Origin of the sequence: Lacticaseibacillus baoqingensis, assembly GCF_003946165.1 — a bacterium.
Lineage (GTDB): Bacteria > Bacillota > Bacilli > Lactobacillales > Lactobacillaceae > Lacticaseibacillus > Lacticaseibacillus baoqingensis.
Genome location: NZ_RHOI01000013.1, coordinates 1 through 57,671 on the forward strand (window position 1 = coordinate 1; position 57,671 = coordinate 57,671).

Annotated in this window: 53 protein-coding genes and 1 riboswitch; of the genes, 46 read left to right on the forward strand and 7 right to left on the reverse strand. The window is 51.9% G+C overall.

Translation table 11 applies throughout. The features are described from left to right. Positions 1-100: 100 nt before the first annotated feature. Positions 101-586 (reverse strand): GNAT family N-acetyltransferase, encoded by a 486-nt coding sequence (locus tag EKM91_RS06930; RefSeq protein WP_164508496.1) that lies wholly within the window; start codon positions 584-586, stop codon positions 101-103. 117 nt (positions 587-703) lie between these two features. Between EKM91_RS06930 and EKM91_RS06935 the strand changes: the two genes are divergently transcribed. Further along, a complete protein-coding gene (locus EKM91_RS06935) occupies positions 704-1,708 on the forward strand; it encodes a GNAT family N-acetyltransferase (RefSeq protein ID WP_125751798.1) in 1,005 nt (334 codons plus the stop codon). Between the two features lie 36 nt (positions 1,709-1,744). Here the strand turns inward: EKM91_RS06935 and EKM91_RS06940 are convergent, their stop codons facing one another. The 3 genes from EKM91_RS06940 to EKM91_RS06950 are packed head-to-tail and all read right to left on the reverse strand — an operon-like array spanning position 1,745 to position 5,361. After that, positions 1,745-3,688: a PTS fructose transporter subunit IIABC gene (locus tag EKM91_RS06940; RefSeq protein WP_125751801.1), complete on the reverse strand. Its 1,944-nt coding sequence runs from the start codon at positions 3,686-3,688 to the stop codon at positions 1,745-1,747. Positions 3,689-3,697: 9 nt separating this feature from the next. After that, positions 3,698-4,615: a 1-phosphofructokinase gene (gene pfkB, locus EKM91_RS06945; protein WP_125751804.1), complete on the reverse strand. Its 918-nt coding sequence runs from the start codon at positions 4,613-4,615 to the stop codon at positions 3,698-3,700. After that, entirely contained in the window at positions 4,612-5,361 is a 750-nt protein-coding gene (locus tag EKM91_RS06950; RefSeq protein ID WP_125751807.1) for a DeoR/GlpR family DNA-binding transcription regulator, read from the reverse strand. Before EKM91_RS06950 ends, pfkB begins: the two co-directional genes overlap by 4 nt. A gap of 183 nt (positions 5,362-5,544) precedes the next feature. Between EKM91_RS06950 and EKM91_RS06955 the strand changes: the two genes are divergently transcribed. The 10 genes from EKM91_RS06955 (at position 5,545) to EKM91_RS07000 (ending at position 16,994) form a co-directional block, all read left to right on the forward strand. Further along, positions 5,545-6,636 carry a DUF871 domain-containing protein gene (locus tag EKM91_RS06955; RefSeq protein ID WP_125751810.1) on the forward strand — a complete coding sequence of 364 codons (1,092 nt, stop codon included), beginning with the start codon at positions 5,545-5,547 and terminating at the stop codon, positions 6,634-6,636. Between the two features lie 211 nt (positions 6,637-6,847). Beyond that, a complete protein-coding gene (obgE, locus tag EKM91_RS06960; RefSeq protein WP_125751813.1) occupies positions 6,848-8,134 on the forward strand; it encodes a GTPase ObgE in 1,287 nt (428 codons plus the stop codon). Positions 8,135-8,182: 48 nt separating this feature from the next. Further along, positions 8,183-10,141, forward strand: coding sequence for an acyltransferase family protein (locus EKM91_RS06965; RefSeq protein ID WP_125751816.1), 1,959 nt, complete (start codon positions 8,183-8,185; stop codon positions 10,139-10,141). Between the two features lie 118 nt (positions 10,142-10,259). After that, positions 10,260-11,210, forward strand: coding sequence for a ribonuclease Z (gene rnz / locus EKM91_RS06970; protein ID WP_125751819.1), 951 nt, complete (start codon positions 10,260-10,262; stop codon positions 11,208-11,210). Further along, positions 11,198-11,983, forward strand: coding sequence for an SDR family NAD(P)-dependent oxidoreductase (locus EKM91_RS06975; RefSeq protein ID WP_125751822.1), 786 nt, complete (start codon positions 11,198-11,200; stop codon positions 11,981-11,983). Before rnz ends, EKM91_RS06975 begins: the two co-directional genes overlap by 13 nt. A gap of 7 nt (positions 11,984-11,990) precedes the next feature. Further along, on the forward strand, positions 11,991-12,326 hold the full coding sequence (locus EKM91_RS06980) for a LapA family protein (protein ID WP_125751825.1): 336 nt from the start codon (positions 11,991-11,993) through the stop codon (positions 12,324-12,326). A 102-nt stretch (positions 12,327-12,428) separates the two neighbouring features. Beyond that, a complete protein-coding gene (gene clpB, locus EKM91_RS06985; protein ID WP_125751828.1) occupies positions 12,429-15,029 on the forward strand; it encodes an ATP-dependent chaperone ClpB in 2,601 nt (866 codons plus the stop codon). Positions 15,030-15,217: 188 nt separating this feature from the next. Beyond that, on the forward strand, positions 15,218-15,400 hold the full coding sequence (gene rpmF / locus EKM91_RS06990) for a 50S ribosomal protein L32 (protein WP_125751831.1): 183 nt from the start codon (positions 15,218-15,220) through the stop codon (positions 15,398-15,400). Between the two features lie 99 nt (positions 15,401-15,499). Further along, positions 15,500-16,048, forward strand: a complete 549-nt coding sequence (locus EKM91_RS06995) for a DUF1836 domain-containing protein (RefSeq protein WP_125751834.1) — start codon at positions 15,500-15,502, stop codon at positions 16,046-16,048. 100 nt (positions 16,049-16,148) lie between these two features. Further along, entirely contained in the window at positions 16,149-16,994 is an 846-nt protein-coding gene (locus EKM91_RS07000) for a hypothetical protein (RefSeq protein ID WP_125751838.1), read from the forward strand. Positions 16,995-17,097: 103 nt separating this feature from the next. On the opposite strand, the gene EKM91_RS07005 is transcribed toward EKM91_RS07000, so the two are convergent. Continuing rightward, entirely contained in the window at positions 17,098-17,298 is a 201-nt protein-coding gene (locus EKM91_RS07005) for a YjzD family protein (RefSeq protein WP_125751841.1), read from the reverse strand. Between the two features lie 84 nt (positions 17,299-17,382). On the opposite strand from EKM91_RS07005, the gene dnaE reads away from it, so the two are divergent. The 11 genes from dnaE to EKM91_RS07060 all read left to right on the forward strand — a co-directional run bounded on the left by dnaE (position 17,383) and on the right by EKM91_RS07060 (position 29,321). Then, positions 17,383-20,673, forward strand: coding sequence for a DNA polymerase III subunit alpha (gene dnaE / locus EKM91_RS07010; protein WP_125751843.1), 3,291 nt, complete (start codon positions 17,383-17,385; stop codon positions 20,671-20,673). A gap of 120 nt (positions 20,674-20,793) precedes the next feature. Then, complete coding sequence (gene pfkA, locus EKM91_RS07015) at positions 20,794-21,753, forward strand: 6-phosphofructokinase (protein WP_125751977.1); 960 nt, start codon at positions 20,794-20,796, stop codon at positions 21,751-21,753. Between the two features lie 58 nt (positions 21,754-21,811). After that, positions 21,812-23,575, forward strand: a complete 1,764-nt coding sequence (gene pyk, locus EKM91_RS07020; protein ID WP_125751846.1) for a pyruvate kinase — start codon at positions 21,812-21,814, stop codon at positions 23,573-23,575. Positions 23,576-23,713: 138 nt separating this feature from the next. Further along, on the forward strand, positions 23,714-24,175 hold the full coding sequence (locus EKM91_RS07025; RefSeq protein WP_125751849.1) for a DUF441 domain-containing protein: 462 nt from the start codon (positions 23,714-23,716) through the stop codon (positions 24,173-24,175). 11 nt (positions 24,176-24,186) lie between these two features. Beyond that, positions 24,187-25,041 (forward strand): CvfB family protein, encoded by an 855-nt coding sequence (locus EKM91_RS07030; RefSeq protein WP_125751852.1) that lies wholly within the window; start codon positions 24,187-24,189, stop codon positions 25,039-25,041. 37 nt (positions 25,042-25,078) lie between these two features. Next, positions 25,079-25,960, forward strand: coding sequence for a site-specific tyrosine recombinase XerD (gene xerD / locus EKM91_RS07035; protein WP_125751855.1), 882 nt, complete (start codon positions 25,079-25,081; stop codon positions 25,958-25,960). A 64-nt stretch (positions 25,961-26,024) separates the two neighbouring features. Then, the gene (locus EKM91_RS07040) at positions 26,025-26,414 is read left to right on the forward strand and encodes an N-acetyltransferase (RefSeq protein ID WP_125751858.1); all 390 of its coding nucleotides are present in this window, start codon (positions 26,025-26,027) and stop codon (positions 26,412-26,414) included. Further along, a complete protein-coding gene (locus EKM91_RS07045) occupies positions 26,392-27,117 on the forward strand; it encodes a segregation and condensation protein A (RefSeq protein ID WP_125751861.1) in 726 nt (241 codons plus the stop codon). The genes EKM91_RS07040 and EKM91_RS07045 overlap by 23 nt, the downstream gene beginning before the upstream one ends. After that, on the forward strand, positions 27,117-27,689 hold the full coding sequence (scpB, locus tag EKM91_RS07050) for an SMC-Scp complex subunit ScpB (RefSeq protein WP_125751864.1): 573 nt from the start codon (positions 27,117-27,119) through the stop codon (positions 27,687-27,689). The genes EKM91_RS07045 and scpB overlap by 1 nt, the downstream gene beginning before the upstream one ends. After that, positions 27,682-28,419 carry a pseudouridine synthase gene (locus EKM91_RS07055; protein WP_125751867.1) on the forward strand — a complete coding sequence of 246 codons (738 nt, stop codon included), beginning with the start codon at positions 27,682-27,684 and terminating at the stop codon, positions 28,417-28,419. The genes scpB and EKM91_RS07055 overlap by 8 nt, the downstream gene beginning before the upstream one ends. 90 nt (positions 28,420-28,509) lie before the next feature. Continuing rightward, a riboswitch (FMN riboswitch) is annotated at positions 28,510-28,634 on the forward strand. Between the two features lie 96 nt (positions 28,635-28,730). After that, positions 28,731-29,321, forward strand: a complete 591-nt coding sequence (locus tag EKM91_RS07060; protein WP_125751870.1) for an ECF transporter S component — start codon at positions 28,731-28,733, stop codon at positions 29,319-29,321. A 158-nt stretch (positions 29,322-29,479) separates the two neighbouring features. Here EKM91_RS07060 and EKM91_RS07065 read toward each other — a convergent pair whose 3' ends face one another. Next, a complete protein-coding gene (locus EKM91_RS07065; protein ID WP_125751873.1) occupies positions 29,480-29,725 on the reverse strand; it encodes a ferredoxin in 246 nt (81 codons plus the stop codon). A 29-nt stretch (positions 29,726-29,754) separates the two neighbouring features. On the opposite strand from EKM91_RS07065, the gene EKM91_RS07070 reads away from it, so the two are divergent. The 13 genes from EKM91_RS07070 (at position 29,755) to EKM91_RS07130 (ending at position 43,599) form a co-directional block, all read left to right on the forward strand. After that, positions 29,755-30,741, forward strand: coding sequence for a helix-turn-helix domain-containing protein (locus EKM91_RS07070; protein ID WP_125751876.1), 987 nt, complete (start codon positions 29,755-29,757; stop codon positions 30,739-30,741). Next, positions 30,728-32,140 (forward strand): RecQ family ATP-dependent DNA helicase, encoded by a 1,413-nt coding sequence (locus tag EKM91_RS07075; protein ID WP_125751879.1) that lies wholly within the window; start codon positions 30,728-30,730, stop codon positions 32,138-32,140. Before EKM91_RS07070 ends, EKM91_RS07075 begins: the two co-directional genes overlap by 14 nt. A gap of 56 nt (positions 32,141-32,196) precedes the next feature. Continuing rightward, on the forward strand, positions 32,197-32,889 hold the full coding sequence (locus tag EKM91_RS07080; RefSeq protein WP_225419470.1) for a LysM peptidoglycan-binding domain-containing protein: 693 nt from the start codon (positions 32,197-32,199) through the stop codon (positions 32,887-32,889). Positions 32,890-33,007: 118 nt separating this feature from the next. After that, the gene (gene cmk, locus EKM91_RS07085) at positions 33,008-33,670 is read left to right on the forward strand and encodes a (d)CMP kinase (protein ID WP_125751885.1); all 663 of its coding nucleotides are present in this window, start codon (positions 33,008-33,010) and stop codon (positions 33,668-33,670) included. 82 nt (positions 33,671-33,752) lie between these two features. After that, the gene (gene rpsA / locus EKM91_RS07090; RefSeq protein WP_125751909.1) at positions 33,753-35,030 is read left to right on the forward strand and encodes a 30S ribosomal protein S1; all 1,278 of its coding nucleotides are present in this window, start codon (positions 33,753-33,755) and stop codon (positions 35,028-35,030) included. A 114-nt stretch (positions 35,031-35,144) separates the two neighbouring features. Continuing rightward, positions 35,145-36,455, forward strand: coding sequence for a ribosome biogenesis GTPase Der (gene der / locus EKM91_RS07095; protein WP_125751912.1), 1,311 nt, complete (start codon positions 35,145-35,147; stop codon positions 36,453-36,455). Positions 36,456-36,688: 233 nt separating this feature from the next. Then, on the forward strand, positions 36,689-36,964 hold the full coding sequence (locus tag EKM91_RS07100) for an HU family DNA-binding protein (protein ID WP_125751915.1): 276 nt from the start codon (positions 36,689-36,691) through the stop codon (positions 36,962-36,964). Between the two features lie 108 nt (positions 36,965-37,072). Next, the gene (locus EKM91_RS07105; RefSeq protein ID WP_125751918.1) at positions 37,073-38,335 is read left to right on the forward strand and encodes a tetratricopeptide repeat protein; all 1,263 of its coding nucleotides are present in this window, start codon (positions 37,073-37,075) and stop codon (positions 38,333-38,335) included. A gap of 100 nt (positions 38,336-38,435) precedes the next feature. Next, a complete protein-coding gene (locus EKM91_RS07110) occupies positions 38,436-39,617 on the forward strand; it encodes a CCA tRNA nucleotidyltransferase (protein ID WP_125751921.1) in 1,182 nt (393 codons plus the stop codon). A 46-nt stretch (positions 39,618-39,663) separates the two neighbouring features. Then, positions 39,664-40,122 (forward strand): hypothetical protein, encoded by a 459-nt coding sequence (locus tag EKM91_RS07115; protein WP_125751924.1) that lies wholly within the window; start codon positions 39,664-39,666, stop codon positions 40,120-40,122. A gap of 116 nt (positions 40,123-40,238) precedes the next feature. After that, positions 40,239-42,128 carry an ABC-F family ATP-binding cassette domain-containing protein gene (locus tag EKM91_RS07120; RefSeq protein WP_125751927.1) on the forward strand — a complete coding sequence of 630 codons (1,890 nt, stop codon included), beginning with the start codon at positions 40,239-40,241 and terminating at the stop codon, positions 42,126-42,128. 12 nt (positions 42,129-42,140) lie between these two features. Continuing rightward, entirely contained in the window at positions 42,141-43,091 is a 951-nt protein-coding gene (locus EKM91_RS07125) for a thymidylate synthase (protein WP_125751931.1), read from the forward strand. A 19-nt stretch (positions 43,092-43,110) separates the two neighbouring features. Continuing rightward, the gene (locus tag EKM91_RS07130; protein ID WP_125751934.1) at positions 43,111-43,599 is read left to right on the forward strand and encodes a dihydrofolate reductase; all 489 of its coding nucleotides are present in this window, start codon (positions 43,111-43,113) and stop codon (positions 43,597-43,599) included. Between the two features lie 50 nt (positions 43,600-43,649). Here EKM91_RS07130 and trhA read toward each other — a convergent pair whose 3' ends face one another. Beyond that, positions 43,650-44,285, reverse strand: a complete 636-nt coding sequence (trhA, locus tag EKM91_RS07135) for a PAQR family membrane homeostasis protein TrhA (RefSeq protein WP_125751937.1) — start codon at positions 44,283-44,285, stop codon at positions 43,650-43,652. A 184-nt stretch (positions 44,286-44,469) separates the two neighbouring features. Between trhA and EKM91_RS07140 the strand changes: the two genes are divergently transcribed. The 11 genes from EKM91_RS07140 (at position 44,470) to EKM91_RS07190 (ending at position 57,319) form a co-directional block, all read left to right on the forward strand. Next, positions 44,470-45,312, forward strand: coding sequence for a DegV family protein (locus EKM91_RS07140; RefSeq protein ID WP_125751940.1), 843 nt, complete (start codon positions 44,470-44,472; stop codon positions 45,310-45,312). Positions 45,313-45,360: 48 nt separating this feature from the next. Then, the gene (locus EKM91_RS07145) at positions 45,361-46,215 is read left to right on the forward strand and encodes an SGNH/GDSL hydrolase family protein (protein WP_125751943.1); all 855 of its coding nucleotides are present in this window, start codon (positions 45,361-45,363) and stop codon (positions 46,213-46,215) included. Beyond that, entirely contained in the window at positions 46,215-46,826 is a 612-nt protein-coding gene (locus EKM91_RS07150; protein ID WP_125751946.1) for a YpmS family protein, read from the forward strand. The genes EKM91_RS07145 and EKM91_RS07150 overlap by 1 nt, the downstream gene beginning before the upstream one ends. 11 nt (positions 46,827-46,837) lie before the next feature. Next, positions 46,838-47,350, forward strand: coding sequence for a peptide-methionine (S)-S-oxide reductase MsrA (msrA, locus tag EKM91_RS07155; protein WP_125751948.1), 513 nt, complete (start codon positions 46,838-46,840; stop codon positions 47,348-47,350). 293 nt (positions 47,351-47,643) lie between these two features. Then, positions 47,644-47,886 (forward strand): YozE family protein, encoded by a 243-nt coding sequence (locus EKM91_RS07160; RefSeq protein WP_125751951.1) that lies wholly within the window; start codon positions 47,644-47,646, stop codon positions 47,884-47,886. After that, positions 47,870-49,306, forward strand: a complete 1,437-nt coding sequence (locus EKM91_RS07165; RefSeq protein WP_452233294.1) for a S41 family peptidase — start codon at positions 47,870-47,872, stop codon at positions 49,304-49,306. The genes EKM91_RS07160 and EKM91_RS07165 overlap by 17 nt, the downstream gene beginning before the upstream one ends. 153 nt (positions 49,307-49,459) lie before the next feature. Further along, a complete protein-coding gene (locus tag EKM91_RS07170) occupies positions 49,460-50,524 on the forward strand; it encodes an iron-containing alcohol dehydrogenase family protein (RefSeq protein ID WP_125751954.1) in 1,065 nt (354 codons plus the stop codon). A 137-nt stretch (positions 50,525-50,661) separates the two neighbouring features. After that, a complete protein-coding gene (locus EKM91_RS07175) occupies positions 50,662-52,491 on the forward strand; it encodes a heavy metal translocating P-type ATPase (RefSeq protein WP_125751956.1) in 1,830 nt (609 codons plus the stop codon). A 395-nt stretch (positions 52,492-52,886) separates the two neighbouring features. Further along, on the forward strand, positions 52,887-53,294 hold the full coding sequence (locus EKM91_RS07180) for a (deoxy)nucleoside triphosphate pyrophosphohydrolase (RefSeq protein WP_125751959.1): 408 nt from the start codon (positions 52,887-52,889) through the stop codon (positions 53,292-53,294). Next, on the forward strand, positions 53,284-56,166 hold the full coding sequence (locus EKM91_RS07185; RefSeq protein WP_125751962.1) for a DEAD/DEAH box helicase: 2,883 nt from the start codon (positions 53,284-53,286) through the stop codon (positions 56,164-56,166). Before EKM91_RS07180 ends, EKM91_RS07185 begins: the two co-directional genes overlap by 11 nt. A gap of 244 nt (positions 56,167-56,410) precedes the next feature. Then, positions 56,411-57,319: a restriction endonuclease gene (locus EKM91_RS07190; protein ID WP_225419472.1), complete on the forward strand. Its 909-nt coding sequence runs from the start codon at positions 56,411-56,413 to the stop codon at positions 57,317-57,319. The last annotated feature ends 352 nt before the right edge of the window (positions 57,320-57,671 follow it).

Here is a 57,671-nt window from a genome sequence, read left to right on the forward strand (position 1 = left end):
GCGAAAATCTAGATCAAACTTGACCATAGTAAAACCCCCAGATTTGGATTGTTGTCCAAACCTGGGGGTTCACATCACATCCGCCTTTTGTTGTGGTTGATCAACGCGGCAGGTTCTTATTCATCAACAATTCATCGTGGATCGCGATCCCGTCATTGCCGGTTTCTGGAACGGTGGGCTTAATGGTGCGGGCCGTATCCACAGAACCGCGGATCACCTTCGCGAAGCGATAGCCTCTTTTTTGGTAAAAACGCATCGCATCCAGATTGTCATTGGTGATGGTCACCACCATTTGCGTGAGTCTGGTCGCTTGAGCCCGCGCTTCGGCGGCTGCCATCAATTTGCTGCCGATGCCTTGTTGGGGTTGATTCGAATTCAAAGAAACGATCTCCATGGCATTGCCATGGACGGTGTAAGTGACTAAACCCACCACCTGGTCGTCGGCAGTGACGGCAACAATCCCATTGAGATCAGCCAAGTGGTACTCACCAGAATTGACGATCGTGGTTTCAGATTGCCAGTGGTCTTTGAAAAACGCTCGCGCTTGATCAGCCCAAGCGTCCATTTTCTCATAACGGATGTTCATAGTGTTCCCCCCATGCCATGTTGGCCATAGTATAGCACAGGTTGTCAGTGGGCGTAGATTTGTCATCAGAGTTTAATGGTGCTACTGTAGAACCTATTATGAAAAGGCGGTGAAAAAATGTCTCATCCAAATCCCACTAAACGCGCTCACTTTGGTGAATGGCACGCTCATGACTTGCAACTGGCCACGACGCTTTGGGGAGATCTACAAGTGACCCGTTACATTTCGATGCATGGCTATTCGCCTGAAGCGATCCAAAATCGGCTGGCGCTAGAAGTCACGTCACAAGCAGCCGATGGGGTGCAATATTGGCCAGTGTTTACCCCGGCGCAAGAGTTGATCGGCTGTTGCGGCTTGCAGCTGCGAGGCGCGCATCTGTATGAGCTGGGGTATCATTTGCGGCCGCAATACTGGGGCCGCGGGTATGCCACTGAACTGGCTCATGCGGTGGTCGCTTTTGCCTTGCAGTTTCCTGATGCGCAGGCCTTGTATGCCCGCCACCATCCAGACAACCTGCCATCACGGCATATTCTTGTCGACAAATTAGGCTTCCAATACACGCATCATGAAGTCTATGCGCCGACTGGATTGGTGACGCCCAGTTATCGGCTGCCATTGACAAAGCCGCAAGATACGCCGCGGTTGCATTTTGGCCACTGGCAAGCCGGCATGAGCTTGGCGGCTCAGCAATTATGGGGCGATCCGCGCGTGACGGCGCTGATCTCGGCGCATGGCTTCACCCCAGACATGGTGGCCAAGCGGCTGGCACAAGAAGTGGCTGCGCTAGCCGCCACCGGCGTACAGTATTGGCCGATGTTTACGGCAGCTGGCGAACTCGTTGGCGCTTGCGGCTTGCATAAAAAAGCGCCTGGGGTGTATGAGCTGGGGTACCATTTGCGTCCGGAGTTTTGGCATCAAGGGTTGGCGGAAGAAGCCGCGCATGCGGTGATCACCTTCGCCATCCAAGTGTTGCAGGCCAAGGCTTTGACTGCCGGGCATCATCCGGATAACCAGGCGTCAAAACATATCATTCAAAAGCTGGGATTTGTTTATGACCATGAGGTGTTATATGCCCCCACAGCCAAACGCTCGCCGACTTATCGTTTGGCGTTGCCACACTAAAAAAACTGCTGCCTTGAAGGCAGCAGTTTTTTGCGGTTAGGCGTTTTCTTTGGCCACTGGCCGCCAAATCCCTAAGAGCAAGCCGGCGATCACGGCCCCGATCAAAAGGGACATGATGAAGCCGAATTTTTGATTCGTCAAGGCCAAGGCCACGATCCCGCCATGCGGGGCAGGGACGTTGACATGCCATAATTGCGTGAGGCCCCCGGCAATCGCAGAGCCGACCACGGAACTGCCGATGACGTGCACCGGATCAGTGGCAGCAAAGGGGATCGCGCCTTCGGTGATGAAGGTCAAGCCTAAGACATAATTGGTCAAGCCGGAGTTGCGTTCAGTTTGGGTGAATTTCTTCGGGAAAAATGTTGAAGCAATGGCAATGGCCAAAGGCGGAATCATCCCACCGATCATGACTGCAGCCATCCAGCGGCCGTCTTTGAAGTTGGAGGCTTGGTAGATCCCGATGGCGAACGTATAAGCCGCTTTATTGAAAGGACCGCCCATATCAATGGACATCATCGCCGCTAAGATCACCCCTACGATGATCGCGTTGCCGGTACCCATCCCTTCAAGAAAACCGATCAGCGCGCCGTTGATGGCGGCAAAAATGGGATTGACGATGAAGAACATGATCAAGCCCATTAAGGCCAAGCCGATCACCGGATAGATCAAGATGGTTTTCAGCCCATCAAGGGAATGCGGCAGCTTTGCAAAGCACTTCTTCAAGCCAATGATCAGCCAACCTGCGATAAACCCAGCGGCCAAGCCGCCGATAAACCCAGCCGGATTTTGGGCTTTGACCACAGAAGCGGCGGCTAACGTGGCCATATACCCGCCGACAAACCCTGGCATCAATGCTGGGCGATCACCGATAGATACCGCGATATAAGCTGCTAACACCGGTACTAAGAAGCTAAAGGCATAGTTGCCTAAGTTGTTGGTAAACGTGAACGCCATTGAATGCGCGCCAAACCAATTTTCAAACAAGAACGACAAGGCCATGATGATCCCACCGCCAACCACGAAGGGGAGCATGTTGGAAACCCCATTCATCAAGTCTTGGTAGACCCGGTTCCAAAGGCCTTTTTGATCGCTGGCAGCGGTGGCGGTTGTGGCGCCGCCTTCTGCATGGAAAATGCCGCCTTTTTGATCCAAGGTCTCTTGGATCAATTCTGCTGGTTTCTTGATGCCGTCGATGACCGGGCGATTTAAGAGGTGTTTGCCATCAAAACGGGCCATGTCCACTTTCTTATCGGCGGCGACGATGACGCCAACAGCGCGGTCGATTTCTGCGGCGGTCAGCTGATGCTTGACGCCTTCAGAGCCATTGGTTTCAACTTTAATGGCGACGCCCATTTTCTCGGCGGTTTCTTTCAACGCCGCTTCGGCCATGTAGGTATGCGCAATGCCGGTAGGGCAGGCGGTCACGGCGACGATGTAAGGCGCTGCGGCAGGCGTTGCGGCTGGTTGTGGCGTGTTGGCTTGTTTAGCTTCTTCAGCCGCTTCTTCAGCGTCTTTTTGCTCCTTGGCCGCTTGCGCGTCACCAAAAAGCTTTTGCACCTCATCAGGGGTTTGGGCTTGTTTTAAAGCCGCCACTAAGTCGGGATTGATCAACAGTGACGATAAGGCCGCTAAGGCTTGCAAGTGGGTGTTGTTGGCCCCTTCAGGCGCGGCGATCATGAAGAAGAGATACACCGGTTGGCCGTCTAAGGAATTGAAATCAATGCCGGCACGCGACTTGGCAAATAACACCGTCGCCCGCGACACAGCCGCGTCTTTAGCATGCGGCATGGCGATGCCGTCGCCAATGCCGGTCGTGGATTCACTTTCACGCTTTAAGATATCTTGGCGATAAAGGGCCAAATCGGTGATGATCCCAGCTTCATGGTACTTGGCTGTCATTTCATCGATCGCTGCTTCCTTGGTGGTGGCTTTGAGATCCATGATCATGACATCTTTTAGTAATAGTTCGCGAATATCCATAATGCCCTCCTAAAGTTGCGTGATGGTGATCGTTGCGAAGACTTGATCGATCATGGCCTTATCTGCCAAGTCGAGTGAAAATGCGGTGGCGCTGCCACAAGCTAAGGCTACTTTAAAGGCAGCTAAGGCATCATGCGTTTGCTGATAAGTCCCCGTGAACCCGGCCAACATCGAATCGCCGGCACCGACTGAGTTTTGGACGCTGCCAGGCTGCACAAAGCCGTGATAAGCCGCATCTGGGGTGATCAATAAGGCACCTTTGCCGGCCATCGACACCAGCACGTGTTGCGCGCCTAAGCCTAACAGTCGGCGGCCGGCAGCGGCGGTGGCGGCTAAACTGGGATATTCGGCATCGCCGAAGAGTTCTGCAAGCTCATGGTGATTCGGTTTGACCACATAAGGATGCTCAGGCAAGGTATCCAGCAGCGCTTGGCCAGTGGTATCGATCACAAACTCGGCATGGGCGGCATGAATCAAGGGAATCAAGTCATGATAAAACGTTGTCGGCAAGCCATTGGGAAGACTGCCGGCCATCACCACGACGTCACCGGGCTTGAGGGCTTTGGTCAGCGTGTGTTTGAAAGCGGTGATTTCTGCCGGCGAAATCGTGGGACCGGCTGCGTTTAATTCCGTTTCTTCAGCTGCTTTTAACTTGACGTTGATCCGGGTGTCATCGGCGATCGGCGTAAATGCGGTTTGCAGATGCAAAGCCGTCAAGCGCTGCTTTAGGAATTGACCGGTGAACCCGCCGGCAAATCCTAAAGCGGTCGATGAGATCCCGAGTTGTTCGAGGATCCGGCTGACGTTGATGCCTTTGCCGCCGGGGAGTTTATGGGCGGATTCCAGGCGGTTGACGCGGCCAAGCGCGAGTTTAGGCAACCCGACCACATAGTCTAAAGAAGGGTTGAGGGTAATAGAATAAATCAAGATTGAACCTCCTGGATATTGGGATAATCGGCAAATACCGGGCTGAGCTGCGCCAAGCTGGTGGTTAAGATCGTTGCCGCAGACAACGGGGCGATCTTGGCAAAACTCACTTCGCCAAACTTGCTTGGATCCGCCAAGACCACTGCGGTGTGGGCTTGCGTCAGCGCGGTTTGTTTGACGACGGCTTCTTCAGCATCAGGCGTGGTCAGTCCAAACTTAGGATGGATGCCATTGGCGCCGATGAAAGCTACGTCAAAATGGCGCTGCTGCAGTGCCGCGACGGTTTCAGCACCGACTGTGGCTTTGGTGGCTGATTTGATTTTGCCGCCAAGGATCATCGCCGTGATATCGGCATCGGCTAAAGCCGAGGCGTTATCGACCCCAGTCGTGACCACGGTGACGTTTTTGGCTTTTAATAACGGGATCAGCTGAGCGGTGGTGGTGCCGGCATCTAAAAAAATGGTGGCATGCTCAGGGACCAGTTGGACCGCGGCTTGGGCGATGCGCTGTTTTTCGATCAAATACCGGGCGGCTTTTTCATGCACACTGGGTTCGATCGGCGCGGATTCCAGCCGTTCAGCACCACCATGGATGCGGCGCAATTTGCCAGCGTCTTCCAGCTCGCATAAGTCCCGCCGGATCGTCGACTCAGAAGCACCTAAGGCTTGCATCAGCGCTTTGAGTTTGACGATGGGTTGTTGTTGGAGCTGGTCTAGGATATAGCGTTGTCGTTCTTCTGTAAGCATTTGCACTCACCTCACAAAAAAGATTATACTCAAATAACGGTCATAATCAACCTAAAACTTTCAATATCAGTCATAAAACGGTCAAAAAGCCGTCATTCGCCTTTTTTGTTCCTACCAATTATCGTAAGCCCTTTCATTTGTAGGAACCAATATGGTAATCTAAACCAAAAGGGGGAATCACACATGGGCAAATTAGGCGTTTCGGTCTACCCAGAACGGTCGACTTATGAGCAGGATGCGGCTTATTTAACCATTGCCGCCCAAAATGGCTACCAACGCGTTTTTACCTCATTGCTGGAGATCAAAGGCGACGCCGAGCAAGTCTTGGCTAATTTCAAAGCAGTCATCGCCAAAGCCAATGACTTAGGGATGCAGGTGATGGTCGATATCAACCCGGCGTTATTTGCACAGCTGGGGGTGGCTTATGATGATCTGCGCTTCTTTCATGCGTTAGGGGCTTGGGGAATCCGCTTGGATCTGGGGTTCACCGGCGCAGAAGAGGCGCAGATGACCCGCAATCCATACGGGCTCAAGATCGAAGTCAATATGTCGCAAGGGACCCACTATATTGATAACATCATGAGCTATAGTCCCAATACCGATAATTTGCTCGGGTCGCATAATTTTTATCCCCACCGGTTTTCCGGGTTAGGCCAAGCGTTTTTTGACCGGGCCACGGCGCTGTACACCCGCTATAATCTGAATACCGCTGCGTTTGTCAATGCCCAAGCAGCAACGTTTGGGCCTTGGCCGACCCAAGACGGGCTGCCGACATTAGAGCGGCATCGCGACTTGCCGATCGCTACGCAAGTCAAACACTATCGCCTGTTGGGCACGATCAATGATGTGATCATTGGCAATGCGTATGCCAGTGCGGCTGAATTGGCCGCTGCCAGTGCCGCTTTTACCGCCGCTTACCCGACGCTTACCGTGGTGGCGGCAAAAGAGGCTTCGCCGTTGGAAAAAGAATTGCTGTTTGCCAATCAGCATCATTATCGCGGCGATGCTTCTGAGTATCTCTTGCGCTCCACCCAAACGCGGGTGACTTATGCGTCGCGCGATTTTCCGGCGCATCACACCGTGGCGATCAAGCGCGGGGATGTCTTGATCGACAACAACGGGTATGGGCAATACAAAGGCGAAACCCAAATCGCCTTGCAAGCCATGCCTAACGATGGCCGCGTCAATGTGGTCGGCCATGTGCATCCGGATGAGTTGTTCCTATTAGATGAGTTAAAGCCATGGAGCGGCTTTTTGATGACGCCGGCAAAATAGCGCCAAGCGCTTGGCACAATATCCCTTATGGTTCCGTCAATGACTTGGCGGAGCTATTTTTTTATTTTTAAACAAGCGCGGTTTGGGATTGACGCGACAAGGGCTAGGTGGGACTGTTATAATATTTAAGGCTGAGCCGCGATTGCATTGCGGCTATGATTACTTTATGATAGATAGATTGTTTAGACCGGTTCACAATTAGGAGGACACCATGTTTGTCGATCAGGTGACAGTAGAAGTACAAGCCGGAAAAGGCGGCGACGGAATGGTCGCATTCCGGCATGAAAAGTTCGTGCCTTTTGGCGGCCCTGCTGGCGGCGATGGCGGTCGTGGCGGCAGCATCGTCTTCTATGTGGATGAAGGGTTGCGGACGTTGATGGATTTTCGCTATCAGCGGCATTTTAAAGCCAAAGCCGGCGGCAATGGCCAAGGCAAGTCCATGTATGGCCGCAAAGCAGAAGACATGCGCGTGGCAGTACCTGCCGGAACGACCGTGACAGATGCGGATACCCATGAGTTGATCGGCGATTTGACTGAACCTGGCCAAGAGCTGGTCGTGGCTCGCGGCGGGCGCGGCGGGCGCGGCAACATCCATTTTGTCTCGCCTAAAAATACCGCCCCGGAAATTGCCGAAAATGGCGAACCTGGGGTGCATCGGTATGTGCAGCTGGAATTGAAGGTCTTGGCTGATGTCGGCTTAGTGGGCTTTCCTTCAGTAGGCAAATCCACCTTGCTGTCAGTGGTCACGCAAGCCAAACCCAAAATCGCGGCGTATCAGTTCACCACTTTGGTGCCTAACTTGGGCATGGTGCAGCTTGATGATGGCAGCGACTTTGTGATGGCGGATCTGCCTGGCTTGATCGAAGGCGCCTCTACTGGGGTGGGCTTAGGGATTCAGTTTTTGCGCCATGTTGAGCGCACGCGGGTGATTTTACACCTAGTCGAAATGGATCCTGATTCCGGGCGCGAGCCGCTGGCAGATTATCATCAGATCCGGCAGGAATTAGCCACTTATGATGACACCATTTTGCAGCGGCCGCAGCTGGTCGTCGCCACCAAGCTGGATCTGCCAGGTGCAAAAGAGCGTTTTGCGGCATTCAAACAAGCCTTGTTGGCTGAAGGGGTGCAAGCGGCGGATATTTTTGAGATCTCCAGTATCACCCATACCGGGGTGCAGCAGTTGATGCGCGCCACCGCGCAAGCGTTGAAAACCGCGCCGGTCTTTGCGCCTAAATCACAATCTGATCGTGCTGAGTATACCTATGAAGCACCAACCGATGCTGTGCATGTTGAGCGCGATGCCGATGGGGTGTTCATTTTAAGCGGCGAAAAGCTTGAAAAGACCTTTAAGATGGCTAATCTTGATCATGATGATGGGGTCGTGCGCTTCGCGCGGCAGCTGCGCCGCTTAGGTGTCGATGATGCGTTGCGAGCCGCTGGGGCCAAGCAAGGTGATTTGGTCGCAATCGATGATTTCACCTTCGAATTCGTAGAATAATCCGACTTAAGTGCGGCTTAAGTCGATCTGAAATGGTGGGTTTTAAGCATGGGGAAAAATAACGTCAAACCGCGTCGCTATATTACCGGTTTTGATGGCTTGCGAACGCTTGGAGTGCTGGGGGTGATTTTGTATCACTTGCGGCCGGATCTGTTTGCCGGCGGGTATCTGGGCGTGCCGATTTTTATGGTCGTGTCTGGTTATTTGATCACCGATGGGTTGTTGATGCAGCTGGATCGCACTGGCACGATCGCGTTTAAACCGTTTTTCATCAAGCGGATCAAGCGCTTGTATCCCGGCTTGATCGCGGTATTGTTTGCCACCAGTGCTTATATTGCGCTGTTTGCCCGTGACTTGTTGCATAATTTGCACTGGATGGTGCTGACCAATTTGGCGTATGTCTATAATTGGTGGCAGATCTTACATGGACAGTCGTATTTTGCGCGCTTTGCCAATAATGAGTCGCCGTTTACCCACTTGTGGACGCTATCCATTGAAGGACAGTATTACTTGGTATGGCCGTTTGTGGTGTTGGGGTTGTGGTGGTTAGTCAAAAATCGCGGCAAGTTGTTCAATGTCACCTTTTTGGCGGCGGTCGCCAGTGCCGGGTGGATGTTTATCTTATATCATTTGACCATGCATGGCGCCGCCAGCGACCCCAGCCGGCTGTATTATGGCACCGATACGCGGGCGTTTTCGATTTTGTTAGGGGCAGCATTGGCGTTTATTTGGCCGAGTGCCCATTTATCGCAACATATCGGCACCCGCCAAGCGCGCATGCTGGATGGCATCGGGACCGTGGCGCTGTTGGGGATGCTGGCGATGGTCTTGCGCCTTGATGCGCAAAGTCCTTGGCTATATCAAGGCGGGATGTTCTTATTTTCGCTGCTGACCATGTTGTTAGTGGCTGTCGTGGCGCATCCTGGGGCGCATTTTAACCGCTTGCTGACCAACCCTGTGTTTAGCTGGGTGGGCAGCCGCAGTTATGGCTTGTACTTATATCAATTTCCCGTGATGATTTTTTGGGAAGACCGCTTTCGCAATATTGCGGCGCACCCGCTGTTGTATCCGGTGATCGAAGTGGTTTTGATCGTCTTGTTGACGGAGTTATCGTATCGCTTCATCGAACAGCCTTTGGCCCATTTCAATTACCGGCAGACATGGCCTTTTATCAAGGCCTTTTGCCACGGGCAAACGCATGGATCCAAGCGGTGGGTGCCGCTGATCGCCACGGTGATTTTTGCGATCGGCGCCGTCGGCATCGGCATGGCGCCAGGCGCAAAATCGACGGCAGACAGTTCGCCTTTAGCCAAGCAGCTCAAGCAAAATAAAGCCGATAAAAAGCAAAAAGAAGCGGCTTTAAAAGCGGCGCAAAAAGCGAACGCCAAAGCATCGCAAGCGGCTAAAAACCGCTCAGCCAGCCTGAGCTTGTCGCAATCGATCAGTGCTGAAGCCGCTTCTAAGGCCAAAACCCATCCCGTCAATCGAGAGTTTGAGCCTTATGGGCTGACGCAAGTGCAGCTGCAAAAAGCGCAGACCATGAATGTGACGGCGATCGGCGATTCGGTGATGCTTGATGGCAAACCGATGCTGCAAAAACTGTTCCCACAAGCCTTCATCGATGCGGCGGTGTCGCGGCAAATGGCGTCCACGATCGCAATCGTGGACCGCTATGCGCACAGCGGCGCGTTAGCCGATACCGTGGTGATCGGGTTAGGCACGAATGGCCCGTTTTCTGCGCATGATCTGGCCAAAATGATGCGGGTGATCGGCACCAAGCGGCAAGTCTACTGGGTCAATGTGCATGTGCCGACGCGTGCATGGCAAAACCAGGTCAATGGCTTGTTGACGCAGGAACAAGCCCACTATCCGAATCTGCATATCATTGACTGGTATCACACCAGTGTCGAGCATGGCGAATGGTTTTATGACGACCAAGTGCATATGAATCCCACTGGCAATCCATATTACGCGACGCTGATCGCCAAGTCGCTGTTAGCGCAATGATCACAAAGGGGGTGCCCATGCGCGGCGCACCCTCTTTTTTTGGGGCAAAGCAGGGTTTGGTTTGGGCCCAAGGCGCGTGTTACACTTGAATCGAGACTGAAAAGATGGGAAGAACAACATGGAAATCGAATTCTTAGGCACTGGGGCGGGTTCGCCGTCCAAGACGCGCAACGTGTCAAGCTTAGCGTTAAAGCTGCTTGATGAGCGCAACGAGGTGTGGTTATTTGATTGCGGCGAAGGCACGCAACACCAGATCCTCAAAACTTCGATCCGGCCACGGAAGGTGACCAAGATCTTCATTACCCACTTGCATGGCGATCACATCTTTGGGTTGCCCGGTTTTTTAGCCAGCCGCGCCAATCAAGGCGGTGAAGCGGGGCTGACGATCTATGGGCCAGAAGGCATCGAGCGCTTTGTGCGCACGAGTTTGCAAGTGACCCAAACGCGCTTGCCGTATAAGCTGACCTTCAAGTTGTTAGCCAACCCTGGGGTCGCGTTTGAAGATGAGACGTTCAAAGTCAGCTTTGATACCCTCGATCATCGCATTACCAGTTTTGGGTTTCGCGTGGAGGAAAAGCCGCATCCAGGCGAGTTGTTGATCGAAAAGGTCAAAGCTGCCAAGGTGCCGATGGGACCGGTATACGGCCAGTTAAAAGCCGGGAAAACCGTCACTTTGGCCGATGGCCGGCGCTTGGATGGGCATGATTTCATCGGCCCGGCCCAACTTGGGCGGACGGTGGCGATTTTAGGCGATACCCGCAAAACCGAGCACACGCTGCAATTGGCCCAAGACGCCGATGTCTTGGTCCATGAAAGCACCTTTGGCCCAGAAGAAGCTAAACTGGCGCGCCAATATTTCCATACCACCAACTTGCAAGCGGCGAAAATGGCCAAAGCAGCCGGCGCCAAGCGCCTGTTGCTGAACCATATTTCGGCCCGCTATATTGGCAAAGGCGCCGCAATGTTGGAAAAATCAGCCCAAAAGATCTTTGCGCCGACCCATGTGGTCCACGACCTGGAAACCATTGACATCCCCTTTGCAAAGGAGAAAACAGCATGCGTGAACTAAACGACAAAACGGTGGTCGTCACCGGCGGTTCTGCCGGCTTAGGCAAAGCGATCGGCTTAGAAGCCGCCAGCCGCGGTGCGACAGTGATTTTTTTAGCCCGCCGCAAACCGCAATTGGCCTTGGCGCAAGCCCAAGCCAGCGCGCTTTCTGGCAAGCCGGCGTATTCGTATGTGCTGGATGTCGCCGATCCGGTGATGATCCAAGCGGTCGTTAACCAGCTTTTGGCTGAGCACACGCCTGACGTGTTGGTCAATGCCGCCGGGTTTGGCTATTTTGCCAATGCCTTAGACACGCCGATGGCGGTTGCCGAAAAAATGCTGCGGGTCAACGTTTTAGGGGTGATGTATTTGACCCAACTGCTGGGGCGGCCAATGGTGCAAGCCGGCCGCGGGCAGATCATCAATATCGCTTCTATGGCAGGGAAAATGGCGACGCCGAAGTCGGCGATTTATTCGGCGTCTAAATTTGCGGTGATCGGGTATTCTAACGCTTTGCGCTTAGAGTTGAAACCTTTAGGCGTTAAGGTGATGACGGTTAACCCGGGGCCGATCGACACAGACTTTTTCGCCGCAGCAGGGGCGTTAGATTACCTCAAGTCAGTCGAAAAGCTCGTATTAGACCCGCAAAAGTTAGCCAAGCGCATCGTCAATGCCTTTGGCAAACCGGTGCGGGAGCTCAATGCGCCGAAGCTCATGGCGCTGGCTGCAGCCGGTTATACGCTGGCGCCGCAGCTTGGTGATTGGTTGGCTGGCGGGATATTCAATCGAAAGTAGGCAGCAGATGAAAAATCAACAACGATTGCTTGTGGGGTTGATCTTGGCGCTGGTCTTGATCATTTTTGCCTTGTTGAACGGTCAAGCGGTGACCGTTAATTTCTTTGGCGCGACTTTCCACTGGCCATTGATCGTCGTGATCGTTGTCAGTGTATTGATCGGGGCGTTGATCGCGATTTTGACCACCACCGCCAATGCCGCGCAACAGCGCAAAGCGATGGCGGCGTTAAAAAAGGACCATCAGGCGCTGCAACAAGATGTGCAAGCCCAGATAAAAGCGGCGACCAAGACTTTGACCGCCGAAAATGAGGCTTTAAAAGCCCAGCTTAAGACTAAAGCATGAGCCAAAAATCGACCGGGAGACCGGTCGTTTTTTGGTGTTTTGACCTTTACTGACTATTACAGACTTGTTACAATTAAACGTAAAGTGAAAGGGGTCTAGCTCATGAATCCAGATAAGTTGACGCAAGCAGTCACAGAAGCCATCGCCAGTGCCCAGCAAATCGCCCAAGTCCGGCACCATCAAGAAATCGATATCCCGGAATTGTTTAAAGCCTTGCTGCAGCCTGAATTGTTTGCCACCCAAGTGTTTAAAACTGCAGGGATCAAGCTTGACGGGCTCAATGCCGTGATCGATAAAGCCTTAGACGATGAGCCGGTGGTGGAAGGCACGACGCAATATGGGCAAAACATGAGCCAAAATCTCTATCAGCTGATGCAAAATGCCGACAAGGTCCGCGATCAACTCGGCGACGAGTACATTGCCACAGAAGCGCTGATCTTAGCACTGTTTGATCAAAAATACCTGAGCATCACGGAATACTTGACCGAGCAGGGGTTGACGCAAAAAAAATTGCGCCAAGTGGTGAATCAATTGCGCGGCGGGGCCAAAGTGACTTCAAAAACGGCTGAAAACAATTATCAAAGCTTGAAAAAATACGGCACCGATCTGGTGCAAGAAGCGCGTTCCGGCAAAATGGACCCGATCATTGGCCGTGATGAAGAAATCCGCAACGTGATCCGGATCTTATCGCGCAAAACGAAAAACAACCCGGTGCTGATCGGCGAACCCGGGGTGGGGAAAACGGCGATCGTCGAAGGCTTAGCGCAGCGAATCGTGCGCCAAGATGTCCCAGATAACCTGAAAGACAAGACGATCATTTCCTTGGACATGGGCAGCTTGTTAGCGGGGGCCAAGTATCGCGGTGAGTTTGAAGAGCGCTTTAAAGCCGTGCTGAAAGAGGTCCAACAATCACAAGGCCAGATCATCTTGTTCATCGATGAGATCCATACCATCGTTGGCGCTGGCAAGGCTGAAGGGGCAATGGATGCCGGCAACTTGCTCAAGCCGATGTTAGCCCGCGGGGAGCTGCATTTGATCGGCGCGACGACTTTGGATGAATACCGGGAAAATATCGAAAAAGACAAGGCCTTGGAGCGGCGCTTCCAGCGGGTGTTGGTCCAAGAGCCCAGCGTTGAAGACACGATCAGCATTTTGCGCGGGTTAAAAGAGCGCTTTGAGATCTTTCATGGCGTGCGTATCCATGATGCCGCACTGGTGGCGGCGGCGACATTGGCAGATCGCTACATCACCGATCGCTTCTTACCGGATAAAGCGATCGACTTGGTCGACGAAGCCAGTGCCAACATCAATGTGGAAATGAATTCGCGGCCAACAGAATTAGATGTGGCCGAACGGCGCCAAATGCAGCTGGAAATCGAAGCACAAGCGTTGAGCAAAGAAACTGACCCGGCGTCGCAAAAGCGCCTGACGCAGCTGCAAGCCGAGTTGGCAGATTTGAAAGAAGAAACCAACCAACTCAAGGCACAATGGGATGCTGAAAAGCGCGACATCAATGCGGTCAATGACAAAAAGTCCGAAATCGACCACGCCAAACACGAACTTGAAGATGCCCAAGCCCGCTATGATCTGGAAAAAGCCGCTCGTTTGCAACACGGTACGATCCCGGCTTTGGAAAAAGAGTTAGCCGACTTAGAACAAGCTGATCGGCCTGATGAATGGCTGGTGCAAGAATCCGTTACTGAAAACGAAATCGCCGCGGTGATCTCTCGACAAACCGGGATCCCGGTGGCCAAGCTGGTCCAAGGCGATCGCGAAAAACTCCTGCATTTAGCCGATAACCTGCATGCGCGGGTGATCGGCCAAGATCCGGCGGTGGCTGCGGTGGCAGATGCAGTTTTGCGCTCGCGTGCCGGGTTGCAAGACCCGAGTCGGCCTTTAGGGAGTTTCTTGTTTCTTGGCCCGACTGGGGTCGGTAAAACTGAGTTGGCCAAGACTTTAGCCGATACGCTGTTTGATTCTGAAAAACATATGGTGCGTATCGATATGTCCGAGTATATGGACAAGATCAGCGTTTCGCGGCTAGTCGGTGCCGCGCCTGGGTATGTTGGGTATGAAGAAGGCGGGCAATTGACGGAAGCCGTGCGGCGCAACCCATACACGATCGTCTTGTTGGATGAAATCGAAAAAGCCCACCCAGATGTCTTTAACATCTTGTTGCAAGTGTTAGATGACGGCCGTTTGACCGACAGCCAAGGGCGCACGGTCAATTTTAAAAACACGATCATCATTATGACGTCTAATTTAGGCTCGGAGGCACTGCTTGACGGGATGCAAGCGGATGGCAAGATCACCCCTGCACGCCAGCAGCAGGTGTTGAAACTGGTGCGCAGCCACTTCAAGCCAGAATTCCTCAACCGGATCGATGACATCATCATGTTCAATCCATTGCGCCTGGCAGATATTGAAAAAATCGTCATGAAAGATCTTGAGCGCTTGAATCAGCGCCTGCAAACCCAAGAAATCACGCTTAACGTCACCCCAGCCGCCCAAGAATGGCTGGCTGACAAAGGCTACGAGCCGGCTTATGGGGCACGGCCGCTGCAGCGCTTGTTGACGAATGCGGTGGAAACCCCGTTGGCGAAGAAATTGATCGCCGGGGAGATCTTGCCGCAAAGCCAAGTCACGTTAGGGGTTGCCGCTGGCCAATTGACCTTTACCAGCCAGCCAGTCGCCGCAAAATAGGCGCATACGCCTGGTTTGGTGGAAATGTTGTGTTAAGGTATTGCCTTGACGGCGCTTTTCTAGTAAGATAAGTGTTGCTGTGGTAGTTCATTGGACTACCCAAGGCACTGGACCGGGATTTTGCCTTGCATTTTTCTGAATGTCCGGTATAGTAGAAAAGAAATCTAATACAAAGGGGTTTTCCGCTCATGGCAGTTCCAGCACGCAGAACTTCAAAGACCAAAAAGCGTATGCGCCGTGGCCACATCAAGTTGAACGTTCCTAACTTACAATTTGATGCAACGACCGGCGAATATCGTGTTTCTCACCACGTTTCTCCAAAGGGTTACTACAAAGGTGCCCAAGTGGTCAAGAAGAGCACCAACGCTTAAGCAAAAATACCAGCCTGTGGTTGGTATTTTTTTTGGCCCTATTTTATCTGGTATCGTTGTCTAGTTTACATGGTATACTAGAGATACGGAGGAAAACTCATGGCAGAAGAAGAAGCATTTGCAGCATATCTGGCGCGCTTGCAGCGCGCAAACTTACCACGGTGGACCGATTTGCCGCAGTTTGATCTTTATATGGATCAAGTGGTGCAGTTCGTCAACGAGATCATCGCCCCATTAGGGCTGGATCCATTGACCGCCACCATGGTCAATAACTATGTCAAAAAAGGGGTCATTGCCGCCCCGACGAAGAAGAAGTATCATCGGGCCCAGTTGGCCAACATTTTGGTGTTAGCCATTTTAAAACCGGTGTTCAACTTGGACACGATCGCTAATGGGATCCGCTATCAATTGATCGACCGCCAGCCGGCGCAGGCGTTTGATGCGTTTATTTTGGCATTTATCGGGGCGGTGCAACAAGCCAACTCGGATTTCACCGGCGAAGTCACCATCAACAAAGTCAACAAAGCCGACACCACCAATATCCAAAGCGCCATGGTGGGCTTGGCGATCAATGCGGTGTTGGAAAAACTGCTCGTCGAAACCATGACTGCCGCAGTCACACCACCACCGGCTAAGAAGAAGGCGTAAGCGGCCGCCGTAATGTGACACACAGTCATATTGTGGTTGTGTTTCGGTAAAAGGCGGCGTATTCTGGTGAACAGACTTCGAAGTAAAGGGTGAATGATCAATGAAAAAAATTGTACTGCTGGCGTTGAGCTTAGCGGCAGTCGTGAGCTTGTCTGCTTGTGGGCAGCAATTGACGACAACGAAAAAAACGTATCATCCCGATGAAATGGTGGCCGTCATCAAAGGCACAGCCAAGGGCCATTCGCAGGTGCGCTATCAAGCAGCGACTGCCAAAGGCACGGCAAAAGTCAACTCTGGCAGTTTCGTCCTTTCAATCCCGCCAAAAACCACGGCGCAAACTGTGACGATCAAAGCCGGCAGCCAGCAAACCAAAGTGACTGTGGCGTCAGCCAAAGCGATCGGCACTTATCAAACCGTCGCCAAAAGCTTCAATCAAGCGGTGATCGCCACAGCCTTGCCGCCGGCGATCCAAAAGCAAATGCAAACCGCGACCACTCCTGATCCCAGTGCGATCGCCAAAATGACCCCGGCGCAAAAAGCCGCCATGGCCCAGCAGCAACAAGCCATGCAACAAGCGCTCGTCAAAGCGCAACAAGCGACCAAAGCCCAACAGCTGCCTTTGACGGCCAGCGGCTTAAAACAAGTCTTAAACACGGATGGCGGGCAAGTCCGCGCTAATGTCCAAGACGGCCAGCTGATCAGTATCACCGATGTGGTCAGCACCAAAGCCATGAAGGATAAAAAATCATCAGCCGCATTTGCCACTCAGTTTGGGCTGTTAGCCCATGCGGTAGGCGCAGATGCCAAAACTGTCGGCAAGGCGTTGACCAAAACGATCAAAAATGCGGCCAGTGGTGAAACCAACACGGACACGATCACCAGTCACGGGGTCAAGTTCAATTTGGGGTTATCGGCAGATCATTTGTATCTTTACATCACGAAATAAAAACCACCAGCGCGTCATCGTCTGATTTGCAAATAATCTTGCGGTGACGCGCTTTTGCGGCTTATTTTGGGGCAAAAAAATACCGCCATCGCGGCGGTAAACATCAGGCTTGATGTTGAGTTGGTTTTTCAGCCGGGGTGTTGGCATCCATGATCAGTGGTAACACGCATAAAACCACAGCGAAGATCACGCTGATGATCAAGCTCAGCTTCGGGTCGTATGTGGCGCTGTTCAGCGCACCAATCAAGAAGCCAACGACTTGACCGAGGATGGCTCCCCAGAAAATAGTTGCAATATAACGCATATGATCCCTCTTTTCAAAATTCATCTTAACACCGTGTTCGAAGATTGCAACTAAAATCGGGTATAATCAAATTGAGGTGGCAAAATGACGTTCACGCATTTACAAGTACAAAGCAGCTACACGCTGTTGCAAAGTCCATTAACGATCAGCGCTTTGGTGGACACGGCCAAAGCGCGCGGGTATTCGGCGATCGCCTTGACAGATACCAATGTGATGTATGGCGTGGTGGATTTTTATCGCCAGGCGCAAAAAGCCGGCATCAAGCCGCTGATCGGGTTGACCATTGCCGTTGCCGATGCCACAGTGTTGACAATCGCAGAAACGACCGCCGGGTATCATCAATTATTGAAGCTTTCTTCAGCCATCAAATTGGCCCCGCAACCCCTTCAGTTTGCTGAACTGCCTGATTTTGACGGGATCGCGGCGATCGTGTTAGGGGATTATTTGGTGTCGGCTGCTTTTAGCGACCATTGGGCCAGTGCCGATGCGTTTTTGGCAGCGGTGGCGGCCAAGCACCCGGCGAGTTTGCAGCTGGGCTTATCGGCGGCGAATCTCAGCTTGGAGTTAGCTGATTTCGCCCAAAAACGCGACTTGCCGTTGTTAGCCTTAGGCGCGGTCAGTTATCGTGATCCTAATGATGCCTTTAGCCGCAAGGTGTTGCAAGCCATTGGGGCGGGCACGCAGCTGAATTGGCGTGATCCGACCTTGCTTGATGCCGGGACGCATTGGCTGACGCCGCCAGAACAAGCGGCGGCACCATTTATCCAAGCCGGTTTAGCCCAAGCGGTGGCCAATACCCAAGCATTAGCCGAAAAAGCCCAAGTGACGATCGAATTTCGGCAGCCGCGCTTGCCGCATTATCCCACGCCTAACGCCCAACCGGCGCCAGAATATTTGCAGGAGCTCGCCGTTGCCGGGTTAAAACGCCGCTTTGCTGACCAAGCAGTGCCGCAAAATTACCAACAGCGGCTGGCCTATGAATTAGGCGTGATCACCAAAATGGGATTTGCGGATTATTTCTTGGTGGTGTGGGATGTGATGAACCATGCCCATGAAGTTGGCATCATGACCGGCCCTGGCCGCGGTTCGGCGGCGGGGGCGCTGGTGGCGTATGCCTTGGCGATCACAGAAGTGGACCCGATCCAGTATCACTTATTGTTTGAACGGTTTTTGAACCCTAACCGGGCGAACATGCCGGATATCGATTTGGACATTCCAGACAATCGCCGCGGTGAATTGATCCAATATGTGCATGATCGCTATGGGGATGCCCATATGGCGCAGATCATTACCTTTGGGACGTTTGGTGCCAAGCAAGCCTTGCGCGATGTGTGCCGGGTGTTTGGGCTGAGTCAATTTGACAGCAACAAGTGGAGCCAAGCGATCCCCAATCAATTTCATATCGATTTGCAAACGGCCTATCAACAATCCCAACCGTTGAAAAACTTGGTCGGCGACTCGGAGCAAAACCAAGCGTTATTTGCCGCAGCACTGCAATTAGAAGGGTTGCCGCGGCATGATTCGACGCATGCGGCAGGGATCGTTTTGGCCCAAGAAAATTTGACCGATACGGTGGCTTTGCAAACCGGCGGAGACGGCATCGCCCAAACGCAAGTGCCGATGGGGGATGTTGAAGCGCTGGGCTTGTTGAAAATGGACTTTTTAGGCTTGCGTAATTTGAGTATTTTAGCCACTGCCAGCTATTGGGTCGAACAAGCCACCAAGCAGCCGTTTGATCCCAAAACCATTCCCTTAGACGATCCGCAAACGCTGGCATTATTTGCCCGCGGTGATACCAATGGGGTGTTTCAGTTTGAATCCAGCGGGATCCGGCGGGTCTTGCGCAAACTCAAGCCGACGAGCTTTGAAGACGTGGTGGCGACCAATGCGTTGTATCGGCCAGGACCGATGGAAAATATCGATACGTTTATCGCTAGAAAACACGGCCAAGAGCCGATCACTTATCCTGCTGAAGCCTTAGCGCCGATTTTAGCGCCGACTTATGGGGTCTTGGTGTATCAAGAGCAAGTCATGCAAGTGGCCAGCACCATGGGCGGTTTTAGCTTAGGTGAAGCGGATCTGCTGCGGCGGGCAATGAGCAAAAAGAAAGCTGCGGTGATCGCAAAAGAGCGTGAACGCTTTATCGATGGGGCAAAAGCCAAAGGGTATTCGCAAACTGTGGCCGAAACGGTGTATGCGTATATCGACCGCTTTGCCAATTACGGGTTCAACCGCAGTCATGCGGTGGCTTATAGCATGATCGCTTTTTGGCTGGCCTATCTGAAGTGTCATCAGCCGGCGGCGTTTTTTGCGGCGTTGATGAATACGGCGTTAGCCAATACCGCCAAGCTGCGCGTTTATGTTCAAGAGCTGCGCCAGCGGCATTTGCCGCTTTATGGGCCGGATATCAATGCCAGTGCCCGCTATTTTACGGTGCAAAACGGCGGGCTGCGCTTTGGCTTGGCCACGATCAAAGGCGTGCGGCGCGATTTTATCGATGCGCTTTTGCAAGCCCGCAAAAATGGCCGTTTCAAAGACTTGAGAGACTGCCTGCAGCGCTTGGACGCCAAATGGTTAAAGGCCGATACCTTAAAGCCTTTGATCTATGCCGGGGTGTTTGACAGCTTTGATCCTAACCGGGCCGCCACGTTGGCGAATTTGGATGAACTGATCGCCAGTATCAAGCTGGCCGGCAATGATGTTGGGTTGTTTGCCGTGTTGCAGCCCAAGCCGGTGCAGGTGCCGGAAATGCCTGCCACGGAGCGCTTAGATCAAGAAGCAGCGGTGTTAGGGGTGTATTTATCCGGCCATCCGGTTGACCGGTATGTCACCGCCTTGAACCCTTATCAAGCGGTGACGCCAGTGGCTGAGCTGGCAGTCGATGCAACGGTGACGGTCGTTTTGGTGATTCGGCGGATCAAGCGCATCCGCACCAAAAAAGGGCAGGAAATGGCCTTTATCGACGGCCAAGATGCCACCGGTACCACCAGTGTGACGGTTTTTCCCAATCTGTATCCGCAAATGCGCAGCTATACCGAAGGCCAGGTGATCGTGGTGAGCGGCCGCGTCGAAAACAAAAACGGTGTGCAAATGATCGCCAATCAGCTTCAATTAGGGGATGACGCCTTGGCCCAATTGCCGGCGCAAAAGCTGTTTGTGCGCTTGCCGGCAGAATTTACCCCCAAACAGCAAACGGCCTTACTGAAAACGTTTTTATCTGCACGGGGAACTGTACCAGTGATCACTGTGGCAGCCGACACGCATGAATCGGTGCTTTTAGCCAAGCAATACTGGGTCGCGCCAACCCCGGAGTTGCTAGCAGCGGTGAAGGCTCAGGTGGGGGATGACAACACTGTATTACAGCAGGCCCACTAATTCTGGAAAATGGTGAAATTCTCCTAAATTGACGCGACTTTTTTTCAGAAAAGTGTTAGACTTAACGAGTATTTGAGATCAAGACGTTGGTCTTAATAAGATTACGCATGAGGTGAAATGATGAAACGCATTGGGATTTTGACCAGCGGTGGCGACGCCCCTGGTATGAACGCCGCCGTTCGTGCGGTTGCCCGTAAGGCGATGCATGAAGGTTTGGAAGTTTATGGGATCAACTACGGCTATGCCGGCTTAGTGGCAGGGGACATCTTCAAGATGGACTTGCACTCTGTTGGTGATGTGATCCAACGCGGTGGGACCATGCTTTATTCCGCCCGTTACCCTGAATTTGCCAAAGAAGAAGGCCAACTCAAGGGGATCGAACAACTGAACAAGTTTGGGATCGAGGCTTTAGTCGTCATCGGTGGCGACGGGTCTTATCATGGGGCTTTGCGTTTGACCGAACATGGTTACAACGCGATTGGCTTGCCAGGGACCATCGACAACGATATCCCTTATACCGACTTCACCATCGGCTTTGACACTTCTGTCAACACCGTGGTGGAAGCCATCGACCGGCTGCGTGACACCGCAGCTTCTCACGAACGCACTTTTGTCGTGGAAGTGATGGGTCGCGGCGCTGGCGATATCGCCTTGTGGTCTGGTGTTGCCGGTGGGGCACAAGATGTCATCATCCCGGAACACAACTTCGATGTGAAGCGCGTGGCGGATAAATTGCGCAAGTCTCGTGAACTTGGCCAAAAGCACGCGATCATCGTGTTAGCCGAAGGGGTCATGCACGCTGACGAATTTGCCAAAGAGCTTTCTGCTTATGGCGACTTCCAATTGCGCGCGACCGTCTTAGGCCACGTGGTGCGTGGCGGGGCGCCAACTGCCCGTGATCGGGTGTTGGCTTCGCAAATGGGTGCGTATGCCGTTGAACTCTTGCTGCAAGGCAAGGGCGGTTTAGCGGTCGGCATTCAAAACAACCAGTTGAGCACGCATTCAATGCTTGACTTATTCAATTCAAAGCATGAGGCGGAATTGTCCTTGTACGATTTAGCCCATGACTTGTCTTTCTAACTTTGTTTAAACTGACGTCCAGTCGTTTAAAAAAATTGTCAAAGGAGCGATTTCATTTATGAAAAAAACCAAGATCGTTAGTACGCTTGGACCTGCAAGTAACACCACTGACATTATTGTCAAATTGATCGAAGCGGGGGCTAACGTTTTCCGGTTTAACTTCTCACACGGGGACCACGAAGAGCATCTTGCTCGGATGAAGATGGTTCACGAAGCTGAAAAGATCACAGGTAAGACTGTCGGCATCATGCTCGACACGAAAGGTGCTGAAATCCGGACCACTGTCCAAAAGGGCAAGAAGTTCGAATTACACACTGGTGATGTCATGCGGATCTCGATGGATGATTCTATCGAAGGGACCCCTGAAAAAATCGCCGTTACCTATCCTGGCTTATTCGACGATACCCATGTTGGCGGCCATGTGCTGTTTGATGATGGGCTGATCGATACCTTGATCACCGAAAAAGACGAAGCCAACCGCGAATTGGTTGTCCGCGTTGAAAACGGTGGGATGCTGGGTTCCCGTAAAGGGGTCAACGCTCCTGGCGTCGGCATCAACCTCCCTGGGATCACCGAAAAGGATGCTTCTGACATCCGCTTTGGTTTGGACAATGGGATCAACTTTATCGCCGCTTCCTTCGTCCGCAAGCCGCAAGATGTCTTAGACATCCGCGAATTGCTCGAAGAAAAGGATTCCTTGAACGTGCAGATCTTCCCGAAGATCGAATCCCAAGAAGGGATCGACAACTTCGATTCCATCCTGAAGGTTTCTGACGGCTTGATGGTACCGCGTGGTGACATGGGTGTCGAAATTCCTTTCGAACAAGTGCCGCTGGTGCAAAAGACCATGATCAAAAAGGCTAACGCCGCTGGTAAGCCAGTGATCACCGCGACCCAAATGCTGGATTCCATGCAAGAAAACCCACGCCCAACGCGTGCGGAAGTTTCTGACGTGGCCAACGCCGTTTATGATGGCACGGATGCCACGATGCTTTCTGGCGAATCTGCTAATGGGGATTACCCAGTTGAATCCGTTGCTGCTATGGCACGGATCGACGAATATACCGAAAATGCCATGGAAAACAGCGATACTTACGCGCTGAAGTCCTTTGGCAACAAGGAAAACGTCACCGAAGCTGTCGGCCAATCTGTGGCGCATACCGCGCGCAACCTTGGCGTTAAGACCATCGTCGCAGCGACGCAATCCGGCTTCACGGCCCGGATGATCTCCAAGTATCGGCCAAAGGCTGACATTTTGGCGATCACCTTTGATGATGAGACCCGTCGTGGGTTGACGGTCAACTGGGGCGTATACCCGATCGTGACCGAAAAGCCAGAATCTACAGATGCGATGTTCGAACTTGCCACCAAGAAGGCGCAAGAACTCGGCTTTGCTGAAGAAGGCGACTTGATTTTGATCACTGCTGGTGTGCCAGTTGGCGAAACCGGCACGACCAACGTCATGAAGGCGCAATTGATCGGCTCCAAGCTGGTTGAAGGCTCCGGTGTTGGCGACGAATCCACTGTTGGTAAAGCCGTCTTAGCTAGCGATTCTCGCGAAGCTGCTGCTAAGATGACCAAAGGTGATATCTTAGTCGTTAAGACCACTGACAAAGATTACTTGCCAGCCATCGAAAAGGCGGCTGCTTTAGTCGTTGAAAACGGCGGGTTGACCTCGCATGCTGCCGTTGTCGGCATTGCAATGGGGATCCCAGTTGTCGTTGGCGCTACCGGCGCTACCGACGCGATCACCGATGGTCAAGTGATCACCGTTGATTCCCGTCGTGGGATCGTTTACAAGGGTGCTACCAACACCTTGTAAGCCAAAATGAAACGCAAAGAAGTGTCAGGCTCATGGCCTGGCACTTTTTTGATGCCCGAATGCTTGCAGTCGGTGCATAGGTCTGTTATTTTGGCCGGATTTCGGGTAAAGTGGGATGAGATGATTAGGAGGCAGCAAATGGAAAGTTGGCTATTTTTGATCGCGGTGTTTGTGATCGCCGCTTTGGCAAAGAATCGCTCACTGATGATCGGCGTCGGGTTCGTGTTGGTCGTCAAAGCCTTGCCGCCTTTGCAGCCGTTTTTAAAGACGCTGCAAGCTCAAGGGATCAACTGGGGCGTCACGGTGATCTCTGCGGCGATCATGGTCCCGATCGCCACGGGTGAAATCGGGGTGCGCGAGTTGCTGAAAGTCTTTCGCAGCCCTGCCGGCTGGATCGCCATTGCCATGGGCGTATTAGTGGCAGTGTTATCGGCTAAAGGCGTGGGATTATTGGCCCAAAGCCCGGAAATGACGGTGGCGCTGGTGTTTGGGACGATCATGGGAGTCGTGTTGCTGCGCGGGATCGCAGCTGGTCCGGTGATCGCTTCTGGGATGACGTATGTGATTTTGACCGTCTTAAATTTATTACCGCAACATTAAAAGGAGAACTTATGAAACGAAATGGACAGATTTTAACGGCTACCGTTACTGATCATAACGACACGCAGGTTTTTGCGCAAAACGAAGGGGAAACTTTTGCCATCGACCAAACGGAATTTGAACAGTTGCCGGCAGTGGGCACCGCCGTGCATGGCTTTGTGTATGAAAATCAACACGGTGACGCGCGAATGACGACCAAGATCCCTACGGTGGGCCATGATCATTATGCTTGGGCCACCGTAGTGGAAGTGCGCCATGATCTTGGGGTCTTTGTCGACATCGGCTTACCGGATAAAGACATCGTGGTGTCTTTGGACCAATTGCCGGAGCTCAGCCGGCTATGGCCAGCGCGCGGGGATAAGTTGATGATCGCTTTGATCATTGATAAAAAGCACCGCTTATGGGGTAAGCTAGCCGATGAAAGTATCATCCAAGCTGTAGCCAATCTGGGCAAGCCAGCGCAAATGAACCAAGATGTAACCGCCACCGCTTACCGGTTAAAAATGGCCGGCACGCATGTGTTGACAGATGATTTCTTCTTAGGCTTCATTCATCCCAGCGAACGTGAAATCGAACCGCGCTTAGGCGAAGTGGTGCATGCCCGGGTGATCGGGGTGCGGCCGAATGGGGAATTGAACTTGAGCTTGAAGCCGCGCGCGTTTGAAGCTATTTCTGATGATGCGGCGATGGTGCTGGCGGTATTGGAACACAGTGCAGACAAGACGATCCCCTTTACGGATAAAAGCGATCCGGAAGCGATCAAGCAAGCATTTGGGATCAGCAAAGCCGCGTTTAAGCGGGCATTGGGCCACTTGCTTAAAGCAAAATTGATCAAAGAACATGATGGGGTCACCGAATTGCTGTAAACGTGTTAACATAACCTGTGAAAGGAGGCAGCGGTAAATGGATCGATTGATCGCAGATTTTGTGCATTATTTGGATGTTGAACGCGGCTTGGCTAAAACTACCCAAAGCAGCTATCAACAAGATCTCAAGGAATTTGCCGCCTGGCTAAAGACGCAGCAGCTGGCTGAATTTCCCAGTGAGTTAACGGTGATCCAAGATTTCTTGCAGGTGCAAACCAGTCTTAAAGCGCCAAGTTCAATGAGTCGAATGATCTCAGCCATGCGCAAATTTTATCGCTATTTGCTGCGCGAAGAGCTGATCGTCCAAGATCCCATGACCTTAGTCGCATCGCCAAAAGCCGCTCAGCGGCTGCCGGCAACGTTGTCAAGCAATGAGATCGACCGGCTGATGGCGGCACCTAACACCACCAAACCGTTGGGTTTGCGTGATCGGGCGATTTTTGAGCTGATGTACGCCACCGGGCTGCGCGTGTCTGAAGTGGTCAATTTGCGCTTGGATCAATTGCACTTGACGCTGAACTTGTTGCAAGTCACCGGTAAAGGCGACAAGGAACGGATCGTGCCGATTTCACCACAAGCCGTTGATTGGGTCCAGCAATACTTGCAAACGGCTCGGCCAACTTTGGTGCGCCAAGATCCGCCAGTCACGGTATTTGTCAATTTTCATGGGCATCAGCTGACCCGCCAAGGCATTTGGAAGAACCTCAAAGCTTATATCGACGCGTTAGGGATCGAAAAAAATGTGACCCCGCACACTTTGCGGCACAGCTTTGCCACGAACTTGTTAGCCAACGGGGCCGACTTGCGGGTGGTGCAAGAATTGCTGGGCCACAGTGATATCAGCACCACCCAGATCTATACGCATCTGGATAATTCCCAGTTAGTCGCGGTATATCATCGGGCCCATCCGCGCGGGTGACGTTTGTCCTTCTTTTGCGGATATGGTAGAGTAGCCTGTGAGAGTAGTTAATCTGGAGGCTATTATGCTGACGAAATATAAGCACGACTATGCGAAGATCGCGATGGGCTTTTTATCGTTCATCCCGGATCTTAAGGACATGGATCACCTCAAAACTGAGCTGAAGCTCTACACTGAGGAACCAAACCATGTTTTGTATCTTTATCGCGAGGCGCGTGATACCGACTTTGAGGGGATCGTCGGTGTCGAATCTGGTAGCGACTTTGTCATGCTGCGCCATTTAAGTTTATCGCCTAGCGTACGCGACTTGGATACCGAGTTCGCGGCGCTGGCTGATTTGCATGCGGTATACCCGGACAAGAAGATCATGGGGTCGCTGGAAACTGCCCCTTTGGTCGCAAAATTTAACCAGCATAGAAAAGAGGCAATCGATGGCACTGACACTGGTGCTTGATGACTTCTCTGGACCGTTGGATCTCTTGTGGCATTTGATCCGCACCAATGAAGTCGATATTTATGACATTCCGATCGCTGAGATCACTAGCCAATATCTTGACTACCTGCATCAAATGCAGGAGTTGCGCTTGGATGTGGCTGGTGATTATTTTGTTATGGCCGCCAGCTTGATGGCGCTAAAAAGCCAGCTGCTGCTGCCGCAACCGGAGCCGCCGGCAGTTGATGCCGACGAGTATGTTGACCCGCGTGCGGATCTGGTAGCGCAGTTGTTGACGTATCAAGTGTATCAAGAAGCGGCTAAAGAGCTGAAAACGCGCGAGCAAAAGCGGGCATTGTCTTATGCTAAAGCCGAGACCTTGCCCGATGCCAGCTTGGCCGTGCCCATGGCGCCTGGGGCCGTCAAGCTGCGCGATTTGGTGCAAGCTATGGCATCTGTGGCGGCGCAACAAGCGGCCATGGCGCAAACCATCGCCCATATCGAAGCGGAACCGATTTCGTTGAGCCAGCGCATCGGCGCGGTGATGCAGCATTTAGCCGACTGCAAACAATGCACCTTTGCCGAATTGGTGGCGGCGCCAACGGTTGATGGGGTCGTGACGACGTTCTTGGCGATTTTAGAACTGATGAAAACCGACCAGATCGATTGTCAGCAATCAGCCCCATTTGCCCCGATCATGGTCACCTTAAAGGAGGCGGCTTGATGCAACCGCAAATCGAAGCGATTTTATATACGGCAGGCGATGCCGGCGTTGACTTGAACGACTTAGCCGCGATCTTGAACATCAGCCCTGCGGCGATGCGCCAACAATTAGAAGCGTATCAAGCCGCCTTGGCTGAAGATGGCCAGCGCGGCTTGATGGTGCAACAAAGTGCGCAGCGGTATTATTTGTTGACCAAGCCGGATTTTGCGGAGAGTTTGCGAAAATATTTTGCCGGCCCGCCGGCGACTGGCTTATCGCAAGCAGCTTTGGAAGTGTTGGCGATCATTGCTTATCAACAACCCATTACCAGGATCGAAATCGATGAGGTCCGCGGCGTGCAATCCAGCGGCGCACTGACGACTTTGGCCAGCCGCCAATTGATCAAAGAAGCCGGGCGCAAAGAGGCGCCTGGGCGGCCGATCTTGTATGCGACGACCCCATTTTTCTTGGATTATTTTGGCTTGAAGCGCTTGAGCGACTTGCCGCCATTAGCAGCGGCAACGACGCCGAGTGAGGTGGATCTGTTTGCTGATTTTAACGCGACTTTAAAAGGAGAACCTAACCATGAATGAATCAGAAGAGCGCCTCCAAAAGGCGATCGCTAATGCCGGTGTGGCGTCGAGACGGCATGCTGAAGACTTGATCGCCACCGGCCATGTGACCGTCAATGGCACCGTCGTGACGGCAATGGGGGTGAAAGTCACCGCCAAAGATGAGGTGCAAGTTGACGGGGTACCGTTAAGCAAACCGATCGCGCGCCATTATCTGTTTTATAAGCCGCGCGGGGTGATCACTGCGGTGACAGATGATAAAAAACGCAAAGTGGTCACTGACTTTTTCACCGATGTCCCTGAACGCTTATATCCGGTGGGCCGCTTGGATTATGACACGTCTGGGTTATTATTGATGACCAATGATGGGGAATTTGCCAACCAGCTGATGCATCCGCGTTTCAAGATCGAAAAGCATTACGTCGCCAAGGTGCAAGGCATCCCGACGCGCTTGGGCTTGGCGCCTTTGCGCAAAGGGCTGGTGGTCGAAGGCAAAAAGCTGGCACCGGCGCGCTACAACATCATTTCTACCGATAAAGCCAAGCGGACCGCGATCGTGGAGCTCACGATCCATCAAGGGGTCAATCATCAAGTCAAAAATATGTTCAAGACCCTAGGCTTTCCGGTGATGAAGCTGTCACGGCCGCAATATGGGCCGTTGACGTTAGACGGCTTGCAGCCAGGGGAGTATCGCCCGCTCAAGCCGCGAGAAGTGGATGCCTTGCGGAAATTAGCCCGCGGGGAAAAATAGGGCCAGTTGCAATTGATGAAATACTGAGCATACTTACTGTTGACAAGTACTGTTCCCAGCTGGTAGACTAAGCCTGTAATTAAATAAATGGTTCGTCTTCAGGGGCAGGGTGTAATTCCCGACCGGCGGTGATAGTCCGCGACCCAAGCTTTGGCTTGGCCGACAAGGTGTGATCCCTTGACCGATAGTGATAGTCTAGATAAAAGAAGATGGGGCTTATTTTGAATCCTAAATTCAAATTAAGGCCTGTTTGCCCTTGGCAAGCAGGCCTTTTTAGGCTCTTCTGAAGCAACCACATGGAGGAATGTTCTATGTCTGGTTCTAAAGTACACCGTTTGGTCGGGATCGCACTGCTGTCAGCCGTTGGGTTTATCTTGCAAATGTATCTGGCATTTCCGATATTACCCATGTTTCCCTTTTTGAAGTTGGATCTCTCTGATCTGACGGTGCTGTTAGGCGGGTTGTTATATGGCCCGGCTGGCGGGGTCGCGATCGCTTTTGTCCGGTCCTTAGTGCATTACGTGATGACTGGCGGCGGTGTGGTCAATTTGGTTGGCGATGTGGCGGCGTTCATTGCCAGCGTCGGGTTCATGTGGCCGGTGGTCACGGTGATGAAGACTAAAAATTCAGTAGGGCGGCAAATCGGCGGGTTGATCGGCGGGACGATCAGCTTGACGGTGGTCATGAGTTTGTTGAATTGGGTCGCAATCATGCCAATGTATCTGGCGGTCATGAACTTTCAGTTGGGGATGTCCACGATCAAGTATGTGTTGATCGGCGTGGTGCCGTTCAACTTGATCAAAGGGGCAGTCGTCTCAGTGGTATTCTTTGCTTTTGCCAAGGCCTTGATGCCTTGGCTGGATCGCCAACATGCGATCCAAGCCCAGCGCTTGCAGCATTAAGCCTGTGATCAACAGGCTGATGAAGCGGTAGTCACCGGCGCCTTGAAACTGTGATTCGATTGTTGAATCGCGATTTCAAGGCGTTTTTTTGCCGCTAAAGCGCCAAAAAAGCGCATCTGATGCAGATGCGCAATGAGATAGCCGCGGCCAGCCGTTTTTTAAGCGTGGGGGCGTGTTGGGGCAAACGGCTGCTGTCCGCGGGTGATCGCACCGGTGGGGCAGCGTTGATAGGCCAGCTTGAAGGCTTGCAGCTGTTGGGCAGACAGCGCCAAGCTGCCCGTGTTGTGGTCTGGGCGATAGCTGGCGATCCCGTTTTCGTCGTAATCAAACAAGGCCGGTGCCAGCATTTGGCACAACCCGCAAGCGATGCAAGCGTCTTGGTCGACGTGAGCGTATAATGGCATGAGAAGTCCCCCTAGAAAGGTGATCAGCAATGCTTGACGATTTGCTCATCCAGTTTTTTGATCTGCAACCGCGCCGCCCAACAGCGGTTTATTTGCTGTTGACGGGCAAAAAAACATTGTCGATTTTATTTGCGGCGATGCAGCATCATCAACTGCAATGGCTGCAACTTTACCCTACGCTGGCGCGCGCAGATTTTCAAGCCGCGATCGCGCGCCTGCAAGCGGCACAGGCGTTGCAGGAACAAGGACCAGGGTTGGTGCTGGAAGATGCCGCACTGCAAGCCGCGGCCAAAAAGCGCCTGCCTTTGCCGACTGCTTATCGGCCAGAGTTTGGGGTCGCAAGTTTTGCCGCGCGCTTTTATTTGGCCGTTCAAGTCTTATCAGAAGCCAGTTTCGGGCAAAAAGCGTATCGGCCGTTAACCAATGATTGGGCCACCCAACAAGCGGTACGTACTTGGTGGGCCAGCATCACGCCTCAAGCCGCGATCAAGGAGTTGACGGCGGCGTTTGCGCAGCTGCCGCCGGCGCAAGCCACGTTGTTGACACAGGCCATGGTTGGCCATGATTTTGTGGGCCCAGGCCAATTAGACTCATTGCAAGCCCAAATGGCGCAGTTGGATGCCCTGTCAGCGCTGATCTCGACGATTGCCGCGCATCCAAAATGGCCGGCTTTGAATCGCTTATGGGGCGGCAAGCAGCGATTAGGCAGTCAAACGATGGCCCAAGCGTTGGCGTTGAGCCAAGCTGGGTTGTCCAAGGAGCAAATCGCCCAAAGACTGCGCCTCAAGTCCAGCACGGTCAATGAACATTTGTTGACGGCAGCGTTGTTTGGCGCGGAATTGCCGGTGGCAAGCTTTTATTCACCGGCACAATTTCAGCAGCTGACGACCTTAGTGCCGCAAGCGCAGCACCCGTATCAAGAACTCTTGGTGCAAGTCGCAGACAGTGATTTTTTCCAGATCCGCTTATTTCAGATCCTTTGTTTAACCGGGAGGTGGCCTGATGGCGGCGCTTGAAGCATTATTACAAGAACACTTTGGATTCATCACCTTCCGCCCTGGGCAAAAACAGCTGGCAGCGGCGGTATTGGCTGGAGAAGACGCCTTGGGAATCTTGCCAACAGGCAGCGGTAAAACCTTATGTTATCAGCTGCCTGCGACGCAGTTAAGCGGGTTGATGGTGATCGTAGAACCGCTATTGGCTCTAATGGATGATCAAGTGGCACGCTTGCAAGCCCGCGGCCAAAAACGGGCGGTGGCCTTATCCAGCCGCTTGACGCCGCCAGCATTTCATCAGGTTTTGGCCAGCTTGGCGCGCTATCGCTTCTTATTTGTTGCCCCAGAAACCTTGATGCGCCAAGATGTGTTACACCAGCTGCAACAAGTGACGATCAGTTGTTTGGTGATCGACGAGGCCCATTGCATCTCGCAATGGGGTCCGGATTTTCGCCCAGCGTACTTGCAGCTGGGGCAAGCGCGCGCTGCTTTAAAGCCGCGGTGTACCTTAGCGCTGACCGCCACGGCGCCTAAGCGCGTGCGGGCAGACATCATCGCTCAATTGGGGTTACAAGACCCGCAGCAGGTGGTCAGTGATGTGGATCGGCCCAATGTGTATTTAGGCGTGGAGCAAATCGCCGATCCAGCCGCCAAACAAGCCCGTGCCAAAGCCTTAGTGCAAGCGGTGCAGGCCGCGACGATCGTGTATTTTGACTCCAAAGCCCAAGCGGAAGCTTATGCCGAGATGTTTACCCAAGCGGGGATCGCTGCAGCTTATTATCATGCCGGCTTATTGCCGCAAGCGCGCGAATTGATCCAGCGCCAGTTTATGCATGATCAGCTGCAAGTGATCTGTGCCACCAGCGCATTTGGGATGGGGATCGATAAACCCGACATCCGCTTAGTGGTGTATACGTATGTCCCAGAGTCGTTAGCAGCTTATTCGCAAGGAATCGGCCGCGCCGGGCGCGACGGGCAGCCGAGCATCTCGGTGGTGCTGGTGGCGCCTGGGGATATGCAGCGCGCGGCGCAATTTGCCCAAGCCCTGCCGGATAACGACTTGATCCAAACGGTGTATGCCGATCCTGAAGCTTATCAAGATTTTGATGATCCGCAGGTGCAGCTGTTAGTCGCTTATCACCATGCCGGCTTTGCGCAAGCGACAGTCGTGGCCCAACTGGCCGCCAGGCGGCAGGATAAACAAGCGCATCAACAGGCGATGGCGCAGTTTTTAACCGCAAAAGGCTGTCGCCGCCAAGTGTGGCTGCAATATTTTGATAGTCCGATCAAACCGCACACGGCTTATTGCTGTGGGGTGGTGACGCCGGAAATCTTGGCGCAGATCCCGCATAAGCCGATCAACAGTGCCAAAGCGCAAGATTGGCGGCAAGTCTTTGCCCAGTTATTTAACCAAGTCTAAAGGCTTTTCAAGCATAGGTATGATACAATAATTGCAGTATGTGAGGGGGGATCGGTTTGCGTAAGAAAACCACCAAGAAAGAGGAATCTGTCGGCAACGACGCTTCCGACCAAACCAAACCTTGGAATAAACAATTCGAAGACGATCGTGACGATGCGGGTAATTTGTCGCGCGTGGCCACGCGCAAAAAAAAGCGCGGCACGTCGATTTTGTCTTGGGTCGTGTGGATCGCATTGGCACTGGTGATCATCGTGCCAGTGGCTTATGAAGCGATCCATAGCAATTCAAATGCCGGTGGCGGCTACTCAAACGATAAGATCACAGTCACCACTTCGAGCAAGAAAAAAGCTGCTAGTCAAAAAAGTGCGACCAGCAAAAAAAAGGTTGCCAGCAACCATGCCAAGTCGAGCAAACATAAAGCCGCCAGTCAACGTGTCGCAGCCAGCCAAAAAGCAGCCGCAAGCAGTGCATCAGCTAGTGCCGCATTGGCCAGCTCAGCCGCTGCCAGTCGCGCAGCGGCGAGTTCTGCGGCGGCCAGTTCCGCAGCGGCCCAAAGCCAAGCGGCCAGTGCCAGTAAGGCAGCGGCTAGTTCAAGCAGTACGGCAGGCGGCACTTACACCGTCAAGGCCGGCGATAACTTGTATCGTATCGCGGTCAACCACGGCATGACGTTAAGTGAGCTGTTGCAGCTCAATGGCATGTCGTCTGGGGCCAGCATTGCTGCCGGACAGACTTTGAAAGTCAAGTGATCGCAGTGCGCCGCGTTTAGTATGCCGCGAGCGTCAAAGCTTAAAGGGTGTTGACCAAAGCTCGGACAGTTGCTGGCCGAGTTATTGGTATGTCAAAAAAGAGGAGTGCTTCTGCAAGATGCAAATTGCAATCGATGGCCCAGCAGGGTCGGGGAAAAGTACCATCGCCAAAATCGTTGCGAATCGGTTAGGCTTTATTTATTGTGATACCGGCGCCATGTATCGCACGGCGACTGTGATGGCGTTGCGTTTGGGGTTAAAGTTGGATGATGAAGCGGCGATCATGGCGCATCTCAAGCCGCTGGCGATCACCTTTAAGCCGACCCCAGAAGGCCAGCAAGTGTTTATGGATGGCGAAGAGGTGACTTTGGCGATCCGCGAGCCTGAAACGACGAATAATGTGTCTCAAGTGGCGGCTTTGCCGGCGGTGCGCGCAGAAATGGTTCAACGCCAACGCGACATTGCCGCGACTCATGATATCGTCATGGACGGACGCGATATTGGCACCACCGTGTTGCCGGATGCTGAGGTGAAGATCTTCATGGTCGCTTCTGTAAAAGCGCGGGCGCAACGCCGCCATGAAGAAAATGTTGCCAAAGGGATCATGACTTCAGTGGCAACGCTGGAACAAGAAATCGCCACTCGCGATCACAAAGACGCGACCCGCGCGGTATCCCCGCTGCAAAAAGCGCCTGACGCCATTGAGATCGACAGCACGAATATGACCATTGCGCAAGAAGTTGACGAGATCTTGCAACTAGTCGCGACGAAAATTCAATGATTTTCAACAAAGTGTTGGTATTTTTAATCAAGATTAGGTACAATAGAGGCTGTATGACAGTCGTATAGGAGGATTTTTTGGCATGAGTGAAAACAACGTAAACGAAAACGCCCAAACGATGGCGGACGCCTTAAACAGCGTCGAAACCGTTCATATCGGTGACACCGTAAAGGGTGAAGTTTTAGCCGTTGAGGATAAGCAACTGATCGTCGGTATCGAAGGCACCGGGGTTGAAGGTGTCGTTCCTCTGAAAGAATTATCTACTCAGCCAATCGATGATATTCGTTCGGTTGCTAAAGTCGGCGACGAGATCGACCTGGTGGTCATCTCCACGATTGGTAAAGATAAGGAAAACGGCCAGTACCTGCTTTCTAAGCGCCGCTTAGAAGCACAAAAGGTCTGGAAAGAGATCCAAGCGAAGTTCGATGCTGGTGAAACTATCACCGCGCCAGTGACCTCTGTGGTCAAAGGCGGCTTGGTCGTTAATGCCGGCGTGCGTGGATTCGTTCCAGCATCCATGGTTGAAGACCACTTTGTCGAAGACTTGAACCAATATAAGGGTCAAGAACTCGAATTTAAGATCATTGAAATCGAACCAAGCGACAACCGCTTGATCCTTTCTCACCGTGCGATCGTTGAAGCTTCCAAAGCTGAAGCGCGCAAGGAAATCTTCAGCAAGTTACAAGCTGGCGATATCGTTGAAGGCAAGGTTGCTCGTTTGACCAATTTTGGTGCTTTCGTTGATCTTGGCGGCGTGGATGGTTTGGTCCATGTTTCCGAAATCGCGTTTGATCACGTTGACAAGCCGTCTGACGTGCTTAAAGTTGGCCAAGACGTCAAGGTCAAAGTATTGGCTGTTGACGAAGACCGTGACCGGATCTCCTTGTCCATCAAGGCGACCTTGCCACAACCATGGGACAACATTGAAAGCGAAGCACCAGCTGGTGCCGTGCTTGATGGGACCGTACGCCGCTTGACGAGCTTCGGTGCTTTCGTCGAAGTCTTCCCAGGTGTTGAAGGTTTGGTCCACATTTCTCAGATCTCCCACGAACACATTGCGACGCCTCAAGATGTGTTGAAGGAAGGTCAAGAAATCAAGGTCAAGGTCTTGTCTGTTGACCCAGATGCACATCGCTTGGCGTTGTCCATCAAGGCGCTTGAAGAAGCTCCTGAAGGCGCACAACAAGAAAACAACAGCCAACCACGCAACAACAACCGTGGTGGCGATCGTCCAAAGCGCAACAACCGTCGTGAAGAACGCACGTCGATCCCTGCTGAATATCAACAGGATGATTCCGGCTTCTCCTTAGGCGATATGCTTGGTGATGCTTTGAAGGATTTCGGTAAAGACGACAAGTAAATCAGTCGTTGATTGCGGGACAAAACATCGTTTTGTCCCGTTTTTGATGCCATTGACAATTTGAGGACCGCAGCTTGTGAAGCGGTCCGGTAATACAGATAAGGATGTGAACAAATGGTACTCCCAACGTTAGCGATCGTCGGTCGGCCGAATGTCGGCAAGTCCACGATCTTCAACCGGATCATTGGCGAACGGATCTCCATTGTCGAAGATACGCCCGGCGTCACGCGGGATCGGATCTACGGTAAAGGCGAATGGCTCGGCAAAGAATTTGCTTTGATCGATACAGGCGGGATCGACATGGGCGATGAACCGTTTTTGTCGCAGATCACCCAGCAAGCTGAAATCGCCATCGAAGAAGCAGATGTGATCATGTTTTTGACCAGCGTCGAAGCAGGGATCACCGATGCCGACGAAAAAGTGGCGCAGATTTTATATCGTGCCGACAAGCCGGTGGTTTTGGCGGTCAACAAAGTCGATAACCCAGAGCGGCGCAATGAGATCTATGATTTTTATTCCCTGGGCTTTGGCGAACCATACCCATTGTCTGGGACGCATGGCATTGGCTTAGGCGACGCGTTAGATGCTGTGTTTGCGGCGTTTCCTCAAGAAGGCCAGGCCCCTGAAGACGACAGTATCAAGTTTTCCTTCATCGGCCGGCCGAATGTCGGCAAGTCCAGTTTGGTCAATGCAATCTTAGGTGAAGAACGGGTGATCGTGTCTGAGATCGAAGGCACGACGCGTGATGCGATCGATACCAAGTTTCAAAGCGCTGGGCAAGAGTTTACCATGATCGATACTGCCGGGATCCGCAAGCGCGGCAAAGTCTATGAAAACACCGAAAAATACGCGGTGATGCGGGCGTTGCGGGCGATCGATCGCTCTGATGTGGTCTTGGTAGTGCTCAACGCCGAAGAAGGCATTCGCGAACAAGATAAGAAAGTCGCCGGCTATGCGCATGAAGCCGGGCGCGGGATCATCATCGTCGTAAACAAGTGGGATACTTTGACCAACAAGGATAATCACACGATGCAAGAGTTCCAACAGCATATTCGCGATGAATTTCAATATCTTGATTACGCCCCGATCGTGTTTGTTTCTGCGAAAACCAAGCAGCGCTTAAAGAACTTGCCGGCCATGATCATGACGGTTTCAGAAAATCAAAACCGCCGGATCCAAAGTGCGGTGTTGAACGATGTCTTGATGGATGCCTTGGCGGTGACCCCCACGCCGACGATCAATGGCAAGCGTCTGCGCATCTACTACATGACCCAAGTGGCCGTAAAACCGCCTACTTTCGTGGTTTTTGTCAATGATCCGGACTTGTTGCACTTCTCTTATCAGCGTTTTCTCATTAACCAGTTGCGGCAAACGTTTGACTTTGACGGCACTCCGATCCACTTGATCGCGCGCAGCCGCAAATAAGGGATCGACGCCTTTTACCGCTTGAAAATCATTTTTTCAAAGTTGGTTTTTCACCAGTTGCGTAAAATGCCGCCGAAAGTGGAAAAAACCTTGCTACACCGGCGTTGGTGTGCTATCTTTAAGCATGAAATAGTGATACGGTTTTATCATTGTTTCCTCATCCTGTGAGCTTGCTCACAGTTGGGACTGTTTAGATGTGATACATCTAAATCTATATGGAGGTGAAATTGCTCATGGCAAACAAAGCTGAATTGATCGAAAGCGTTGTGGAAAAGACTGGCTTGACCAAGAAAGACGCAACCGCAGCCGTTGACGCTGTCTTCGGTTCGATCCAAGATTCCTTGGCCCAAGGTGCTAAGGTTCAACTGATCGGTTTCGGTAACTTCGAAGTGCGCGAACGCGCCGCTCGTAAGGGCCGCAACCCACAAACTGGTGCAGAGATCGAAATCCCTGCATCTAAGGTACCAGCATTCAAGCCTGGTAAGGCACTCAAGGACGCTGTTAAGTAGTCTCCTGAGGCAATGATACACAGAATCGGCTGAGCCCCTCGGGACTCGGCCTTTCTTTTTGCCGGTGGGGCTAAAATGGCCCTGTGCGCGTTGAAAGCGGAGGATGAGATGAGTTATTCCAAAGAGATGCTAGATGCCTTAGAACGTGGCGATATGGCAGATGCCAAGGCCTTTTTCAAAGATGTCTTAGCGCACGATGATGATGAAACCAAATACAACCTTGCCGAAGAGCTTTATGCACTGGGCTTCATCGGCCAAGCCCAGCGCTTGTACCAAGAGTTGTTAGGCAAATATCCGGATCAAGATGATATCAAAACCATGCTGGCAGATATTGCTGTTTCTAACGGTGATAGCGATCAAGCATTGAATTATCTTGCTCAAGTCGGCCCTGACAGTGATGCGTATGTGCAAGCGTTAATGACTGCTGCTGATGTCTACCAAACCCAAGGTCTTTATGAAGTGAGCGAGCAAAAACTTTTAGAAGCGCGGCAGTTGGCGCCAGATGAGCTGGTGATCACCTTTGCGTTAGGTGAGTTATATTTTGCTTGGGGCAAAGACGACCAAGCGGCGCTGGCTTATTCTGATTTGATCCAAGCTGGTGTGGCTGAAATGGCCGGGGTTTCAGTGAAGTCTCGGTATGCTGCCACGTTAGCCAATATGGGACAATATGAAGACGCGGTGGCCGTTTATGAAGACCTCAAAGATGCGCTGGATGTTAATGATGCGTTTACCTTAGGCAGCTTATATGCGCAACTCAAAGACTATCCGCGCGCCATTGATGCCCTTCAGCGGGTGATCACTGAAGATGCCAGTTATGCCAATGCGTATTTGCCGCTGGCCCAAGCCCAAGCGGCAGATCATCAAGGCGACGCGGCGTTGACGACGGTGCAAGCCGGCTTGCAAGTCGATGATACCAATCCGGAATTATTCGCGTTAGGCGCACAATTGGCGCTGAAAGCCGATGATCAGCCTTTAGCGCGCACGTATTTGCAAAAGGCTCGCAAGCTTGATCCGGAAAATCAAACTGTAATGCTGGCTTGGTCCAACTTATTGTTGGCAGAAGGGGCTGATCAGGATAATGTGGCCTTTTTGGAAGCAATCGACAAATCTGGCGAGGTGGATCCGCAGATTTATTGGAACCTGGCGAAAAGCTATGATCGCTTAGACCAGCCACAACAGGCGCGGGAGAATTATCTCCTGGCTTTTGGCCGCTTTCAGGACTCGCGGGATTTCTTATTGGATATCATCGACTTCTTCCAGTCCACCGCGGCCATTCCTGAACTCAAAGCGGCAATGACCCGTTATTTGGCCTTGGTGCCGGATGATGCAGCGATGCAAGCGCGCCTGGATGAACTTAACGCGGAAGCCTAAGCGGGCGTTGCGCCCCATTTAAAAGCCGGCGCTTCTAGTCGCCGGCTTTTGTGCTGGGTGCTGGGATTTGCTATGATAGATGAGATTGTGAGGGGAAAACATGCAAATCGATTTAACACATCCAGACTTTCAAGCGGCGATCCCAATCTTGAAGCAAATCGAAGCCGCTGGGTATGAAGCGTATTTTGTCGGCGGCAGTGTCCGTGACGCCTTATTAGGCTTGCCGATCCATGATGTGGATATTGCCAGTTCTGCTTATCCAGAAGAAATCAAGCAGATCTTCAAGAAAACGGTGGATACCGGCATCCAACATGGCACGGTGATGGTGTTGGACCATGGGGTCGGCTATGAAGTGACGACCTTTCGCACCGAGTCGACGTATCAAGATTTCCGCCGGCCGGATCAAGTGACCTTCGTGCGCTCGCTGGCCGAAGATCTCAAACGCCGCGATTTTACCGTGAACGCGTTGGCAGCGCGCCATGATGGCAGTGTCGTCGATATGTTTGCCGGCTTGGCTGATCTCAAAGCCAAGCGCCTGCGCGCCGTGGGCGATCCGCAAGCGCGTTTTCATGAAGATGCTTTGCGGATGATGCGGGCGGTGCGGTTTGAAAGTCAGCTGGGTTTTGCAGTCGCGCCGGCCACACAAGCTGCGATCGCGGAAAATGCGCCGCTGTTAGCGCATATCTCCGTGGAGCGGATCGCCAGTGAGTTCACCCGCTTGTTGTTGGGCCAAGACCGCAATGCGGGTTTGGCGACATTTTTAGCCACGGGGTTGTACCGGTATGTGCCGCAAATGGCCACCAAGGCAAAAGCGTTGGCGGCTTTTGGACAATTGCCGGACACACCGATCGCATCGGCTGCAGTGGCGTGGACGTTAGTGTGTCATTGCCTGGCCTTGCCGGTGGCCGCGACCATGAAAGCTTGGAAGCAAGCCAACGATCTCAATCACTTAGTGCAAAATGCCGTGGGCTTATTGCCAAAACTTGCTGCAACGACGCCTTGGGACTTGTATTTGGCCGGTAAAGCGGCAGTGGACGTGGCCGCAGCTGCGCAAGCGTATTTGCAGCCAGGCTTTGATCCGGCCCCAGTGCAAGCGGCTTATGCGGCCTTGCCGATCCATAGCAGCCGCGATTTGGCGCTGAATGGGCGGGATCTGATGACGCATGGCATGCGCCCAGGGCCGCAGTTGGGGCAAACGTTGAAGCGCATCGAGCAAGCGGTGGTCTGCGGCAGACTGTCGAATCAGATGGAATCGCTTTTAGCCGCCGCGATGGATGAATAAGTGTGTTAGAATAGTCATGTAAGCACATTCAGAGAGGATGAGTGATATGACGGAACACGCTTTTGAACAGTTGGTCTTCCACTTCCGTAATGGGGATGAGTGGACGATCTCACATAAGGAATTAGCCGATATTTGGATCAGCCGCGTCACCACCAGCTATGGCCGGATCAATGGCGGCAAGATCCAAGAAATTCACCCATGCAAGAGTTTCAAAGTGGAGATTTTGCCAGAAGCGGATCACGTGAAGTCTACCGACATCAACACCGGTTCTTTGGAATTAGGGATGTTTGGGCGCGCAACGAAGTATCAAGACATCGAGAAGATGGATCTGATCTATGATGCTGCAGCCAATAACCAGATCCAGATCTACTTCCCATTCAAGCAAAAAGATCCCAGCGGCTTAGACAATGCTTATCAAACCAGCAAAGTCAGCCAAAAAGACGGGCATTTGTATATCGTCATCGATGAAACCCATACGGTTGACGATGATTATCCGCAAATTTGATCACGATTTGGGAGCGGGGCTTTGGCCCGCTCTTTTTTTTTCGGCCGAGCCGGTTTTTGTCTCAACCCCTTTTCTTTGTTATGATAGACCCAGACTGACAAAAGGATCGGATAAACATGCAAACTTTGATGGCAAGCGGCGTAAGCAAGGCTTACGGCGATAAGCAACTCTTTAAGGGGATCGACTTTTTGATCAACGCTGGTGATCGCATCGGCTTGATCGGGGTCAATGGCACCGGCAAGTCAACATTATTAAATGGGTTGGCAGAGGTGGAACCATTCGACCAAGGCGACGTGACGACGCCGAAAAACTACCGCATCGCCTATCTTGCCCAAAAACCGGCGTTAGCAGTGCACAAGCGCATCATGGATGCAGTATATGGCGGCGATGGCCCGGTATTTGCGGCCTTGCGCCAATACCAACAGGCTTTGGCGGCTTACACCAAAGCGCCGATGGATGAAGCGGCACAGACGGCTTATGCGAAAGCAGATGCCAAAATGACGCAGCTGGATGGCTGGTCGGTGGATACGGATATCAAGACGATCTTGACCCAATTGCACTTAAGCGACTTGGATCGCACGATCGGCAGCTTGTCTGGCGGCCAACAAAAACGGGTCGGCTTGGCGCAAGTCTTGATCGAATCACCAGATCTGTTGATCTTAGACGAACCGACGAACCACTTGGATTTTGACTCGATTGCCTGGTTGGAACAAACCTTGAGCAAATATAAAGGCGCGTTATTAGTTGTGACCCATGATCGGTACTTCTTGGATCGCGTTGCCAACAATATTTGGGAGTTGGATCACGGCCAACTGTATCGCTACACAGGCAACTATGAAGCGTATGTCCAACAAAAAGCGGCCCAAGTTGCCCGTGATTCTGCCGCCGCGCATAAGCAGCAGCAGCTTTATCAACAAGAGCTGACCTGGATGCATGCCGGCGCTCAAGCCCGCACGACCAAACAACAAGCGCGGATCAATCGCTTTAATGACCTGAAAGACGAAATGGCAGCGCGTCCCAGCGCTCAAGGTCAAGTGGAAATGCAAGTGGCATCGACGCGCTTAGGCAAAAAGGTGATCACATTTAAAGACGCCAATTTACAACTCGGCGACCACCAGATCCTCAAAGACTTTTCTTGGTTGGTGCAACCTGGCCAGCGCGTGGGTATCACTGGCGAAAATGGGGCAGGTAAATCGACGCTGCTTAACGTCATTGCCGGCCGTTTGCCGCTTGACAGCGGGGTGTTGGAAATCGGCGAAACCGTGAAGTTAGGGTATTACACCCAGCTTTCACAAGACCTCGATGATTCCAAGCGCGTGATCGCTTATTTGCAAGCGATCGGCGAAGGGTTAGTGACCAATACTGGCGAGCGGATCAGCGTGACGCAATTATTGGAACAATTTTTATTTCCGCGAAGCATGCATGGCGAGTTGATTGGACGGTTATCCGGCGGGGAAAAGCGGCGGTTGTACTTGTTGCAAGTGTTGATGCAGCAACCAAATGTTTTGCTGCTGGATGAGCCGACGAATGACTTGGATGTGGCGACGTTGACCGTCTTAGAAGATTATCTCGCGCATTTCCCTGGTACGGTGATCACCGTGAGCCATGATCGCTACTTTTTGGATAAAGTGGCCGATCAGTTATTGATCTTCCAAGGCCGCGGCGTAATCGACCGTTATGTCGGCGCGTTTAGCGACTACTTGCAAAAACAACTGGCTGCTCCTGCCGCCAAACCCGCCGCCAAGCCCAAAGCTGCCCCTAAGGCGCAAACGGCGAAGGTCAAGACAAAATTGACCTATGCAGAAAGTATGGAACATGATAAGCTACAAACACAAATGGATGCTATCGATGACCAGATCACTGGCTTAAAAGCTGAAATGGCGCAAGTGCCAGGCGAAGATTATGTACGCTTAGGCGACTTGCAAGCCCAGATCGACACCCTCAACGGCCAACTTGATCAAATGTTTGATCGCTTTGCTGAGTTGGACGAATATGTCAATGAATAAAGGAGTCAGGCGATGTTAGAGCAACCGTATTTAGATCTGATGCAGCAGATCCTTGACGAAGGTGATTTCAAAGGCGATCGGACCGGTACCGGGACGTATAGCCATTTTGGCGCACAATTGCGCTTTGATCTGCAACAAGGCTTTCCTTTGCTGACCACTAAGAAAGTGCCGTTTGGGTTGATCAAAAGCGAACTGTTGTGGTTTTTGCACGGGGATACCAATATTCAATTCCTGTTGCAGCATAACAACCATATTTGGGATGAATGGGCGTTTGAGCGCTGGGTCAACTCAGCTGAATATACCGGGCCGGATATGCATGATTTTGGCCGGCGGCGCTTGGCAGATCCGCAATTCGCCCAAGTGTATCAACGCGAAATGGCGGCATTTGACCAGCGCATCGTGGATGATGATGCCTTTGCGGCGCGATATGGCAATTTAGGCAATGTCTATGGCAGCCAGTGGCGCGCTTGGAAGACGTCTCAAGGCGACACGATCGATCAGCTGGGGGATGTGATCCAGGCAATCAAAACCACGCCGAACTCCCGGCGGTTGATCGTCAGTGCTTGGAATCCAGAAGACGTGCCGACGATGGCGTTGCCGCCATGTCACACCTTGTTCCAGTTTTATGTCAATGATGGGAAGTTGTCGCTGCAGCTGTATCAACGATCAGCTGACATGTTCTTAGGGGTGCCGTTTAACATCGCTTCTTATGCCTTGTTGACGCATTTGATCGCGCATGAAGTCGGCTTGCAAGTCGGCGAATTCATTCATACTTTCGGTGATGCGCACATTTACACCAACCATGTCACCCAAGTCAAAGAACAACTGACTCGGACCCCCAAACCTGCCCCGCAGTTGTGGCTCAATCCGGATAAGCATTCCGTGTTTGATTTTGAGATGCAAGATATCAAAGTCGTCAACTATGATCCTTATCCTACGATCAAAGCCCCAGTTGCCGTTTAGACTTAAAGGAGAAAACCTGGTGATCGCATTTTTATGGGCCCAAGCTGCCAACGGCGTGATCGGCAAAAATGGCCGCTTGCCGTGGCATTTGCCAGATGATCTGGCATATTTTAAACAACAAACGTTAGGTCAGCTGACGGTGATGGGCCGCAAGACGTATTTAGGCTTGCCCAAGCGGCCATTGCCTGGCCGCACTAACGTGGTGTTGACACATGATGTGACGTTTGCTGCCCCTGGGGTGGTCGTGGTGCATTCGGCAGCTGAACTTTGTGCACTGGCCGCTAAACATCCGGATCAAAATGTGGTGATCACCGGCGGGGCGCAAGTTTTTGCCAGTTTGAAGGACTTGCCTGATACCTTATGGGTCACCCGCTTGGCCGGGGAATTTGATGGGGATGTGGTGATGAGTGACTTGCCTTGGCAAGCCTTTAAGCTCGTCGCCAGCCGCAAAGTTGCCATGGCAGATCCGCAGCTGACCCACACATTTGAAACTTGGCAGCGCCAATAACCAAGACCAAATCAAAAAAGCCGCCTCAATCGAGGCGGCTTTTTTGTGGCTTAGACGAACAAGTATATCGAGGCATACATCAAAGCACTGCCCAGCATTACAAACAGATGCCAGATCACATGGATATAAGGGATCTGTTTTTGCGAGTACAAGACGGCACCAAACGTATACGCGATCCCGCCGCCGACCAGCAGCCAAAACCCGGCTGGGCCAAGGTGCTGCCACAAAGGTTCGATCCCGATCAGGCACAACCAGCCAAGCAAGACATAAATGCTGGTTTCCACCAAGCGCCATTTGCCGATGAAAAAGCACTTATAGCCGATCCCGGCAAAACACAAGGCCCAGATCCCGATCAACAACCCCCAGCCGAGTTTGCCGCCGATGGCGACTAAACAATATGGCAAGTAAGAGCCGGCGATCAAGATGAAAACGCCAGAATGGTCGAGGACTTGCAGTACATGGCGAGCCTTGGTGAAATAAAAACTGTGAAAAGCCGTTGACGCCGAGTACAACAAGATCAATGCGACGCCAAACCCGATGAAGCTGGCCAAGCGCGTCGGGCTGCCTTGGCCTTTATACGCTAAGGCGATCGTGCCGATCAACGCCATCCCTAAGCCCATGGCATGGGTGGTGGCGCTGAGGCTTTCGTTAGTAAAGGTATAGAAATTGGATTTAGATAGTTGCATCGAGATGACCTCCGCATTTGCCGGTTATGCCTTTGACATTTACGAATCTATCATAGCATGATAAGATGGTAAAAACAACTTAACCTAGTCACTGAAACTAGATGACCCTTTGCTGACAAGGTAGCGGGTCTTTGTTATACTAAATTAGTGGCTAACGTAACCTATAAGAAAGTGTGGCCGAAACATGCCAAAAATTAAACTCGTGACAGATTCATCGATTCAACTCACACCTGAGGAAATCGCTCAATATGATATTCGGGTGGTCCCTTTGACCATCATGATCGACAGCACCGTGTATATCGATGGTGAAACGATCTCAAGAACTGAATTTATGGATAAAATGGCGGCGTCATCGGCTTTGCCAAAAACATCGCAGCCGGCACCAGGGACGTTTTTAGATGTCTATAATGAACTGACGGCAGATGGCAGCCAAGTGCTTTCCGTGCATATGTTGCAAGCCATCAGCGGCACTGTCAACTCGGCACGCCAAGCGGCTGAAATGTGTGATGGCGACGTGACGGTGATCGATTCTGATTTCACCGATCGCGCGATGAGCTTTCAAGTCTTAGAAGCGGCGCGCTTGATCGCCACCGGTGCGGATATGCCTGCCGTCTTAGCCCAAATGGACAAGGTCAAAGCCAATACTACCTTAGTGATGGGAGTTTCGACTTTAGACAACTTGGTCAAAGGCGGCCGCTTAAGCCGCGCTGCCGGCGCCATTTCGACCTTGCTCAACATCAAGGTGATCTTGCAAGTCGCAGATGGTGAGTTGAAGGTGATCCAAAAAGGCCGCGGGACTAAGACCTTGCACAAGTTCGTGGACAGCTTCATCGAAAAGATGCAGTCATTTGACCACTTGCATGCCGTCGGGGTTTCTTTTGCCGGCGGGGAAGCTTATGCGCAAGAAATCGCCGCGAAGATCAAAGCGGCCTTGCCGCAAGTGCCGTTATTGATCCAGCCGACGGACCCGGTGATCGCAACGCATACCGGTGCCGGGGCATTTGCCATCATGTGCTACACCGATTAGAAAATTCAGTGAGGGCAGGGGTGACCCTGCCTTTTTGTGCTTAAAAGGGTGATAAAAGTGAAACAAACGATTCGGGCCTTGCTGGTCGTCATTGCCGTGGCGGTGGTGACGTTTGCCGGATGGCAGTGGTTTGGGCCTAAAGTCGCCGCCACTAACTTACAAGGCGTCACCACCAAGGTGCAGCCGTTGAAGTTGGTAGGGATCGGGGATTCATTGACCCATGGCGTCGGGGATGCCACCAGCAGCGGCGGTTATGTGCCGCTGATCAAAGCCGACCTGGAAGCTAGTGGCCAATACGATGTGTCCACGGCTAATTTTGGGGTGACCGGCAATACCGCCAAGCAAGTCCAACGGCGGCTGGATACCCAATCTAAGCTCCAACAGGCGGTCAAACAAGCCGATGTGATCACGCTGACCGTCGGCGGCAATGATCTCATGGCGGTGTTGCAGAAACATTTCTTTGATATTTCGGCTGGCGATGTTGATCGCGGCAATGCGCAATTTCAAAAGCGGTTGAACAAGTTATTGACCACGATGCGCCAAGCCAATCCAGATGCGCCGATTTACGTTTTTGGGATCTACAATCCGTTTTACGTGTATTTCCCCAAACTGACAGCGATGACCACCAGCGTGCGGGCGTGGAATCAAGCCACGCAAAAAACGCTGGCCAAGCATTCACAAGCGTATTATGTCGATATCGATGCCGTTTTGACCAAAGGCGGCACGACAGCGTCTAAAGCCACCAAGGCGAGTTTGAAACAAGCCTTGGCTGGCGATGAAGAGGCCAACCCGTTGATCTTTAGTGAAGACCATTTTCACCCGAATAACGCCGGCTATGCCCAGATGACCAAGCAATTATGGACTAAAATGCAGCAAACACGCAGCACATGGGAGCATGAATAATGAAGCGAGCAGATAAAAAACCGCGCCGCCCGATCAACTTGTGGCGCTGGGCGACGCTGATCTTGATCGGGTTAGGTTTAGGGACCGGAATTTGGTTTACCGTGAAAGTCCTCACCCCCTATCATGATCCAACGATCGCCACTACGACCAGCGCGCCAGAAACGGGTCAGCCGGCATTTTCCGTGCATTTGACCAAGCGGCAGGTCAACCGGATCGTTGACTACTACTTGAATGATTATCTCAAAGATAGTGACATCAAGTACAGTCTCACGGTCGGAGATCAAGCCGTTTTAGGCGGCCATTTTAAGTTTTTCGGGGCGACGATCAAGTTCCAGTTGCTGTTTGACCCGTTGGTGCGCAGCAACGGCGACGTCGAATTGAAAGCTAAAAAGCTTAACATTGGCAGTTTGCCGGTGCCGATCAGCTATGTTTTAAATTATGTTGGTCATTCTTACAAACTGCCTAAGTGGGTCAAGCTCAATAGCTCAAAAGAAACAGTTGTGTTAAAATTGAGCAAATTCAAATTACAAAACAAGATGCAGATCAAAGCGACGAAGATCGATTTGCCCAATGATGCGATCGACTTTTCCGTTTATCTGCCGCAAAAATAAGGAGCGATAAGATGGCTGAAACCGCAATTTTTGCCGGAGGGTGTTTTTGGTGCATGGTCCAACCGTTTGAAGAACAGCCCGGCATTTTAAACGTCGTGTCTGGCTATACCGGCGGCCATGTGGCTAACCCGACTTATGAACAAGTTTGTTCGCACACCACTGGGCATACTGAAGCTGTTCAGATCACCTTTGATCCCAGTGTGATCTCATATGATCAGTTGTTGGACATTTATTGGCAGCAAACAGATCCAACCGATGCCATGGGGCAATTCCAAGACCGCGGTGATAATTACCGGCCAGTGATTTTTGTCGCTGATGATGCCCAAAAACAAGCTGCAATAGCCTCAAAAGCCCAACTTGAAGCATCTGGGCGGTTCAAAGAACCAATCGTGACCAAGATCGAGCCGGCCAAGCCGTTTTACCCAGCTGAAGAAGCCCATCAAGAATTCTACAAACACAATCCGCGCCGCTACGCGATGGAACACGCCCAGCGGCAAGAGTTTATCAATAAAAACTGGCAATAACACAAAGCAAAGCAAGCTGTTTTTAGGGGTGTGGGTAAGGCAGCCTGAGTGCGTCGCGGCACGCGGCGTGATCGGGATGACTTATCCGCGACCCCGTTAGCTTGCGCAGCTGGACTAAACACATTGCAAAGCAAGCTGGTTTTAGGCATGTACTTGATCCGGCCTGGGTGTGCACGGCACGCTGCGGACCGAGGTCACTTAAGCGCAATGCCGCTGCTTGTAGCGCTTGACTCAGCAACACTATACTGTTGACTGCCAGCGGCTTTGCCGACTGGTGAGAAAGGATCGATGGCATGCGCCAGACGTTTTATCAATATTTGATGACTTTGCGAGACCCCAACGATCACTCGGAAATCGCTGATTTTGCGCAGAATGCGTTTTTGGATCAGAGTTTTCCAAAACAAGAAAGCGGCTTTGATGCGCTGAGCGAATACTTGGAACTCAATGGGAATTACTTGCCAAGCATGAGCGTATTTGATGATGCCTACCGTGAGTATCAAACCCGCGAACGGATCGAAGGTGACACGATTGGCTAAAAAACCACACTTGCAAGTGCCTGCTTGGTTGTTGGCAGTGGGGATGAGTGTCACGCTGGTCGGCGGCGGGGTGATCGGGTATCTGACTCATACTGCCGTGAGTGCTGCGGCACCAAGCACGGCCAGTTTGCCAGCCGGGTTCAACCAGGTGCTGCAAACATATGCCACCATCCAAAGCGGCTATTACAAAAAGACCACCAGCAAGCAATTGACTGCTGGGGCCATCAATGGGATGCTGGAAAGTTTGAAAGATCCTTATTCCACATACTTGGCCAATGATTCTAAGAGCTCTTTAGATTCAACGCTCAGTGCTTCTTTTGGCGGGATCGGGGCCACGGTGCAACAATCAGGCAATAAGCTGACGATCGAAAGCATCATGCCTAACACCCCGTCTAAAAAAGCCGGGCTGAAAGTTGGCGACCAGCTGATCGCCGTTGATGGCAAATCGGTTGAAAAAGCCGACGTCACCACTGCCGTCGATAAGATTCGCGGCAAGATCGGCACCACTGTCAAAGTCACCATCAAACGCAATTCGGCGCAACAAACGTTTGCCATGAAGCGGGCGAAGATCACGACGGATACGGTCGTCGGGGCCTTGGATAAAACCGACAAACACGTTGGCGTGATCACCATGGCGACTTTTTCTGAACCAACTGCTAAGCAATTCCAACAAACGGTAAAGAAACTGCGCAAGCAAGGGGCAACCAGCTTTGTGCTCGACTTGCGCGGTAATCCTGGCGGGATGTTGGATCAAGCCTTGAAGATCGCTTCAATGTGCTTGAAAAACGGCCAAACGATCGTGAAGGTCCAAGATCGCAACGGCAATACCCAAAATTATAAAGCCAACAAGAAATATGATGACGGGTTCAAAGTCACCGAGCCGCTGGCGATCTTGATCGACGGCAACTCGGCTTCCGCTAGTGAAATCTTATCAGCGGCCTTGAATGAAAATCTTGGCAGCCCGCTGGTCGGGGAACAAAGCTATGGCAAAGGCACGGTGCAAAATGTCATGCCGATCAGCAAGACGGCAGAAGTCAAGCTGACAGTGGCCAAATGGCTGACGCCTAAAGGCAACTGGATCAACAAGAAAGGCCTGACGCCAACGGCCAAAGTCGCCTATCCAGACTATTTGAGCATCAAGTCGATTTCGGCTAAGTCGTTGAAGCTTGGCGATGAAAGCGGCAATGTGAAGTCCTTGCAACAGCTGCTGAAGGCGCTTGGCCAAGATCCAGGCACGATCAATGGGTTTTATGGCCCGACGACCCAAGCGGCCGTGACGGCATTCCAAAAAGCCAATCACTTGCCTGCTAACGGGACAGCAGACGAAAAGACCTTGTCTGCGTTAGTGGCTAAGCTGGTCGCAAAATATCAAGACCAAGACCCACAATTACAAGCGGCCGTCAAAGCGGCAGCCAAATGATCCTTAAACCGGCGCGGAGGCCAAATCATGCCTCCGCGCCGGTTTTTTGTACTGGCAGATCGATCCCGCTTTTCCCGTGACAGTGACGCCAAAATTGCGTATGATGAAATTAGTTGTAATCGCTTTCGACCAGCAAAGAAAAGGAGCATGTCTATGAGTATCACATCTGAGATCCGTCCAGGCGCCAATCGCTATCTCAACCATACCGGGGCATTAGCTGAGTTGCCAGAATTGTTAGCGCCATTTAAACACCCGATCATTATCACCGGGGAAAAGTCGTTTGCGGCATATCGTCAATTTGCGCCGGAGTTGGATTGTCCAATTTATCGCTATGATGGCACCGCCTCAGATGAAGATGCCCAGCGCATTGCTGACGCTGCACCAGATGCCGATTGCGTTTTGGCCATCGGCGGCGGCCGGGTCTTAGATACGGCCAAGGTGACCGCAGAATTGCTCGCCAAGCCGGTGATCACGGTGCCGACGTTAGCGTCTAATTGTGCGCCGTATACGCCAGTCGGCGCGATTTATCAGCCGAATCATCAATTCAAGCGCGTGGCGTATTTCACCCAAGCCCCTTATGCGACAGTCGTTGATTGGGATCTGATCTTGACGACGCCGCATGATTATTTCGTTGCCGGTATCGGCGATACCTTGGCCAAGTGGTATGAACTGGTCGGCTTGACTGCCGGGCGCGATGCGACTTTGCCGGTGTTCACCCGGGTGGCCAAAGCCATTGCCCAAGAGATCTTGACCACCTTGCAAGACTATGCGCCGGCTGCGTTAGAAGCGTTGGCTGCCGATGATGCCACCCCGGCATTTACCGCCGTCGCGGATACGATCATTGGCGTGGCAGGGACGACTGGCGGCTTTGGGGTCGCCGACGGCCGGCAAGCTGGTGCGCATGCGGTGCACAACGGCTTGACCCATATTCCGGAAACACATGATATTTTACATGGCAGCAAGGTCGCTTATGGGGTCTTGGTGCAACTGGCTTATACCGGCGACGCCGCCGATTTGCATGCGATCATGCCGTTTTACCAAACAGTCGGCTTGCCGACCAAGCTGGCGGATCTGCATATCACCACAGACGTACCAGCGAAAATGCAAACGATCGCGGCAGCCGCGGCCAGTCCTGATGAATCCTTCACTTTGATCGATTCACAAGTGACTCCAGAAGCAATCGTGGCGGCGATGGAAAAAATAGAAACTGGGGCCTGAGTGCGATCTCAGTAAACGCAGCGGTGGCGCTTGATCTGCGGATCAGGGCCACTGCTTTTTTATAGGCATGGATGCAAACGCTACGCCAACTTGATATGATAGAGTTAGTGAGAAAGTTATCAAAAGGAGGCGAGCGTATGCGTGAATATCGACGATTGATCGCAGTTGCCGGTGTGGGTGCGGCGGCGTTGTTCTTGGCATTCGGGCTCAACCAGGTGCAATGGGCGCAAGGGTTGATCACAGTTGCCGGTGGGATCTTGGCTTTGCTGATGTTTGTTGATATGGTTCAGACGCTGCGTTCAGGGACGTTTGGGGTGGATCTGCTGGCGATCACGGCAGTCGTGGCGACGCTGGCTGTCGGGGAGTATTGGGCAGCGTTGATCGTGTTATTGATGTTGACAGGCGGTGACGCCTTAGAAGATTATGCCAGTCAAGTGGCCAACCGTGACTTGCGGCAGCTGCTCGACAATTCACCAACCACTGCGCATCGCTTAGAAAATGACCGCTTGGTGGATGTCGCCGTCGATGCCGTGGCAGTCGGTGACATTGTCGTGGTCAAGCCCGGTGAATTAGTGCCAGTCGACGGCCAAGTCACTGATGGGGTGAGTCTTGTCGATGAAGCCAGTTTGACTGGTGAATCCCGTCCCGTGGAAAAAGCGCCTGGCGACGATTTGCTAAGCGGCACTGTGAATGGGGATGTTGCGTTGACCATGACGGTGACCAAGCCGGCTAAAGACAGTCAGTACCAAGGTATCGTGCGCTTGGTCAAAGAATCTGAAGCGCACCCGGCGCGTTTTGTGCGCATGGCTGATCGCTATGCGGTGCCATTTACGGTGATCGCTTATGTGATCGCCGGCATCGCCTGGGCATTGTCCGGCGATCCCGTCCGCTGCGCGCAAGTGTTAGTGGTAGCCAGTCCGTGTCCGTTGATTTTAGCGGCGCCAGTGGCGATGGTGTCGGGCATGAGCCGTACCAGCCGCAACGGGGTGATCGTCAAGTCTGGCACCACGATCGAAAAACTCGCCGCCGCTAAAACTGTGGCCTTTGATAAAACTGGGACGCTCACGCAAGGGGTCTTGGCAGTAGCCGCGATCCAAACCGTGGCTGATTATTCCCAGCAAGAATTACTTCATCTAGCGGCTAGTGCTGAGCAGCAATCAGCGCATATTTTGGCCCGTTCACTGGTGCAAGCCAGCGGCGACCAGCACTTGCTGGCTACCACAGGCGTCGCGGAAGTGACCGGTGCCGGGGTGCAAGCCACAGTAGCTGGCCACTTCGTGCGGGTGGGGAAAGCCGATTTTGCCCAAGCACCAGAGGCGCAGCCGGCCACGGCAGTGTATGTCAATGTGGACGGTGCTTATGCCGGTTATATCACCTTCACCGACCGGACTCGGCCAGAAGCACGGCGCACGATCGCTGCCTTGCATGATCTCGGTGTCCAAGATGCCATGATGATCTCAGGCGACGCCCAAGCCGTCGCTGATGCGGTAGCTCAAGAAGTCGGCATTGATCATGTGTTTGCCAAGCAATTGCCAGCAGACAAACTGGCTGTGCTGGCGACCGTGCCACAAGCGCGCCGGCCGCTGATCATGGTTGGCGATGGCGTCAACGATGCGCCTAGTTTAGCCACGGCGGATGTCGGCATTGCCATGGGTGCGCATGGCAGCACTGCCGCTTCTGATTCAGCCGATGCGGTGATCTTAGCCGACGACTTGACCAAAGTCGCCAGTGCGGTGGTGATCGCCCAAGACACCATGCGCGTCGCCAAGGAGGCGGTGGGCATCGGCATTGCCATTTGTACCTTGTTCATGCTGATCGCCAGCTTCGGGGTGATCCCGACGATCATTGGTGCCTTGTTGCAAGAAGTGGTTGATACGGTCACGATCGTCTATGCACTGCGGGCGCGCACAGGGATGCGCGACGCGACGATCACAAAGACGCCAAGTGAGCAGCAGGTGGAGGAATGATGGCTATGACGTTGAATGCAAAAGACGCTGCAGAGTTAACATGGGCAGCTGACAAATTCGATTGAGGGACTCCTGATGGGCAGGGATACTGCTGAAGGGAGTCTTTTTTGTTTGGAGAATAAATGACACTTGGTCGTTTATTGAATATTCGGCAATGCTATACTAATAGCAATAACGACCAATAGGTGGGCGCCAGATGGGACTGTGCACGTGATCGACCTGTTCAACGGCTTGATGACTTGCGGCGTTGGCGGGTGGTTATATGCGCAAGTGAGTCGGGTAGAGATGGTTGTTGAAGGCGGGCCGGAGAATTGGTGTAAATAGCTACCTGCCTTTTGGTAACCTTAGATTTTGAAATTTCAGACAAATTTAGCTGAAGCAAAAGGAGCAATGACGTGGGCAAGATACAAGTAGTGGGTGCCATCATTTTGCGTGATCATCAATTGTTAGCCGCAAAGCGCGCTGCCAACCGGACACTTGGCGGTTATTGGGAGTTTCCAGGTGGGAAAATTGAGCCTGGTGAAGCCCCTGAAGCGGCTATCGTGCGCGAGTTGCAAGAAGAATTTGGGGCTCAAGCGACGGCTTATCAAAAGTTTGACATCGACGGGGTAGCCGAGTTAACCATTGGGGAGATTATGCTTCATTGTTATTATGTACGTTTAGACAGTGGCATCACCAAAACGGTGGCTCATGATGAATTACGCTGGGTCAATGCTGATGAAGCATTGGCACTGCAATGGGCACCAAGTGATGTTGCAGTGATCGAAGCATTGTCAAAGACTGGGTTTAATTATGAATACTGATAATGAAATTGCAAAAGGCATCCATTTTGGCTTTATTGATAATCAAACGCAAGCGTTGGCACGGTTTCAGCCGGCACTGGTGACGAATCAAAACAGCACTGTTTTAGATTCGTTGGAAGAAGAATTGAGAGGCGCCCAGAGTTTCACGATTGCCGTGGCATTTGTCACCTTAGGCGGCTTATTAGACCTTAAAAGCACTTTAGCCGATATTGCGGCGCACGGCGTCAAAGGGCGGTTGATCACATCGACTTATTTGGGCTTTAATAATCCCGATGTTTTTGCGGATTTGCTGCAAATACCGAATTTGGATGTGCGCGTTTTCGATCAAGACGGGTTTCATACGAAGGCATACTATTTTGATCATGGGGAATATGAAAGCATTTTGATCGGCAGTGCCAACTTGACGCAAAATGCGCTAAAGAAGAATTTCGAATGGAATTTGCGGGTCACTTCCACGGAACGTGGGGATGTGGTTTGCGACGTGAAAGCCAATCTGGAAGATTTATGGGCTCAAGCCTTACCGTTAACTTCGCAATGGATCGCCACTTATCGAAAAGACTGGCATCGTCTGGCGCAGCCGCCAGCAGTCACGCCTAAAAAGCCTCAAGGCCCGATTGTCCCTAACGAGATGCAACGCCCGGCATTGGCGGCCTTGAAGCGGCTAAGACAAGTCGAACAGGCTAAAAAAGGTTTGGTGGTGGCGGCAACAGGGACTGGGAAAACCTATTTAGCCGCTTTTGACGTGCAACAGTTTCAACCTCAGCGCTTATTGTTTGTGGTGCATCGAGAACAGATCCTCAGAAAATCGCTAGCCAGTTTTCGCCAAGTCCTAGGTGGTCCTGATACAGATTATGGTATTTTGAGTGGTACTGAACATCAGATTCATTGTAAGTATTTGTTTGCGACCGTGAACATGATTTCTAAGCCGTCGGTACGAGAAGCCCTTGGCCGCGATGCCTTTGATTACATCATTATTGACGAGGCCCATCGTGTCAGCCAAAAGCCCGCAGGTGATAAAAAGTCGATGTATCAACAGTTGATGGCTTTTTATCAGCCGCAGTTCATGCTTGGTATGACAGCAACGCCGGAACGCACTGATGGGACCAATGTTTATCAATATTTCGATTATCATCTGGCCTACGAAATTTCGCTGCTAGATGCTTTGGATCATGACTTATTAGCGCCATTTCACTATATTGGAGTGACTGATTATGAACAAAATGGTCAGGTGATCGACGACAAGACGAATTTACGGTATCTGGTGTCTGATGAACGGGTGAATTATTTGATCGCCAAGACCTATTATTATGGGCCGCGTGAAGGTGGTGTTCATGGGCTGATTTTTGTTAGTCGCGTCGAAGAAGGTCGAGAACTCGCTGAAAAGTTGAATGCAAGAGGCATTCATGCGCAGTTTGTTTCTGCTATGGATACCGTGCAGGCGCGGGAAAAAGCCGTTAAGTTGCTGGAAGCGGGACAGCTTCAGTATTTACTCACCGTTGATATTTTTAATGAAGGGGTCGATATTCCGATTCTTAACCAAATTGTGATGATGCGTCCGACCAAGTCGAGTATTATCTTTTTACAGCAGCTTGGGCGTGGCTTGCGCAAGCTGCCAGGTAAAGAATCTGTGACCGTGCTGGATTTTATCGGCAACTATGATCAAAATTACATGATCCCGATGGCATTTGATCAATCGCATACGAGTAACAAGGAAAAAATCCGCAAACAAATCATTAGCCCTAGTATTTCTGGGGTCTCAACCATCCACTTTGAAGAAGTCGCACGCAAACGCGTCTTAGAAGCGGTTTCGAAGGCTCGGCTTGATGACATGAAACGGTTTAAGTCGGCTTATTGCAACCTTCGGGACAAGATTGGCCTGCGCGCGCCGATGTTATTGGATTTTGCCAAATTCAGCAGTATTGCAGTGCCGGATATTGTGGCGAAATTCAAGACACTGTACGATATGCAGCAAAAATTTGAAACCGTCAAGTTAACCCCGTTATCGCATACACAATATGCATTCTTATTGTTCTTATCTAGAGAAGTTGCCGTCGCCAAGCGTCCGCTTGAAGCTTGGGTACTCCAAACTTTGATTGCCCAACATGCACTGAAAGACTCGGAGATTCTCAGCGCGATGCAGGCGCAGCATATATTTTGCGACCATGAATCGCTGACTAGTGTGGAAAGAATCTTGAACTTGTCATACTTCATGAAGAAGAATCAAGAAAAATATGGCAACGAACCGTTGATCCATAAAGAACATGGTGTTTGGCACCTTGCTGAAGTCTTTCAGGACGCTTTAAAAGAGCCGGTGTTCAAACACTTTGTGGCGGACACCTTGGCAGCAAATTTGTGGGAGCTGCATCAAAGTTCAGTGCAGCATGAAAATCGTTTTACGGTTGGCGAAAAGTATTACCGTGCCGATGTCATTAAACTTTTGAATTGGCAAGATGAACAAAACGGGCAAAATGTCGGTGGCTATATCATGCGGCCTGATGGGCAATATTTCCCGATCTTTATTGCCTTAGAAAAAACCGACCAATTTCAAAATAAAATGGCGTATGAAGATGAATTCCTCGACCGTTCAACCATGACCTGGTTTTCAAAGAGCGGGCGGACAACGGCCAGCAAAACAGAAAAAGCCGTGATCGATTATCCTGATTTTGGCATGATCCAATTGTTCGTTAAGAAGTCAGATGATGATAAGCGTGAAGGCAATGATTTTTATTATCTTGGATCCGCCAAGGTCATTCAAGCAGTTGACACAATCGAGCAAAATGCCGACAACAAGGCGACAAAACTAATCAAGTTCACACTGCGTTTGGAGCGAGAAGTCGATCTCAGCCTATATCGTGCGTTGAATGTTGACTAGGTTGGTTTTGTGAATAAGGATGGTGGCAAGAAAAAAAGCAACTAGAAGTATCTTCTCCGCAGCACTGATGCTAGAAGCAGTAGATGCTTTTTGGCTTGACCGCTTAAGGGTTGATCGCTTCACTGAGAAGAAATCGCGCTAGTAGATGATTGGGATTTGCGCAGCAATCTGCCAAGTGTAAACTGAAGACAAGTATATGATTTGGCAGTACACCATTTTTTATAGAAATAGTGAGGAAGAAGTCGTGAGATATAATCGCAGAAGTACTAATCTGGCAGTGATTCAGGCGTTGCGAAGTGTTGGCGGGGTGGCGTCGCGTTCAAAGTTAAAAGCGGTCATCGCTGACGATGATCATAGCGGCTTCAGCTATAATGATGTCTACGGCCAAATTATCGCTAAAAAGACGCAAAAGAAGTATCGGCCGTTCAACTTCGATTTTAATTTTGGCCTGCAAGAGCTGGTTGCCATTGGGTATATTGAGCCGCTCAAGCGCGGTGCGGATATCGTCTTAACAGAATTGGGTCGCACGGCTAATCTCGCGGAGTTCCCCACGCAAGCGCAAACCCAAGCCATGGCGGCTTATTGGGAGAAGAAGAAACAAATTCGTCTGGCCAGACAAGCAAGCAAAGCTGAAGCAGAAGATGCATCAGATGACGCGACTGCTGGTGACGATGATACCGCAGACGACACTGACTGGCAGACACAGCTTTTGACGCAGCTAAAACAATTTTCACCAACAAAATTTGAAAGCTTTGCGCGGCTGTTGATCTCAAAAATGGGGGTCACCATCGATAAGACACTGGGAATCGTGGCCACTGCAGACCATGGCATTGATGGCTATGGTTATTTTGAATCCGACGAATTCCGCACCGCACGTGTGGCGATACAAGCGAAACGCTATGCTGAACACCCTGTATCTGAACCCGAAATTGATAAGTTCAAAGGGGTGATGGATGGGTTCAATGCGGAATATGGAATCTTTATCACGACATCTTACTTTACAGAACAAGCCAAAGCTAAAGCAGTCCAAGGCAATCGGATCGTGACCATGATTGATGGTCAGCGAATTGCGGAGTTGGTGGCCCAGTATCAGTTGTTTGTGACACCGGTGCAGACCTATAGTTTAGGCGATTATTATTTTGAGCAGGAGTGAACCTTCTAGACATCAGTGATACGGAAAACTGAGGATGTCAGTAAAATTGCCTCGATTTTTGTTTTCGTTACAGGACATATGAAAAAATATGCCTGATCCCTGATCAAAATCTGATTCTAACGGTCTCTAGGCGGCCTCGGCAAATATTAGCCGAGGCCGCCTATTTGCTGATCTCGACAAAAGTCAATATTGCCAAGCCTGGTACGAGCCACCAGGCCTATTTAACAATAGTCCCTATCATTGAAACGCAAATTCGCGCTTAATTTGGGTATTTTCGGCAAAGTCAGCTGGCTCCTTTAAAAATATCAAAGTACGCTCCCCAAAGCCCTTGGAAAACTGGCAATAATGCCAT

Bases quoted from the DNA above. Each gene is read 5' to 3' on its own strand.
- EKM91_RS07150 (WP_125751946.1), top strand. From the start codon at position 46,215: ATGAAGCGAGCAGATAAAAAACCGCGCCGCCCGATCAACTTGTGGCGC.
- scpB (WP_125751864.1), top strand. From the start codon at position 27,117: ATGCAACCGCAAATCGAAGCGATTTTATATACGGCAGGCGATGCCGGC.
- EKM91_RS06935 (WP_125751798.1), top strand. From the start codon at position 704: ATGTCTCATCCAAATCCCACTAAACGCGCTCACTTTGGTGAATGGCAC.
- EKM91_RS07140 (WP_125751940.1), top strand. From the start codon at position 44,470: ATGCCAAAAATTAAACTCGTGACAGATTCATCGATTCAACTCACACCT.
- msrA (WP_125751948.1), top strand. From the start codon at position 46,838: ATGGCTGAAACCGCAATTTTTGCCGGAGGGTGTTTTTGGTGCATGGTC.
- EKM91_RS07025 (WP_125751849.1), top strand. From the start codon at position 23,714: ATGGAAAGTTGGCTATTTTTGATCGCGGTGTTTGTGATCGCCGCTTTG.
- EKM91_RS07105 (WP_125751918.1), top strand. From the start codon at position 37,073: ATGAGTTATTCCAAAGAGATGCTAGATGCCTTAGAACGTGGCGATATG.
- EKM91_RS06930 (WP_164508496.1), bottom strand. From the start codon at position 586: ATGAACATCCGTTATGAGAAAATGGACGCTTGGGCTGATCAAGCGCGA.
- EKM91_RS07120 (WP_125751927.1), top strand. From the start codon at position 40,239: ATGCAAACTTTGATGGCAAGCGGCGTAAGCAAGGCTTACGGCGATAAG.
- EKM91_RS07100 (WP_125751915.1), top strand. From the start codon at position 36,689: ATGGCAAACAAAGCTGAATTGATCGAAAGCGTTGTGGAAAAGACTGGC.
- clpB (WP_125751828.1), top strand. From the start codon at position 12,429: ATGAATCCAGATAAGTTGACGCAAGCAGTCACAGAAGCCATCGCCAGT.
- obgE (WP_125751813.1), top strand. From the start codon at position 6,848: ATGTTTGTCGATCAGGTGACAGTAGAAGTACAAGCCGGAAAAGGCGGC.
- EKM91_RS07060 (WP_125751870.1), top strand. From the start codon at position 28,731: ATGTCTGGTTCTAAAGTACACCGTTTGGTCGGGATCGCACTGCTGTCA.
- EKM91_RS06995 (WP_125751834.1), top strand. From the start codon at position 15,500: ATGGCAGAAGAAGAAGCATTTGCAGCATATCTGGCGCGCTTGCAGCGC.
- EKM91_RS07065 (WP_125751873.1), bottom strand. From the start codon at position 29,725: ATGCCATTATACGCTCACGTCGACCAAGACGCTTGCATCGCTTGCGGG.
- EKM91_RS06975 (WP_125751822.1), top strand. From the start codon at position 11,198: ATGCGTGAACTAAACGACAAAACGGTGGTCGTCACCGGCGGTTCTGCC.
- EKM91_RS07040 (WP_125751858.1), top strand. From the start codon at position 26,025: ATGCTGACGAAATATAAGCACGACTATGCGAAGATCGCGATGGGCTTT.
- rpmF (WP_125751831.1), top strand. From the start codon at position 15,218: ATGGCAGTTCCAGCACGCAGAACTTCAAAGACCAAAAAGCGTATGCGC.
- pyk (WP_125751846.1), top strand. From the start codon at position 21,812: ATGAAAAAAACCAAGATCGTTAGTACGCTTGGACCTGCAAGTAACACC.
- EKM91_RS07055 (WP_125751867.1), top strand. From the start codon at position 27,682: ATGAATGAATCAGAAGAGCGCCTCCAAAAGGCGATCGCTAATGCCGGT.
- rpsA (WP_125751909.1), top strand. From the start codon at position 33,753: ATGAGTGAAAACAACGTAAACGAAAACGCCCAAACGATGGCGGACGCC.
- EKM91_RS07125 (WP_125751931.1), top strand. From the start codon at position 42,141: ATGTTAGAGCAACCGTATTTAGATCTGATGCAGCAGATCCTTGACGAA.
- EKM91_RS06955 (WP_125751810.1), top strand. From the start codon at position 5,545: ATGGGCAAATTAGGCGTTTCGGTCTACCCAGAACGGTCGACTTATGAG.
- EKM91_RS07045 (WP_125751861.1), top strand. From the start codon at position 26,392: ATGGCACTGACACTGGTGCTTGATGACTTCTCTGGACCGTTGGATCTC.
- EKM91_RS07070 (WP_125751876.1), top strand. From the start codon at position 29,755: ATGCTTGACGATTTGCTCATCCAGTTTTTTGATCTGCAACCGCGCCGC.
- xerD (WP_125751855.1), top strand. From the start codon at position 25,079: ATGGATCGATTGATCGCAGATTTTGTGCATTATTTGGATGTTGAACGC.
- EKM91_RS06950 (WP_125751807.1), bottom strand. From the start codon at position 5,361: ATGCTTACAGAAGAACGACAACGCTATATCCTAGACCAGCTCCAACAA.
- EKM91_RS07170 (WP_125751954.1), top strand. From the start codon at position 49,460: ATGAGTATCACATCTGAGATCCGTCCAGGCGCCAATCGCTATCTCAAC.
- EKM91_RS07185 (WP_125751962.1), top strand. From the start codon at position 53,284: ATGAATACTGATAATGAAATTGCAAAAGGCATCCATTTTGGCTTTATT.
- EKM91_RS07175 (WP_125751956.1), top strand. From the start codon at position 50,662: ATGCGTGAATATCGACGATTGATCGCAGTTGCCGGTGTGGGTGCGGCG.
- trhA (WP_125751937.1), bottom strand. From the start codon at position 44,285: ATGCAACTATCTAAATCCAATTTCTATACCTTTACTAACGAAAGCCTC.
- EKM91_RS07075 (WP_125751879.1), top strand. From the start codon at position 30,728: ATGGCGGCGCTTGAAGCATTATTACAAGAACACTTTGGATTCATCACC.
- pfkA (WP_125751977.1), top strand. From the start codon at position 20,794: ATGAAACGCATTGGGATTTTGACCAGCGGTGGCGACGCCCCTGGTATG.
- EKM91_RS07110 (WP_125751921.1), top strand. From the start codon at position 38,436: ATGCAAATCGATTTAACACATCCAGACTTTCAAGCGGCGATCCCAATC.
- EKM91_RS06980 (WP_125751825.1), top strand. From the start codon at position 11,991: ATGAAAAATCAACAACGATTGCTTGTGGGGTTGATCTTGGCGCTGGTC.
- EKM91_RS06940 (WP_125751801.1), bottom strand. From the start codon at position 3,688: ATGGATATTCGCGAACTATTACTAAAAGATGTCATGATCATGGATCTC.
- EKM91_RS07000 (WP_125751838.1), top strand. From the start codon at position 16,149: ATGAAAAAAATTGTACTGCTGGCGTTGAGCTTAGCGGCAGTCGTGAGC.
- cmk (WP_125751885.1), top strand. From the start codon at position 33,008: ATGCAAATTGCAATCGATGGCCCAGCAGGGTCGGGGAAAAGTACCATC.
- EKM91_RS07030 (WP_125751852.1), top strand. From the start codon at position 24,187: ATGAAACGAAATGGACAGATTTTAACGGCTACCGTTACTGATCATAAC.
- EKM91_RS06965 (WP_125751816.1), top strand. From the start codon at position 8,183: ATGGGGAAAAATAACGTCAAACCGCGTCGCTATATTACCGGTTTTGAT.
- EKM91_RS07005 (WP_125751841.1), bottom strand. From the start codon at position 17,298: ATGCGTTATATTGCAACTATTTTCTGGGGAGCCATCCTCGGTCAAGTC.
- rnz (WP_125751819.1), top strand. From the start codon at position 10,260: ATGGAAATCGAATTCTTAGGCACTGGGGCGGGTTCGCCGTCCAAGACG.
- dnaE (WP_125751843.1), top strand. From the start codon at position 17,383: ATGACGTTCACGCATTTACAAGTACAAAGCAGCTACACGCTGTTGCAA.
- EKM91_RS07115 (WP_125751924.1), top strand. From the start codon at position 39,664: ATGACGGAACACGCTTTTGAACAGTTGGTCTTCCACTTCCGTAATGGG.
- der (WP_125751912.1), top strand. From the start codon at position 35,145: ATGGTACTCCCAACGTTAGCGATCGTCGGTCGGCCGAATGTCGGCAAG.
- EKM91_RS07160 (WP_125751951.1), top strand. From the start codon at position 47,644: ATGCGCCAGACGTTTTATCAATATTTGATGACTTTGCGAGACCCCAAC.